The organism is Moraxella sp. K127 (assembly GCF_015223095.1).
GTDB lineage: Bacteria > Pseudomonadota > Gammaproteobacteria > Pseudomonadales > Moraxellaceae > Moraxella.
In genome coordinates this window covers 1-57671 of record NZ_JADFBZ010000010.1, presented here as the reverse complement: position 1 = coordinate 57671, position 57671 = coordinate 1, and the positions used below count along the sequence as shown (strand labels likewise).

The 57671-nt window shown below is 41.6% G+C and carries 50 protein-coding genes and 2 pseudogenes (1 of these 52 running past the window's edge); 21 read left to right on the top strand and 31 right to left on the bottom strand.

Going from position 1 to position 57671, the window contains the following annotated elements:
- The 3 genes and pseudogenes from mqo to argJ all read right to left on the bottom strand — a co-directional run.
- Positions 1-992: pseudogene (mqo, locus tag IM753_RS03670) on the bottom strand (malate dehydrogenase (quinone)) (its annotated part extends 637 nt beyond the left edge of the window); the annotation flags it as partial.
- A gap of 339 nt (positions 993-1331) precedes the next feature.
- Positions 1332-1523 (bottom strand): NF038104 family lipoprotein, encoded by a 192-nt coding sequence (locus IM753_RS03665; RefSeq protein WP_065254879.1) that lies wholly within the window; start codon positions 1521-1523, stop codon positions 1332-1334.
- Between the two features lie 43 nt (positions 1524-1566).
- A complete protein-coding gene (gene argJ, locus IM753_RS03660) occupies positions 1567-2781 on the bottom strand; it encodes a bifunctional glutamate N-acetyltransferase/amino-acid acetyltransferase ArgJ (RefSeq protein WP_065254880.1) in 1215 nt (404 codons plus the stop codon).
- Positions 2782-3059: 278 nt separating this feature from the next.
- Between argJ and IM753_RS03655 the strand changes: the two genes are divergently transcribed.
- Positions 3060-3425: a hypothetical protein gene (locus IM753_RS03655; protein WP_062498992.1), complete on the top strand. Its 366-nt coding sequence runs from the start codon at positions 3060-3062 to the stop codon at positions 3423-3425.
- 139 nt (positions 3426-3564) lie between these two features.
- Here IM753_RS03655 and recD read toward each other — a convergent pair whose 3' ends face one another.
- From recD to IM753_RS03640, 3 genes are all read right to left on the bottom strand, one after another.
- Positions 3565-5685, bottom strand: a complete 2121-nt coding sequence (gene recD / locus IM753_RS03650) for an exodeoxyribonuclease V subunit alpha (protein ID WP_065254881.1) — start codon at positions 5683-5685, stop codon at positions 3565-3567.
- 114 nt (positions 5686-5799) lie between these two features.
- A complete protein-coding gene (locus IM753_RS03645; RefSeq protein WP_065254882.1) occupies positions 5800-9669 on the bottom strand; it encodes a UvrD-helicase domain-containing protein in 3870 nt (1289 codons plus the stop codon).
- A gap of 157 nt (positions 9670-9826) precedes the next feature.
- The gene (locus IM753_RS03640; protein ID WP_194108691.1) at positions 9827-14098 is read right to left on the bottom strand and encodes an exodeoxyribonuclease V subunit gamma; all 4272 of its coding nucleotides are present in this window, start codon (positions 14096-14098) and stop codon (positions 9827-9829) included.
- 265 nt (positions 14099-14363) lie between these two features.
- Between IM753_RS03640 and IM753_RS03635 the strand changes: the two genes are divergently transcribed.
- The 20 genes and pseudogenes from IM753_RS03635 to IM753_RS03545 all read left to right on the top strand — a co-directional run bounded on the left by IM753_RS03635 (position 14364) and on the right by IM753_RS03545 (position 37199).
- Positions 14364-14528 carry a hypothetical protein gene (locus IM753_RS03635; protein ID WP_194108690.1) on the top strand — a complete coding sequence of 55 codons (165 nt, stop codon included), beginning with the start codon at positions 14364-14366 and terminating at the stop codon, positions 14526-14528.
- Between the two features lie 290 nt (positions 14529-14818).
- Positions 14819-18613, top strand: coding sequence for a DNA polymerase III subunit alpha (gene dnaE / locus IM753_RS03630; protein WP_194108689.1), 3795 nt, complete (start codon positions 14819-14821; stop codon positions 18611-18613).
- 22 nt (positions 18614-18635) lie between these two features.
- Positions 18636-19439, top strand: a complete 804-nt coding sequence (locus tag IM753_RS03625) for an RNA methyltransferase (protein WP_194108688.1) — start codon at positions 18636-18638, stop codon at positions 19437-19439.
- 119 nt (positions 19440-19558) lie between these two features.
- Positions 19559-20308 carry a molybdate ABC transporter substrate-binding protein gene (gene modA, locus IM753_RS03620; RefSeq protein WP_227713063.1) on the top strand — a complete coding sequence of 250 codons (750 nt, stop codon included), beginning with the start codon at positions 19559-19561 and terminating at the stop codon, positions 20306-20308.
- A gap of 113 nt (positions 20309-20421) precedes the next feature.
- Positions 20422-21108 (top strand): molybdate ABC transporter permease subunit, encoded by a 687-nt coding sequence (gene modB / locus IM753_RS03615; protein WP_065256191.1) that lies wholly within the window; start codon positions 20422-20424, stop codon positions 21106-21108.
- A gap of 2 nt (positions 21109-21110) precedes the next feature.
- Positions 21111-21752, top strand: coding sequence for an ATP-binding cassette domain-containing protein (locus IM753_RS03610; RefSeq protein WP_065256188.1), 642 nt, complete (start codon positions 21111-21113; stop codon positions 21750-21752).
- Between the two features lie 174 nt (positions 21753-21926).
- Positions 21927-24731 carry a P-loop NTPase fold protein gene (locus tag IM753_RS03605; RefSeq protein WP_194108687.1) on the top strand — a complete coding sequence of 935 codons (2805 nt, stop codon included), beginning with the start codon at positions 21927-21929 and terminating at the stop codon, positions 24729-24731.
- A 9-nt stretch (positions 24732-24740) separates the two neighbouring features.
- Complete coding sequence (locus IM753_RS03600) at positions 24741-27233, top strand: hypothetical protein (protein ID WP_065256186.1); 2493 nt, start codon at positions 24741-24743, stop codon at positions 27231-27233.
- Positions 27234-27253: 20 nt separating this feature from the next.
- Positions 27254-27724, top strand: coding sequence for a hypothetical protein (locus IM753_RS03595; RefSeq protein ID WP_156065139.1), 471 nt, complete (start codon positions 27254-27256; stop codon positions 27722-27724).
- Between the two features lie 102 nt (positions 27725-27826).
- Entirely contained in the window at positions 27827-28111 is a 285-nt protein-coding gene (locus IM753_RS03590; RefSeq protein WP_065256184.1) for a helix-turn-helix domain-containing protein, read from the top strand.
- Positions 28108-29460, top strand: a complete 1353-nt coding sequence (locus IM753_RS03585; protein ID WP_065274038.1) for a type II toxin-antitoxin system HipA family toxin — start codon at positions 28108-28110, stop codon at positions 29458-29460. Before IM753_RS03590 ends, IM753_RS03585 begins: the two co-directional genes overlap by 4 nt.
- 147 nt (positions 29461-29607) lie before the next feature.
- The gene (locus tag IM753_RS13225; protein ID WP_255518630.1) at positions 29608-29736 is read left to right on the top strand and encodes a hypothetical protein; all 129 of its coding nucleotides are present in this window, start codon (positions 29608-29610) and stop codon (positions 29734-29736) included.
- Positions 29733-29924 (top strand): IS630 transposase-related protein, encoded by a 192-nt coding sequence (locus IM753_RS12945; RefSeq protein ID WP_370582818.1) that lies wholly within the window; start codon positions 29733-29735, stop codon positions 29922-29924. Before IM753_RS13225 ends, IM753_RS12945 begins: the two co-directional genes overlap by 4 nt.
- Positions 29917-31011 (top strand): annotated as a pseudogene (locus IM753_RS03575) (IS630 family transposase); the annotation flags it as partial. The gene IM753_RS12945 and the pseudogene IM753_RS03575, both read left to right, overlap by 8 nt.
- 252 nt (positions 31012-31263) lie before the next feature.
- Positions 31264-33915 carry a type VI secretion system ATPase TssH gene (gene tssH, locus IM753_RS03570; RefSeq protein ID WP_065256181.1) on the top strand — a complete coding sequence of 884 codons (2652 nt, stop codon included), beginning with the start codon at positions 31264-31266 and terminating at the stop codon, positions 33913-33915.
- On the top strand, positions 33906-34802 hold the full coding sequence (locus tag IM753_RS03565; protein ID WP_194092887.1) for a PAAR domain-containing protein: 897 nt from the start codon (positions 33906-33908) through the stop codon (positions 34800-34802). The genes tssH and IM753_RS03565 overlap by 10 nt, the downstream gene beginning before the upstream one ends.
- Before the next feature lie 35 nt (positions 34803-34837).
- Complete coding sequence (locus tag IM753_RS03560) at positions 34838-35743, top strand: hypothetical protein (RefSeq protein WP_194092888.1); 906 nt, start codon at positions 34838-34840, stop codon at positions 35741-35743.
- A complete protein-coding gene (locus IM753_RS03555) occupies positions 35740-36351 on the top strand; it encodes a hypothetical protein (protein ID WP_065256179.1) in 612 nt (203 codons plus the stop codon). Before IM753_RS03560 ends, IM753_RS03555 begins: the two co-directional genes overlap by 4 nt.
- 19 nt (positions 36352-36370) lie before the next feature.
- Positions 36371-36592 carry a M43 family zinc metalloprotease gene (locus IM753_RS03550; RefSeq protein WP_156065135.1) on the top strand — a complete coding sequence of 74 codons (222 nt, stop codon included), beginning with the start codon at positions 36371-36373 and terminating at the stop codon, positions 36590-36592.
- Between the two features lie 10 nt (positions 36593-36602).
- Positions 36603-37199 carry a hypothetical protein gene (locus IM753_RS03545; RefSeq protein WP_194108686.1) on the top strand — a complete coding sequence of 199 codons (597 nt, stop codon included), beginning with the start codon at positions 36603-36605 and terminating at the stop codon, positions 37197-37199.
- A 234-nt stretch (positions 37200-37433) separates the two neighbouring features.
- Here IM753_RS03545 and IM753_RS03540 read toward each other — a convergent pair whose 3' ends face one another.
- The 25 genes from IM753_RS03540 to IM753_RS03420 form a co-directional block, all read right to left on the bottom strand.
- A complete protein-coding gene (locus tag IM753_RS03540; protein WP_065256175.1) occupies positions 37434-37790 on the bottom strand; it encodes a hypothetical protein in 357 nt (118 codons plus the stop codon).
- A 101-nt stretch (positions 37791-37891) separates the two neighbouring features.
- A complete protein-coding gene (locus IM753_RS03535) occupies positions 37892-38350 on the bottom strand; it encodes a hypothetical protein (RefSeq protein WP_065256174.1) in 459 nt (152 codons plus the stop codon).
- 242 nt (positions 38351-38592) lie between these two features.
- Positions 38593-38739 (bottom strand): hypothetical protein, encoded by a 147-nt coding sequence (locus tag IM753_RS03530; RefSeq protein WP_156065133.1) that lies wholly within the window; start codon positions 38737-38739, stop codon positions 38593-38595.
- Complete coding sequence (locus IM753_RS03525; protein ID WP_065256173.1) at positions 38732-39100, bottom strand: hypothetical protein; 369 nt, start codon at positions 39098-39100, stop codon at positions 38732-38734. Before IM753_RS03525 ends, IM753_RS03530 begins: the two co-directional genes overlap by 8 nt.
- 40 nt (positions 39101-39140) lie before the next feature.
- The gene (locus IM753_RS03520) at positions 39141-39581 is read right to left on the bottom strand and encodes a hypothetical protein (protein ID WP_143821943.1); all 441 of its coding nucleotides are present in this window, start codon (positions 39579-39581) and stop codon (positions 39141-39143) included.
- 7 nt (positions 39582-39588) lie between these two features.
- The gene (locus IM753_RS03515) at positions 39589-40230 is read right to left on the bottom strand and encodes a hypothetical protein (protein ID WP_062498967.1); all 642 of its coding nucleotides are present in this window, start codon (positions 40228-40230) and stop codon (positions 39589-39591) included.
- Complete coding sequence (locus IM753_RS03510) at positions 40231-40491, bottom strand: hypothetical protein (protein WP_065256172.1); 261 nt, start codon at positions 40489-40491, stop codon at positions 40231-40233. It lies immediately after the preceding gene.
- Between the two features lie 362 nt (positions 40492-40853).
- Complete coding sequence (locus IM753_RS03505) at positions 40854-41198, bottom strand: hypothetical protein (protein ID WP_062498971.1); 345 nt, start codon at positions 41196-41198, stop codon at positions 40854-40856.
- Positions 41191-41937, bottom strand: coding sequence for a hypothetical protein (locus tag IM753_RS03500; protein WP_065256171.1), 747 nt, complete (start codon positions 41935-41937; stop codon positions 41191-41193). Before IM753_RS03500 ends, IM753_RS03505 begins: the two co-directional genes overlap by 8 nt.
- Positions 41934-42485, bottom strand: a complete 552-nt coding sequence (locus IM753_RS13220) for a PAAR domain-containing protein (protein ID WP_065256170.1) — start codon at positions 42483-42485, stop codon at positions 41934-41936. Before IM753_RS13220 ends, IM753_RS03500 begins: the two co-directional genes overlap by 4 nt.
- Before the next feature lie 61 nt (positions 42486-42546).
- On the bottom strand, positions 42547-44034 hold the full coding sequence (gene tssC / locus IM753_RS03490) for a type VI secretion system contractile sheath large subunit (RefSeq protein ID WP_065256169.1): 1488 nt from the start codon (positions 44032-44034) through the stop codon (positions 42547-42549).
- Between the two features lie 9 nt (positions 44035-44043).
- Complete coding sequence (tssB, locus tag IM753_RS03485) at positions 44044-44565, bottom strand: type VI secretion system contractile sheath small subunit (RefSeq protein WP_065256168.1); 522 nt, start codon at positions 44563-44565, stop codon at positions 44044-44046.
- A 28-nt stretch (positions 44566-44593) separates the two neighbouring features.
- A complete protein-coding gene (gene tssA / locus IM753_RS03480; RefSeq protein WP_065256167.1) occupies positions 44594-45625 on the bottom strand; it encodes a type VI secretion system protein TssA in 1032 nt (343 codons plus the stop codon).
- 9 nt (positions 45626-45634) lie between these two features.
- The gene (locus tag IM753_RS03475; RefSeq protein ID WP_065256166.1) at positions 45635-46150 is read right to left on the bottom strand and encodes a TagF domain-containing protein; all 516 of its coding nucleotides are present in this window, start codon (positions 46148-46150) and stop codon (positions 45635-45637) included.
- Positions 46144-49644: a type VI secretion system membrane subunit TssM gene (tssM, locus tag IM753_RS03470; RefSeq protein ID WP_255518631.1), complete on the bottom strand. Its 3501-nt coding sequence runs from the start codon at positions 49642-49644 to the stop codon at positions 46144-46146. The genes IM753_RS03475 and tssM overlap by 7 nt, the downstream gene beginning before the upstream one ends.
- Before the next feature lie 79 nt (positions 49645-49723).
- Positions 49724-50983: a type VI secretion system protein TssL, long form gene (gene tssL, locus IM753_RS03465; RefSeq protein ID WP_065256164.1), complete on the bottom strand. Its 1260-nt coding sequence runs from the start codon at positions 50981-50983 to the stop codon at positions 49724-49726.
- Positions 50984-51043: 60 nt separating this feature from the next.
- Complete coding sequence (tssK, locus tag IM753_RS03460) at positions 51044-52378, bottom strand: type VI secretion system baseplate subunit TssK (RefSeq protein ID WP_065256163.1); 1335 nt, start codon at positions 52376-52378, stop codon at positions 51044-51046.
- Positions 52379-52411: 33 nt separating this feature from the next.
- Complete coding sequence (gene tssJ / locus IM753_RS03455) at positions 52412-53155, bottom strand: type VI secretion system lipoprotein TssJ (RefSeq protein ID WP_194108685.1); 744 nt, start codon at positions 53153-53155, stop codon at positions 52412-52414.
- Positions 53142-53750, bottom strand: coding sequence for a hypothetical protein (locus IM753_RS03450; RefSeq protein WP_062498958.1), 609 nt, complete (start codon positions 53748-53750; stop codon positions 53142-53144). The genes tssJ and IM753_RS03450 overlap by 14 nt, the downstream gene beginning before the upstream one ends.
- A complete protein-coding gene (locus IM753_RS03445) occupies positions 53740-54168 on the bottom strand; it encodes a hypothetical protein (RefSeq protein ID WP_194108684.1) in 429 nt (142 codons plus the stop codon). The genes IM753_RS03450 and IM753_RS03445 overlap by 11 nt, the downstream gene beginning before the upstream one ends.
- 465 nt (positions 54169-54633) lie before the next feature.
- Positions 54634-54933 (bottom strand): hypothetical protein, encoded by a 300-nt coding sequence (locus tag IM753_RS03440; protein WP_156065131.1) that lies wholly within the window; start codon positions 54931-54933, stop codon positions 54634-54636.
- 234 nt (positions 54934-55167) lie between these two features.
- Complete coding sequence (locus IM753_RS03435) at positions 55168-55875, bottom strand: hypothetical protein (protein WP_194108683.1); 708 nt, start codon at positions 55873-55875, stop codon at positions 55168-55170.
- 19 nt (positions 55876-55894) lie between these two features.
- Positions 55895-56725: a hypothetical protein gene (locus IM753_RS03430; RefSeq protein WP_194108682.1), complete on the bottom strand. Its 831-nt coding sequence runs from the start codon at positions 56723-56725 to the stop codon at positions 55895-55897.
- 152 nt (positions 56726-56877) lie between these two features.
- On the bottom strand, positions 56878-57435 hold the full coding sequence (locus IM753_RS03425) for a hypothetical protein (RefSeq protein WP_194108681.1): 558 nt from the start codon (positions 57433-57435) through the stop codon (positions 56878-56880).
- An 11-nt stretch (positions 57436-57446) separates the two neighbouring features.
- Positions 57447-57671: hypothetical protein (locus IM753_RS03420; protein WP_255518629.1), on the bottom strand; the 225-nt coding region annotated here is incomplete at its 5' end.

Here is a 57671-nt window from a genome sequence, read left to right as displayed (position 1 = left end):
ATGGGTGGTGCTCCAAGTTCGGCACGTCCATAGACTTTGGCGGTGTGAGCATTGACCACATCAGGGTTATCGGTCATCAAAAACAGACCACCCACAGGGAATCCTGCATAATATTTGCTCTCAGGCAGTCCTGTCATTTGTAGCATTTTTATCGCCGCACCACCTGCCCCGATAAAGACACGGCGAGTCTTAGTGTGTGAGACACTATTATCGGCAAGATTTTTGACACTCACCGTCCACGTGCCGTCATCATTACGGCTAATACCCGTCACTTCGGTGCTAACTTTTAGGTTAAAATTGCTATTTTTGCCCAAATGATTGATGAGCTGTGTGGTGATTGCTCCATAGTTTACATCTGTACCGATGTCCATGCGAGTGGCGGCGATTGGTTGGCTGTCGTCACGCCCTTTGGTAACGAGCGGTGCCCATTGCCCTATCTCTGCCTTGTCTTCGCTATAAATCATGTCGCTAAACAAAGGGGATTTTATCATGGCTTCGTGGCGACGTTTTAAAAAGTCCACGTTGTCACCCCACACAAAGGCAATATGTGGCACTGGATTAATGAATGTTTTGGGGTCGCCCAATGCTCCGTTTTTGACTTGGTGCGTCCAAAACTGCTTGGAAATCTCAAACTGTACGGCAGTTTTTTCGGCACGCTCAATCGAGATACTGCCGTCTTCGGCTTCGGCGGTGTAGTTCATCTCCATGAAGCCTGAATGCCCCGTGCCTGCGTTATGAAAGCCGTTTGAGCTTTCTTGGGCGACTTTGTCAAGGCGTTCGTACATTTGTATCTTCCACGTCGGTTCAAGCTCCGACAGATACGTGCCAAGCGTTGCCGACATGATGCCGCCGCCCACCAGCACCATGTCCACCACAGGTTCATCACCTGCCAATTTCACTGGTTTGGTCGCCACAGGACGAAACAAAAACAGTAGCACCGCCACCAAAACCACGATTAACAAAACCCCGACAATCATCAAGATTTTTTTCATTTTATTTGTTTTTGTCATAAAACACCTAAATTTACAATGCATTTGCAAACAAAAACGGACTTAATTTAAAATTGCTTAATCATTAAAATTGGTTAACCATTAAAATTGTTTAATATTTTATTTAGTTTTATAAATTATTAAACAATGTATGATTAAAAAATCTCAACCTAAGTACGTTTCAAAGCCGGCTATTATAAAGAAAAAATCTCAAAAGGGTTAGTTTTGTAATATTATCCGCCCTGATAATTACAAAAACACAACATTAGAACAGTTTTTTGTCCCAATGTTGTGTTTATCATTTTGCTAAATTGTAACTATTTTTTAATATTCATTTAATATTTAATCATCATCTTTGCTGTCTTTTTTGTCGCCATCAAGAATGACCGCCCCAACCACTTTTGCCGTGCCTTTAACCACGCCTTTGGTGGTCTTGTAGGCAACTTTGGCAGGGGTGGTGACGACTTTATGAACACAGCCTTGCAAGATTAGGGTAGATAAGGTTAAAGTTAAGATGATGGATAATTTTTTCATGGGTTGCCTTTTATTAAGTAAATTCCGATTTGCCTTGTGTCAATTATGAACGATAGTCCGCATTGATACTCACATATTCATGCGACAAATCGCAAGTATAGACCGTATCGGTGCAATCGCCCTGCTCTAAATCAATACTGACCGTTATCTCAGGGCGACTCATGACCGCTTGCCCCTGCTCTTCGGTATAACCGTCCGCCAGTCCGCCACGCTGACAAATAGCAATCTCGTCGAGCGATACACTCACACGGCTTTGGTCAAATGGCACGCCCGCATAACCCACCGCTGCCAAAATCCGCCCCCAGTTCGGGTCGGACGCAAAAAATGCCGTCTTGACAAGGGGCGAATGAGCCACCGCATAGGCGACTTTGGCACAGTCGTCCGTGGTCTTACCGCCTGTTACCTTGACCGTGATAAATTTGGTCGCCCCTTCGCCGTCTCGCACGATGAGCTGGGCGATTTTTAGCATTACTTCTTTGATGGCTTGATAAATGGCTCGATAATGGGCGTGGTTTTCGCTGTTTATCAAATCCCCCACTTTGCCTGTGGCGATAAGTGTACAGCAGTCATTGGTGGACGTATCGCCGTCAATGGTAATGCGGTTAAAGGATTGATTGGTTAAGTCCACCAAGATTTTTTGGAGCAATTCTGGGCTAATGTGAGCGTCTGTCGCCACAAAGCCCAGCATGGTCGCCATGTTCGGGCGTATCATGCCTGCCCCTTTACTGATACCCGTTACTGTGTAGGTCTTACCATCTATCGTGGTCTGCACGCTATGCCCTTTGGGGGTGGTGTCGGTCGTCATGATACTGTGGGCAGCGTTTAGCCAGTTATCCGCTGTCAAGTCCGCCAACGCCTTATCAAGCCCTGCGATAATCCGCTCGCTTGGCAAAGTTTCGCCTATCACACCCGTGGAGTATGGTAGCACCTCGCACGCATTCACACCTGTTTTGTCCGCCAACGCTTGACAAGTCGCCAACGCCCTATCCAAGCCGTCCTGCCCCGTGCCTGCATTGGCGTTACCTGTATTGATAAGTAGATAGCGTGGTGTGTGCGTTTGGATGTGTTTACGCACCACTTGCACGGGAGCTGCCACAAAGTAGTTTTGCGTGGTAACGACCGCCACGCTCGCCCCATCATCTATCTCAAACACCGTCAAATCACGGCGGTTTGCATAGCGGACACCTGCTTCACAAATACCGATTTTTACGCCATCAACGGGCAACAATGGCACAAGACTAACATCACCGACTGGCATGGTTTTTTCCTTATTTGGTTTAAAATAACAATTTGATTTAAAATAAAACCATTGTACCAAAAATTTGTGTATTTTTGTAAAAATTTATGGAGCAAAATCATGTGGATGGTTTTTTATTTTTATACTTTTGAAAAATGGATTATGTTAAATAAATATAAAGACAAAACATTACCATTGTGATAATAATAAGAAAATAAGTTTTGTTAAAATGGCTAAGCATAGCTATGCATATTAGCATGTCATTAATAACACACTTTATATTTTATCAGGAATACGTTATGAACATCACTACCCTACGCTCTGTCGGTGCCATCGCCTTAGTTGCCATGGGCTTGACCGCTTGCCAAAGCACACCCACCAACCCTGTCATCGCTCGGGCGGATAACACGTTTGAGACCACGGGACTGGGTAAAACCAAAGCCACCGCCCAAAACAACGCCCTAGCGTCCGCCAAAGCCCAGTGCGGTTACAAAACCCCCGTCGTCATCAATGACACCACCACCTACAATGGCGTGATGGACGAACGCATGGGGCGAGTCATGGAACAAGGGGCAAAAGTGGTCGGCACGATACTCGGCACAGGCTCCCCTGAACTAAGCCGTGATGATGATTATGAATATTTTATTAAATTTCAATGTCAATAATTCTCATCTTTTTTATAAAAACATTTTTATAAAAACATTGGGTTAAATATTTATCCCAATGTTTTTATTTTTTCAAATAAATTATTTAAATTTGACAAATTTTAATTTAACCTATTTTATATTTAAAATTTTTAAAAACTTATTTTAAATCCACCCCACTTTTTATGTCATCATGTACTAATAATCCTGTTTGGCGGATTGTTGGGGTGTTGACCGCTTTTAATAACGCCTGCTCGGTGCTGTATATCGCTACTTTGGTTTTGGCACGGGTAATGGCGGTATAAATCAGCTCTTTGGATAACAAACGCTCGTTATCGTCATTAAAAACCACAGCGACTTTTTCAAATTCCGACCCCTGTGATTTATGCACAGTCATCGCATAGGCGGTCGTGGCAATATCGCCGTCTAGCATATTAATCGGCAAGCCTTTTACCGAATCACCAAAATACACCGATAATTCATGACCCCGTTTGCCACTTTGCAAGCAAATGCCAATATCGCCATTAAACAATCCCAAATCATAGCGATTTTTTAATATCATCACAGGGCGACCATGATACCAAGGCGATTTTACCGTGGGCAGTTTTAAATAATCACGGTGTAATGATTCAATAAAGCCATTAATCAACTCATCACCACAACTACCAATATGCGATGCGGTCAAAATGCGATATTGATTAAACCGCTCATTTAATGTTTTTAGCTGTTTTTGTTTTTCATCATCACTATATGTGGCAAACTGCTTTTTTAATGTTTTGGTTAAAGCAAAAAAGCCGTCAGATGTCATATATTCATCAGCGATGTTTTTATAAAACTGCTGTCGCAAAAATGACGGCTGTGCTGTTAAAAAGGCAATGTCCGTCCATGACAGATGGCTTTCTTGATGAATGAGTGCGGTGAGCTTGTCAAAGGCGATATTCTCCGGTTGATTGACAAGCTCTGCCAAACGCCCAATGCCCGAATCCTTAGAAAAACGGTTGGATACGACCAAATGCGTGCGTGTCGTCATCAAGCTCGGTATGCGACACAAGTCCGCCAGCACCGCCCCTGCGTCCACCGCCGAGAGCTGATGAGCGTCGCCAAGTAGGATAATCCTAGCCCCACGCTTGACGGCACAGAGCAGATGACGTGCCAGCTCCGTGCCAAGCATGGACGCTTCATCCACGATAATCAGCTCATACGGCAGTGGGTTTGACGCATGGTAGCGGGGTGTGCCACTCATGCCAATGCCAAGCAGACGATGGATGGTCATCGGCTCGGGCAGGACGATATTGGTCTGACTGCCCGAGAGTGCATTTTGAAGCGACTCCGCCATACGCTGTGACGCCTTGCCCGTGGGGGCGACCAGTGCCAAACTCAGCTCTCCGCCCACATCTGACAGGGCATGGTGCAACGCCAGTACAATCTGTGCGACCGTAAAAGTCTTGCCCGTCCCCGGCCCGCCCGTGATGATACTAAATGGCTCGCTCGCCACCTGTCTGATGGCTTGCTGTTGCTCGGGGTTTAGCGATGGGTTGATGGGCAAATCTAGGGCGTGGATGGGACTGTGGCGAATCTCATGAATGGCGGACAACAGCTCACGCTCCGCCTGATAACTGCGACCAAGCCACAGATACAGCGTGTCATCATCATGATAAAACACCACCGCCCCATCCGCTCGCTCATCATAGCCATGAACAAAAAAGGGGCTGGCGTGCAATCGCTTGATAAACTCATCAAAATCCCGACCCAGCGTAATACTCGTCACATAATAAAAACGCAACGCACAAATCATCAGCTCGCCAAGCTGTGCCACCACCTGCTCATCTGACTGATGACTGTGGCTTTTGGTGATGATACTGTGCCGATAATACCGCTCTTTTAGGTCGTGTTGGGTGTGATGGATATAATGAGCCAAAGCCGTTTTATCATTTGATAATTCATCAATACGCCCAAAAATAGCATTAAAATCCAACTCATCCCCCACTTTATCGCTAATTAGCGACATCACGGGATGTAATACTGACAATTGCCACGGGCTTAATTTATCATAGACGGTATTTTGATTATTGTTAATATCATCATGCTTCTTTAATACTAGCACCGTATGCCCGTCATGTAATAACTGACTGATGACAAAATGAATCAAACAAAATATCGTCTCATCAGCCGTATTAAATACAAAGTCATCAATACGCCCTGTCTCATGATACCAGTTAGCATTATCCTGCATGCGTCTGGTGAGATATTGGGCGATGTTGTTTTGATAGGGGGTATTCATGGATTTCCTTTTATCTTAGCGGTTTATTTTAAAATAAATAACGCTCATTAATCGGTTTTAGCCAAATTGTCTGATTAAATCATTTAATAAAATATAAAAACTTAATCAAATCACTTAACCAAATAATTTATCCAACGCATAAATAAGTGGTAATGGCACTTGCCAAGCAATATGCCCCAAGGTCGGGTCATGTTTATCCACGCCCCGCAAAAAGACAAATTCCACCGCTCCCAAATACTGCTCTTCACGCCCGACATAATCTTTTATGCGTAATTTTAATAAACGGTGCAATGCCACTTGATATACACACGCTTGGAGCCAATAGCCTGCTTTGTTCATGGCGGATTCTAATGAGTCATGGCGATAATGCGACAGACTCTCGCCGATAAAGTTGGATTTATAATCCACAACATAAAACTTGCCTTGATGTTCATAAACCAAATCCATCTCGCCATTGAGATATTTATAATAAGCAGATGGGTTTTGCTCGGTGAGTATTATCTCTTTGTCGCTGTACGTTTTAAATATCTCATTTAGCTCATTGATATTAAAAGACTCGGTCAATCTTAGGGTAAAAGACATTTCTTTGGCAAGGCGATTGGGGGCTAATGCACTCAAACTTATCTTTGATGATAAAAATGGTGTGTGGCTAATGTCATACAGCCATTCTATCAATGCTTGATGATGGTTTAATACAGCCTGATTAGCCAATTCATCATCTGATTCATTCGATATATCGCCATGGGTGCTGTGATAAGCATGGGCAAAGTTTAATTGGCGAATCTCATCATCAATGTGACTGCTGATGTTGTTTTTATCATTGGGGTCGATAAATTGTAATAAATGATGTAAAAATGTTCCTGCATTTACGCCTTTTTCAAATAATGGGCGAATGTCATTCTCAGGATAAGGGATAATATCATCCATGGGCGTCGCCATTTGTGGGATGATGGTTATCTCATCATCGATGGCATTATCATCATCCATCACCGATGGTTTATTAAACGCACTCATCAATGCCGTAGCACTGGTCTTGGACGCCCCATAAAAATACGCCTTGGCAAATACTGTCTGCCACGGCTGATAATGCATCGGGGTCAATACCATATCATCGCCTTGATAGCTATCGGTTATCAGCTGTTCTGATTCTGCCAACTTAACCACATTTACATTATCCGCCAATCGCTCGGGCAATACGATTTCTTTTTCACTACAACCGAACCATAAGAATAAAGGTCGCTCATCTGTTTGCTTGGCACTATATAAATCCTGCCCGACCACAAAAGTCTGCTCTGATGCTCGGGTCAATGCCACATAACCCAGTCGCAAACGCTCATCAAGCAATTCTTGGTCTTGTTTGGTTTTATAATAATTGCTTATTATCTCATTATCAGCCACTTTATCTTTGATGGGGGAGATACGGCGGTTATATCGCTCATCACTATAAGCATAAAACATGTCTTTCTGGTTCTTGCTTGTGGCAGGGTCATCCAAATTCATCACATAGACAATGGGGAATTCCAAACCTTTTGATTTGTGAATGGTCATGAGATTCACGCCCGACTCGCTTGGCAATATTATCCGTTGATAATCTTCATTATCATCTTGTCCTGTCATTTTATCAGCAAGCCAATTCATGAGTTTTATCTCATTATTATCCTGATGGGTATATTCTCGCCCTATCAGTTCGGTCAGTTGCCACAAATCCGCCAAATATCGCTCGCCTGCCTTGGCGGATGTTTGCCACAGATTGTCATCGGATAACGGATGGTGCAATAAAGCATAAGTCAAAGCACTGGCAATGCCATATTTTAAAAACCGCTGATGGCATTCTTTTAAATAAAAAACAACGGACTGGACGACTTGTTCGTCATTTAACAAATCAGTAACTTCTTTTAACTCATGGCCAAATAATCGGGTAATCAAAAGTCGTCCCAAAATCTCTCGCTCTTGGCTTATCATGGCAGTGAGTAGGGCATATAAATCTTTTGCCGACTCTGTGGTAAAAACATTAATGTCGTTGGGCGAAATCGATGGAATGCCCAATTTATCCAACTGTTTTTTTAATTGTGCCAAATCTTTTTTGGTGCGTGCCAATACCGCAATGTCATCAGGTTTTATTTTTTTATCATCAAGGGTATGTCCGCCTTGCAATAAGCTATTAATATGATGGGCGATGTATTGGTATTTATCCAACTTTTTGTTGTCATCATCTTTTTTATAAGGCAAATGCAATAATGTTAATGGTTTATGCCCTAAATAATCAAACAATGTGGAATTATTTAAATATTGCCATGATAATAAACTTTGCTCTTTGTGGGCAGTGATGGACTGATAATAAATACCGTCGCCCAGATAAGCAGGGTTATGGGCGTTATCTTGATGAGCAAACCAATAATTTAAACTGTCGATTAACCCGCTATTAGAACGGCGGTTGGTCGTGAGTTTCAGATCGCTGTTTAATAAAGACGGTGATGTATCAGTCTGCCCATAATGTTTAATGCTGTTATAATTGGCAACATCCCCACCCCGAAAACGATAAATCGCCTGTTTGGGGTCGCCAACCAATAATAAAAATCCCGTTCTAGATTTGCCTTTGTCTCGCCTTTCTTTAAAATAATCCAAATAAACAAGCTCTATTAAGCGTTTTTGCAGTCCATTAATGTCTTGGGATTCATCAATCAATGCCACAGGATAATGATGGCGAATGTGCCTTGCCAGCTCAGGGCTATGCTCTAAGGCTTCGATGAGTCGCACCATTTGAAAGGTAAAGGTGCTTTTATGCTGACGCTCTAAGGTGCTTTTTAATAATGCCCGCACATCTTTGGCGATGGTTTGGTATAGATAGGATTTATAATAATCAGGAATTTCCTTGATGGCAGTCACTGTTTCACTGATGATTAATAATTTATCTAACGGCAAAGCAAGAAAGGCTTGTTTGTTATCTTCAAAATTGTTTTTAAAATTTGTTTCTTTTTTAATGTCTTTTAAGTCATTCAAAAAACTTTTATCTTCATCACTGATATGATTCACAAAATCCAATCGATGGATTTTTATCATTTCCATGATATTTTTTAAACGTCCAAATTCTTTGACGGCTTTTCCACGATTTACAAACCCAAATGCCAACATATAATCAAGCTCATAAAAAGGCTCAAAGACGGATATAATCTCAAAGACAGACATCAGCCGTTTATCCAATATCGCCAAATACTCATCCACACTTGCCATGGTATCAATGGGAGCGTCATAGAAATTCAACGCCACGGCAACTGCTTGATGTGCCGAGCCGACATCGCTAAACACCGCCTTATCAATGAGTGCATACAGTGGCAACTGGGCGACTCGCACATGCTCACGGCGTAAGGCGTCATGAATGAGAGCATGGGTTAGCTCATTGCTGCTCGTGCTAAGCTCGGTGTTCATCTGATAGCCGATTTGGTCGGCAAATTCTTTGAGCCACTTTTGGGCAAGACTGTCTAGCGTTCCCACAAACAGCTTATCCAAGGTCGCAAGCAGGAGCGAACACCGCCGAATCGCCAGCGTCAAGGCATTGGGATCGCTGTCTGTGATGAGCTGTTTTATCAAATGCTCATTAATCGGGTCGTTATGGTCGACAATGCCTGCCACGCCTGCCTGCTCTACTATCTGCCCCCATGTCTCATTGATGTCTCTGGCGGTATCGCTGTCCGTATCTTGGGCGTGATAAAACCAATGGGCATGGGTCGCCTTTTGCCCGTTTAGCCAAGAGAGATAACGATAAAAACTGCTGATACGAGCCTGTATCCGCTCTTGCATTTCGCTGGCGGACGCTCGTGTGAAGGTCGTGGCAATAATACGCTCGGGGGCGTATTTTTTCTCTATCAATAGCCGTAAAATAATGCCGGTCAATGTCCATGTCTTGCCCGTGCCTGCGGACGCTTCTATCAAATAGCCATTACTGAGCGTGCAAGCAATGGCAGGGATGTGGGATTGGGTTGTCATTTATTGTCCTTATCACTTTTTTCATTAATTCTGGTTCAAAAAGTATGCTAATAAGAAAACCGTTCATGGCGAGCCATGCCTGCCCATGACGGTTTTCCTACCCGCAGGCATGGCTCAGGGCGAACGGAAAACCGAGTTTGGCATACCTTTTAAACTATTACCTTTTTTCATTTAACTTATCAACAGCAATCAGCGAGCCAAACATCAGCTGATACAAGGGCAATGCTAAGGGCAGATACGTCGTCAGGGCTTTGTAGGGGTCAGCCCCTTGTAATGCCAACTGCCATGTCTCATGGCGACTGTCGGTTTCATAAATATCACTATATTCATACCCTATCCATTTTTCAAACAGCTTAGGCGTGATTTTCGCATCATCGGTCTGACTACGGGCGATGTATGCCAAAGCGTCTCGGTGCGTCATGACAATCAGCTCACGTTTGGCAAGCTGTGCCAATACGATTAGGTTTAGGATGTGGGCTTTGGCGGTGCGTGTGTCAATGCCACCGATGGCAAATGTCCGCCCTGCCAGATGAGTATCCCCGCCTGCCTTGCGGTATTGCCACAGGCTAAATTTATCATCATCGCCCGTCATCTGCCATAACAGATGATGAACAAAAAAGCGGAACAAATGCTCGGCTCGGACGGTGCTTGGCAAGATGGTTCTCCACGATGTATCAGATGGGTCATCGGTCGGCAGACTGGCGGTGATGTCAATGTGGATGTCATCACAGATGAGCGGGACACTTTGCTCAGAAGTGGTGCTTAGCACACCGCCCCCAGTACCTAATGCCTTGGCATAACGCTCATCCTGTCTGAGCATATCTAGCGTATTACCAAACTCGACAAGGTCGTCTTTGAGCTGAGTAAAATACTCATCAGGCGTGGATAAGCGTAACTGCCCTGCCGGCAGTCGGTCGCCATAATACAGCGACTGCATGGCAAAGATAGCGTCATTATGGCGATGGTCGTCTGCCCTGCTCATGGTGTCTAGCACCTGCCGAAATGACCCATCGCCCGTCTGCGTGTCAAACAGCCCAAACTGTGCCCCACGAATGAATAGCTCATTCATGTGATAATCAGCCAATGAGTCTAAGTTCAATGGCTCGTTTTGCTCATCGGGGGTGCGTTCTTTGTCAATCTTGACTTTGTCGTGTAGGTAGGTTTTGCTTAGGTTTTTAAAGCGACCGATAAGCTCGCCTGCCTGCATGTGTGTCGGCAAGGTCAGCTCATAATGCTCACACATCGCCTTGATATGATGGGCAAGTGCCTTATCATCTGGGCAAGCCAAAGACTGCCCAAGCCAGTCTGCTAACTCCTGCACTGCCTTATCATCCATGATGAGCGATGATGGCTGTGGCGTGGCGACTGGACTGTCTAGGGTGTGGCGGATGTCTTGCCACAGCTGTGGCGGGGGCAGGGCTTGTTTTTGGCGGTGTTTTAGGGCGGTCAGTCTCGCTGTTAGGTGTGCTTTGAGCTGTCCTGCCATGTCATCGGTAGGGGTCATCTGATGGTCATCATGATAATACACCGCCTTGTCAAAGAATGTCGGGCTATGGTAAGTGATGAGATAATCTTCGACTAGGGCAGGCATGAGCTGATTGATGAGTGTGGTAATGTCATCATTCATGCCGTCTGTCTCTGCACCCGTCTGCCAATCATCCATGCCGTCAGCTCGCCACTGAGCTTCGGTTTTTAAAAACTCTATCAGCTCTCCCACGACAGACGCAGGTAACAGCTTGGTTTTGCCGTCACTGCTTAGCCCTTGATAAAAAATCAAACACGCATCTTTGGTGCATAGCAAGGCATCCAAAAATGCCCCATTATCATCATCTTCGTTATAGCGGTCGCCCAGTCGTCGCACCCCTGCACGCATCAAATCAAGTCGCACCGCCCTGTCTTGGCGTGGAAAGGACGCCAAATTCATGTCCAGCATGACCGTCAAGCCAAAAGGAATGCTCCGCACCGCCCCAAAGCGAGCAAAGGTAATGACTTCTGACGGCTCGGCACTAATCGCCTGTGCCTTGACCGTCTCGGATAAGCTCTCCAACACGAACTTCATCGACAGGCGAATCTCATCAGTATTTGTCACACTGCCGACCTGCTCCTGCCCCACGGTCAGATGGCGATGATAATAGCGGTTCGCTCGCAGGCTACTCATCATGGCGTTTTTGGTGTTAAAAATCGCCCGCATGGCAACGCTGTCATGCCAATGCCCAAAGTAGCGGTTGATGACGTCATGCTCGATGTGGTTCAAAAGTCGCTCCACGCTGTCCACGGCAGTGAGCTGTTGGCGGTTGGCGGACAGTCCTGCATGGATGGCGGTCAAGGCATGAATCACAGGCTCATCACCCAGACTTACGCCCATGAGCGGTAAGCTCGCTTCACCAAACGCCCCTGCACGCCACACAAAGGGGTGTAAGGCACGGCTTGGGGTCTTGGTCGGGATCAACAGCCCCAACACCAAACGGTCTAAGGCATGGCTAAACGTATAACGATAATCGCTGTCATCAGCGTGCAACGTCGCCGATAAGTGTCTTTCATCAAAGCCCCGTCTAAATCCTGCCTGCCTTAGTAACTCCACGCCCCGTCTCATCTCATCAAACGACAGCCCAAAGCTCTCATATAACGCAGGGGTCAGTAGCCATTCATAGACTTCGTCAGCATAAAACCGACTGGTCGGTTCACCAAGCAGGGTATAAAAGCCCATGATAGCCCCTATCAGCTCATCAATGCTCTTATCGGGCGTGCCTGTGATTTTGATGGGCAAAGTCAGCCCGTCCGCTCCCCGTCCGTCAGGGAACACCGAGCGAATGATGTCTTCGCTACTGGCGATGTCAGGCAGTAGCACGACCACATCAGCAAGGCTTCGCTCGGGGTTGTCATTGAGATATTTGGCCATCATGAGCCGAGACAGCTCCAACTGGCGTTTTAGGCTGTGGCAGGCGTGAATGGACAGACTGCCCATGTCCGCTCCGATGTCTAGCCCAAGCGGTGTCTTGGGGCGGACTTTTTGCATGAGCATATCATCTGCCACATCGTCAGCATGGGCAAACAGCTCATCATCGAGCAAAGTTGCCACGACTTGCCCGCCTGCCTGCTCATGGACGTCCTTGTCATGGTTTAGCATGAGAATGTCCGCCTTTAAGCCTTGTAGTAGGTTCGGCAGTGTGCCACTCTCAGGCACGGGTTCATCAAAATCATCCTGCCAACGCACCTGCCATGTGGCGTGGCTGTCGCCCCCCGATAGGTCAGCAAGCATGGCAAAGGTGTCTCGGGATTCTTTGCCCAGTCGTGACAGCAGTCCATGCCCGTAGTCTTTGAGATAGACCATGTGCGGACGGATGATTTGCTGGGTTTTTAGCCATTGCCTATCCACAATGTCCGCCCAAAACATCATCGATGGGTTAAAGTGCAGTAGCACCACATCCAAAGACAAAGACAGCTGTTTTAAAAAATCAAGCTCCACTTTGGGGATTTGTTGCACGGTAAATAGATATAAGGCTTTGGGCAGAGCTTGTATGGCACGCATGGACAGTGATTCGTTATTGGCATGATTGGCGTTGTTAGCCGTGCCGTCTCGCTTGCCTGACAGCACCTGCCAAAAACGCTCTTCTAACGCCAAGCGATAACGATACGTCTCGCCAAAAAGCTGTTGCCACAGATAGCCAAGCAGTCGCTCCAAATCCAGATAATGCTCTATGAGCCATTCGGGCGTGTCGCTGTCATTGGTCTTATCAGATTTGTCATTATCATTGTCATCGCTTGGCTGTATTGCTCCAAAGGCTTTATCCAGTCGTTCTTTCTCGCTCATCATCTGCTTGACGGTATCGGTCAGCGACACGCCATTTGCCCAGTCACGAAGCCACTCTGGGCGATGGGTCAAATACCGCACATATAGGCGTGATAACTCATCGCACGCCTGCCACAACCGAGTCTCGGGCAGGGTATTCGTGTCGTCATCATACAAAGGCTTTATCAAAAAATAAAGCGGATGAGCCGTATCATCAAGCAGTTGGGCATTTTTTTCAAACTCACTCATCACAAAGCCAAAAATCCGCCAACGCATGATGGACGCAGACAAAACCGCCACTTCTGGCACGGACAGAGCGTCATGAGGATGTGCCTGTGCGTCCAGTTCTAACACCGTTTTCATCATGTCCCACTGGTATTTGCCCCAAAACTGGGCGGTAAACAGCGTGCTAATACCCACACGGCTCGCCACAGTCTTGGTCAGCCAGTCGCCTAACACCATGGACGGCACGATGACGGTAAACGGGGTAAAAATCAGATGGGCAAGGTCATCTTCTGCGTTATTTTTTTGATAAAAATCAATCAAATGACCCACAAGATGGTCGGTGTTATTGGACTGGATGATATGAAACATGGACAAATCGGCTCGGTATTGATGATAAGATGACGACTGGGGCAAGCCCGAAAAATTTCCTTAATTTTACCGTGATTTTGGCAAATTTTCCATGTTATAATAACCCCATTTAAGCAATTATTGACAAATTTATACCCAACAAACCTGATATTTACCACGGGTTTGTAGGGACTGGCTCCACACATCCTTTAATGTTGTCATTTTTATGGGCGTGCTCAGCACGCCCCTACATCCAAACATCATTGCGTTTGTGGTAATTTTGAAGTTTTTTGGGTATATCAACACAAATCCCAATCCATTGATTAATATAATGAAAAAATCCGACATCAAACACGCCTGCTTCAAATGCTATCCTTATCTTAAAAAAGCCGTGTTAGGTGTCTTGGCGGTATTTGTATTGCTGTTTGTGGTGTCAATGGGCATAGGTTTTTATCAAAACAGCCAAGAGATTAACCCCATACCCGTGGCGTTATGATGATGGATTGGTATTTTAAATTAATGGTGCGTTAAGTTAAATTAAATAGATTTGTCAAGAAAAATGGTGGTTTGCCTGATGATAATGTTTTTAAAATCAATCAGTTATCTTTGTAACTATATTTTTCCTAGCAAATTTACCAAAATACCATGAATAGACACGACTCATTTTTAAACATGAAATTTTTAAAAACCATTTAAATTTTAAAAACCATTTATATAGTCAATAACCTTTTATTTTTTCAATTATTTTCCCAAACCCATTTTAAAAATTAAAAACAGAGCGAATTTATGTCATTTGTGCATTTGGGTGTGCGTACCGAATACGCCATTGTTGATTCTATCGTCAAAATCAAAGAGCTGGTCAAACGTGCCGTGGATGACGGGCAGACCGCCTTGGGCATTGCCGATTTTAAAAACACCTTTGCCCTAGTCAAGTTCTACAAAGCCTGCCTTAGTGCTGGTATCAAGCCCTTGCTTGGCACGGAAGTCATCACGGGCGATGATTTTAGTGCAACCGCCGAGCATGAGAGTTTTAGCGTCATACTCTACGCCATGAACAACGACGGCTACCAAAACATCTTACGCCTAGTCTCAGACAGCTACACCAACCGACCCATGGGCGAAAACGGCAAAGTGACGGTCAGCACGCCCATTGTGTTAAAGCGGGATTTATTTGACCCCACCAAAAATGCAGGGATTATCGCCATACTCACACACCGCTCGGAGATAACGTCCGCCTTGCGTGGGGGGATGAATGCGATAGGCACATGGCAACAAGCCTTTGGCGACCGTCTGTATCTGGCGGTCAAACGCACCCATATCCATGATGACGACCTAAACCGTGACATCATCATGGCAGGGGCGAGATTTGGCGTGCCTATCATCGCTCATAATGACGTGCGTTTTATGAACGCCAGTGTCCGCAGTCAAGGCAAAGAAGACACCGCCAGTACAGACTTTGACGCTCACGAAGCCCGTGTATGTATCGCCAGTGGCTATGTGCTGGCGGACACCACACGCCCCCGCATTTATAGTGAGTTGCAGTATTTTAAAACCCAAAGCGAGATGAGTGCGTTGTTTGCTGACATCCCCCAAGTCATCGAAAACACCGCCCTGCTGGCGTCTCGCTGTAACGTCACGCTCACCCTTGGCAAAAACTTTTTGCCCGCCTTTCCCATACCCGAAGGCATGACCGAAGAAGAGTTTTTCCGCAAGACATCCGAAGATGGGCTAAACAGACGATTAGATAAACTCTATCCGCCCGAGAGCCGAGACGAGAGCTGGGCGGACGTGCGAAAGCCTTATGATGAACGCCTTGAATTTGAAGTGGACATCATCTTAAAAATGGGCTTTCCGGGCTACTTTCTCATCGTGATGGATTTTATCCGCTGGGCAAAAGAAAATGGCGTGCCTGTCGGACCGGGGCGTGGCTCGGGGGCAGGCTCGCTGGTGGCATATAGCCTAAACATCACTGACCTTGACCCCTTGCGATATGATTTGCTCTTTGAGAGATTTCTAAACCCTGAACGTGTCAGTATGCCTGACTTTGATGTGGACTTTTGTATCGAAGGGCGAGACCGAGTCATCGCTTATGTTGCCGATACTTATGGGCGAATGGCAGTCTCACAAATCATCACCTTCGGTACGATGGCGGCAAGGGCAGTGGTGCGAGACGTGGCACGAGTGCAGGGCAAATCATATGGTCTTGCCGATAAAATCTCCAAACTCATCCCCAAAACCCCTGGTATCTCGCTTGATGACGCAGTCAAAGAAGAGCCTTTATTAAAAGATTTGCTCACCAATGCCGACACCCAAGACCACGAACAGGCGGTTGAGATTTGGGAGATGGCACAAAAACTCGAAGGCATGACCCGTAACGTCGGTAAGCACGCAGGGGGCGTACTCATCGCCCCGAATCGTATCAGTGATTTTAGTGCCATTTATGCCGATGATGAAGGGCATTTTGTCAGTCAGTATGATAAAGATGATGTCGAAGCGGTCGGACTGGTGAAGTTTGACTTTTTGGGACTTAGAAACCTGACCGTCATCAAGTCTGCCATTAACAACATCGATGAACGCCTTGCCAGAGAAGGGCTTGACCCCATTGACCTAGATGAATTGCCCCTAGATGACACGGCGGTGTATGAGCATGTCCTACAAAATGGCAACACCACGGCAGTATTCCAGCTTGAAAGCTCAGGCATGAAAAAATACCTAAAACAGTTAAAACCGTCCAACATCGAAGACGTCATCGCCATGTGTGCCTTGTACCGCCCCGGCCCTTTGGAGACGGGAATGGTGTCGGATTTTATCGACCGCAAGCACGGCATACAAGAAGTCGCCTACCCTGACCCCCAATATCAGCACGACTGGCTAAAACCTGCCTTGGAGCCGACTTATGGGGTCATCGTCTATCAAGAACAAGTCATGCAAATCGCCCAGACCTTAGCAGGCTACACCTTAGGCGGAGCGGACATGCTAAGACGTGCCATGGGCAAGAAAAAGCCCGAAGAGATGGCAGCTCAGCGGTCGGTGTTCGAAGAAGGGGCGATAGGGCTTGGCGTGGATGGTGAGCTTGCCATTAAGATTTTTGAGCTTGTGGAGAAATTTGCAGGCTATGGATTTAACAAATCGCACTCGGCAGCCTATGGCGTACTCGCCTACCAAACCGCTTATCTAAAACATTACTACCCTGCCGAGTTCATGGCGGCGGTACTGACATCGGAGATGGATGACACCGATACCGTGGTCTTTTTAATCAGCGACTGTAAGGATAACTTTGATCTAGAAGTGCTACCGCCATCGGTCAATCACAGCCAATTTCACTTCGTCGCTCGTGACCCCAAAACCATCATCTATGGACTAGGAGCAGTCAAAGGCGTGGGCGAAGACGCGGTCGCCAGTATCGTCAAGGCAAGAAGCGAAGGGGCTTTTAAGGATTTATACGATTTTTGTAACCGTGTGGACACCAAAAAAGTCGGCAAACGTGCCTTGGAAGCTCTCATCAATGCTGGCTGTTTTGATGACCTAGCAGGCGTGCTACGTCCCGAACTGCTTGACATTCATGGCAAAAACTTATCCTACCAAATCCGTGGCGGACTCTGGGAACAACTCCCCCAAGCCATGGAAGTGGCTCACCAAAACCGACTAAACAGCGAAGCAGGTACGTTTGACTTATTTGCCGAAGTAGATGAAGGGCTGTCCGTCGCTCCGCCCTTGCCTGACATCATCTGGGGCGACCAAACTCGCCTGCGTGGCGAGAAAGACACGTTAGGACTGTATCTGACAGGTCATCCCATGGATGCTTATCGTGATGAATTGCCTCGCTATACCAACGTCAAAAACCTAAGCGAAGTGTCCGAGACAGGCTATGGTAAATTTGCCTTAGTGGCAGGACTGGTGATAGACGTGGCAAACTTTGGCAACCGTGTCGCCATCACCTTAGATGACGGCAGTTGTCGCTTGGAGCTGAGCTGTTATATGGACAAATACCAACGTATCTCGCCCCTGCTTGAAAGCAACATCAGCCTAAATGCCGTCCTAAGCCAAAAATACGCCCATCTTGCCAAAGAAGACAAAAACTTCAACCCCAAACGCCTAAACATGCAAACATTGGCAAAGATTGACAAAAAAGACTGGGAACAGCTAAACAACCTAAACGGCGTGATTCTCATCGCTCGCATTAGCGTTAGCGAAAATGACGGACGGGTGTTCGCTCGCCTACAAGGGGGCAAGAACATCATCGAGTCTCGCCTAAAATCGTTGGACGGCTTGCACGTCAAACTGCACAGCCACGACACCGAGCGACTGTCGGTACTGACCAGCCTGCTAAAAGAGAACGTCCCGCCCAACCCTGATGAGATTGACAGATTCATCAAATCCGAAACAACGACCGAAGATGGGGGAGCCATCATTGACGCAAATGGCAACACCCCTGACGGCTGTCTGCCGGTGTCGCTGTATCTGTACGATGAATGCAGTATCTGTAAAGTGTTGACGAATGACCGTTTTCGCCTATATCCATCTGACAACAACCTAAACCGCCTAAGATACACCTTTGGGTCGGATTTGGTGGTGAAATAAGCCCTGATTTAGTTGAATTGACATGCCAAACACCCCCCCCCTAAACCGCATTCACACCATCATGGTTAATACAACCCTGCCTGCCAATATCGGCTCGGCAGCTCGTGCCATGCACACCATGGGACTGTCCCATTTAACCGTGGTCGCTCCCCGCCTGCCCATTGATGAGACCAGTCACGCCAATGCCGCTGGTGGCACGTCCGTCCTAGATAATGCCATCATCGCCGACACCATCGAGTCTGCCCTATCGCCACATGCCTTGATTATCATGGCATCGGCACGCACTCGCCATCTGCCCAAGCCTGTCATCACACCAAACAAGTGTGCGGTGCTGTGCCATGATTTTTTGGCTAAAAACCCCCATGCGACCGTCGCCTTGGTTTTTGGGCGTGAAGACAGGGGGCTGACCAATGACGAGCTGGCACTGGCGGATTATCATGTACAAATCCCTGCCAACCCTGCCTACCCTGTACTTAACGTGGCAAGTGCTGTGCAAGTCATCACAAGCACACTCTATGCTTATTTTGATGAGCAAAACAGCGACAAAACCAAAGATGACACCCATTATAATCAGCACAATCTTAGATACCAGCTTGACATCCATCATCGCACCGAATGGGATGAACCTGCCATCACTCACGCCCAAAAGATGGGACTTGATGACGCCATCACAAGCCTACTCATCAAGCTCAATCTCGCCCGAGATGATGAGCTAAAAGACCTGCCCAAACGCTTATCCCGCCTATCTTCTCGCCTGCAACTTGACCAAAAAGAATACGCCCTACTGCGAGCGTTATTGGCAAAGATTGACAAGAAGATTGGCTAAATATTGGCGAACTTACCACTTTCGGGCAATGGGCTGGGGTGTGATTTTGTTATACAATCATGCCATCATGCTTTTTCTTAACTGATGTCAATTTTTTAATGGTTGTTTTGGTGTCCTTTATGGAATCTTTGACCCTACCCCTATTATCTACACTCATGCTAAACCTGCCCGTTGCTCATGCTGACGTGACCGTCTATGCAGCAGCCAGCTTGACCGATGTCATGGGCGAGCTTAATGCGATGTATGAGACAAAATACCGCACCAAAGTAAAGACTTCTTATGCGTCATCAGGCACGCTTGCCAAGCAGATAGAACAAGGCGGTAAGGCAGATGTATTTATCTCGGCGGACGTGGCATGGATGACTTATCTTAATAGAAAAAATCTCATCAGTCCTGCCAACACCACGCATTTGCTAGGCAATCGCTTGGTGATGATTAGCCCTGCCAAAAACCCCGTCAAAGTCACGATGAGCCAAAATTTTAATATCACTGGCAGTTTTACAGGCAAGCTCTGCACAGGCAACACCGTCAGTGTCCCCGTTGGCAAATACGCCAAAGAAGCACTCACGCACATGACGTGGTGGCAGAGTATCAAACCAAGACTGGTCGAGACCGAAGACGTGCGTGTCGCCTTAAATTTTGTTGCCCGTGGCGAATGTCCACTTGGTATCGTCTACGCCACTGACGCCATCAGCACCCAAGCGGTAAAGACCGTGGCGACTTTTCCCACTAACAGTCACACGCCCATCATTTATCCTGCGGGACTTGTCCGTCCCAATAACAGCGATGCCAAGCGATTTTATCAATTTTTACAATCCAACGATGCCAAAGCAGTTTTTGAAAAATATGGATTTACCCCATTAAAATAAATCATACCTGCGAACACCACTTACAAATGGGCGTTAAAGGACATTAGTGGTCAGATTGCCCATTTTGCTTTATAATGTCGCCATCATTACCATCATTGCCATCATCATTTGCCATGTTATTGTCACTCAGCCCCGATGAGCTTGAAGTCATCAGCTTATCGGTCAAAATCGCCCTATCCTGCTTGCTCATCAATCTCATCCCTGCCATCATGATGGGTTATTTTTTGGCACGCTCACAGTTTTGGGGCAAGTCGCTTGTGGAGACCTTGGTGTATCTTCCCCTTGTCCTGCCACCTGTCGTCCCTGGTTATGTACTGCTTGTTCTATTTGGCAATCAAGGCGTGATTGGCAAGCATTTGAGTAGCTTGGGACTTGAATTTGCCTTTAATTGGAAAGGGGCAGTGCTTGCCAGTGCGGTCATGGGCTTTCCTTTGATGGTGCAGTCATCACGCCTTGCCTTTGAGATGATTGATACACGCCTAGAATGGGTCGCCAAAAGTCTGGGAGCCAGTAGGATTGGTACATTTTTTAAAGTGACCCTACCTTTGTCAGCAAGCGGTATCGTCGTTGGGGCGATTTTGGGCTTTTGTCGCAGTTTGGGCGAGTTTGGGGCGACCATCACGTTCGTAGGCAACGTCGCAGGCGAGACACGCACACTGCCCCTTGCCATGTACAGCTTACTGCAACAGGCTGACAGCGATGTCGCCATCATGCGACTGATGGCGTTCTCGGTCGGTGTGGCATTTGTGGCGTTATTTTTCTCGCAGTGGTATCATCGCCAGCAAAAACAAAAGGTGTAGCAATGAATAGCCATGACAAACCCACCTTTGACTGTGATGTCACCCTAAAACTGGGCAAAATCACCCTATCGCCAAAGTTTTGTTTTGATGACAACATCGTGGGACTGTTCGGGGCGAGTGGTACGGGCAAGACCAGTATTCTACATGCCTTTGCAGGGATTATCACACCCACATCAGGACACATCAGAGTCAATGGCACAACATGGTTTGACAAACAAGCCAATATTAACCTACCCATCCAAGACCGACTGGTCGGTTTGGTATTCCAAGATGGGCAACTGTTCCCCCACAAGAGCGTAATGGACAACCTGCTGTTCGGCTATCGGCACCGTGAAAAGTCTGCCCGCCGCTTCCATCCTGATGACATCATCAGCCTATTAAAGCTCGGACATCTGACCAAGCGTCTGCCTGCCAAACTCTCAGGCGGTGAAAAACAGCGAGTGGCACTCGGACGGGCGTTGTTATACTCTCCCAATCTACTACTCATGGACGAGCCATTGTCCGCCCTAGACAGTGAACACAAACAAGAGATTCTGCCATTTTTCCAAGACATCAAAACGATGAACATTCCTATGTTGTACGTCAGTCATGACATACAAGAGATTGAATTTTTGACATCGAGTGTGTATCGGGTGGTGAGATAGTGCTTATTGATGGTTTGATGTGTTGGATTGTATTTAAGTGTGTAAATGCGGTCATTTATAAATCCTATTTATTGTTGAAGGCACAGTACATACAATTTTAAAAAACCCTACCATTAAGCACACAATCATGCTAAAATTCTGACAGATTTTTATGTGTACACTAAGGAGAAAACCATGACAAACGCCACATCTATTACCATTGACCTAACACAGACAAGCAGTGTTCCGCTTGTTGATAGGGACGCCATTGTTCATCAGCAAGCCTTTGAGCGACTAGATGCTTTACTCAAGAATATCTTAGAGCGTTCTAACACTCAAAGAGATCAAGCCGCAATCTCCCATTTAGAAAAACAACTTTCCAAACAGATGGTGAATAACACCATTTTTATCCATGGTAAAAGAGGTGCGGGCAAAACCACTTTTCTCAAATCTGTCTTAAACCACTATCTTGAACCACAAAATCAACAGAGCAATCAAAGTCGCATACTACCCATTGCATTTATCGACCCAACCATTACGCATACTCATCAACATATCTTGATAGATATTATTGTAAAAATCAACATGGCGACAGAAGAGAAATTTAAATACTGTTCTGACGACAAAAAACGCCAAGAATATCGCGAAAGCCTACAAGCAATGTCTGAGGGCTTAAAACTACTAACAAATCACCAGCCCAATCCTGCCCATGATGCACAGTGGTTCTTACATCAGGCACTCAAAGAATCAAAGCATGGGCAGGTGCTAGAAGAAAGGTTTTATGACTACATTAATAAAGTGATAGACATCCTAGGGGCGGAGCTACTCATCATTGCCATTGATGATGTTGATACAGAAACCAAGGAAGCTTATGAGGTTCTTGAAAATATTCGCTCTATTATTACTCATCCACGAGTGTGTGTATTATTAACAGGTGATGAGAACCTATATAATACCATCGTTCACCAAAAGAAATTAGAAAGCCTAGGAAAAGCAGACGAAAAACAAATGCTGCATCTAGAATCAAAATCTGACATGGCAATACACCTAACTCAGCAGTATCTACTAAAAGTCCTACCCGCCCAGCAACGATTAAAACTCAAAGATTTATACAGTCTACTCAATGACAAAGAAGCAATTGACATCAAATTAAAACATCCAAATCTACCTAACAACAATACCGAAAAATCTCTTAGGGATTTTTGGGTGAATATATTTCAACAGGGACTGTTTTTGATAAAAAAGGAGGCGGATAAATGTGTTGATTTTGTATTACAGCAACCCATTCGCTCAGTAATACAGCTGTCAAAAATCTTGGCAGATGCCCAAGACCCCAAAAACCATGTTAGCCCAACAGCCTTACTAGAGGCATTTGCAAACGTGTTTTATAACGAGCTATTTACCGAAAAGTTTGACATGGATTTGCTTTACAAGCCCAATCCTGCCATTAATGGCATTGGTAAAACCATGGTTGAGTTGTACGCCAAATATGGAGAGTTAGAAACTGGTTTTTATGCTCGCCCTGACACCAACCATGACATGTTTAACGCATGCCAGCTCATCTTATCTACCTTGCTTGCCAATTATAACTCTACCAATAAAAATTCTTCCAAGTTGGGTGGTATGTTAGCCATGATGCTCGCAACAAGTGCACCTTGCAATATATTGGTAAACTATGTACCCGACCATGACAAAAGCGAGAATATTAAGGATTATATTAACTATATCGGACTATCAAACAAGGATGATATTTATAGTGTTGCTGCTCACTATTCGCCCATTATTTTAAACGATATTACCAGTGGTCTTGCGGTAAAATCGGGCGTGATAAGAATCCGCAGAAAAAGCAAAACTGAATTAAAAGAATACCTCAAAGGCATGAAAAGCAATCCCCCTATAAATGGAGTGGAGTATATAGATAATTCAGGTACTTTATCACGCTTATCTCAAACAGCAGAAAATTTATTGGTAGTCAAAGATGATGTGGATAAGAATAATAATATCTTAGCTACAGCCCTTTCTATCATTACTTGCCGCGTCTCAGGGCATGCCATTATGACATCCCGAGGGGTGCATGACCATATATCCTGCTATACCCTACTGGCATTTATTGCTGAGTTATTAAATGCCAAAGATGAAAGCTCTTTTGAGAAAACCTTTTATCAACGCTTAGAGATACCCACTTATAGCTCACCTACTTTCATGGGTAAAGCAGATGGGATGGAGGATATTGACACTGATGAAGAAAATAATAATTTAAATCTAAATACATCAAATAAAGATTTATATAAAGAGATTATTGACATGCTTTGGAATTGGAAGGGCGAGATGGATAAACTAAATATCCAAGGCATTTCTTCTGTATTGCAAGGCAAGGTCTGGACTAGGGTGTTTTATTCCTTAAGCCGTGTTTCGGAAGATTTGCGAAAAAAAGGGTTTTTTGATTCCAAAGAAAATCAGAGAAAAAACATTAATGGCGGTTTTGGCATTTTACTACATGAACTGATGACGATACATATCGTGGCAATCATTAATGCGGTTATGATTGAAGAGAGTCGCTTTTTAACATCTCGCAAGGCGGATGAAGGAATTCATAAAGTGTTGCTTACCGCACAAAACGTTAGTACCACTTTGGATAAATTTGAAGAGAGCCTAAAAAGAATAGGGTCTGTCCTCAAAGACACTAGCATTAGTTCAAAGATGCATGCCAAGTTAGGCTTACCTATTGAAGAATTTGAATGGATGAAAGGATTAAAAGAAAAACTACCCTTAACTTACGGCTTAATGACCTGTCCTTTGCTTATACCATTTTTAATTCACCCCCTACATAGTTTTGATGAAACTGCCGAATCCAAATGGAGAGAATCCACCGCTATCAAAGAGACAGTCAAAGCATTGCTGGCTGATAAGGGCTGGAAGGAATGTTTTATATCAGACAATGACTCTCTTCAAATTATTGACATGCATTACATTAGTGCATTACCTATCTTGCAAGCATAGGTAATTATCATGCCACATTTTTCGCCTTATCTACTCTCTCATAACGAAATCTATCAAATCTTGCAGTCGTATTTGCAGGACTTTGATAGACTAACACCTTTGGATGATATCGGACTGGAGGAGCGAATGTATGAAACAGTATACACCTCTTGGTATCAACGTAACCATACACAGCCAGACCATGTATTTTATGGTTATTGGAATCAGTTTAGGCATCAATATGAAAATACTAGCAGTTGGAGCTTAACAACACTCAGCTCTATTGCCACTTATTATTTTGATGTTGGCGATAAGACATCCATCAAGACACATTTATTTGATGAATGGCAGACTTATTTATCCAATCATACCGCTTTGCCAGTTTTGGCAAATAAAATCGCCAACTTCACCTACGAATCTGCCATTGCTGATACTTTTGACCTATTGCACCTACTCAAAGACAGGCTAGGATATCGCCCTTATCTGACACCAGATGAGCCTTTGTTGGATAACTTTATCCAGCGGTTCAAGTTGTATGAAACCCACATGCATTTAAATGGCACCTCCTCATTTGAACACAACTGGTATGATGCTTTATTGCGTCCAAAGGCATTTATCCACAACCTGCAAAAAAGCCATCACAGCAGTAAAAGGGTTAAATTACTCTACGCCACTCACCCCTACCTAAAAAGCCCAATGGATTATCACAAACTCATCGTGCTAGCAAGACACCTTAGAGAATATCTACTGGCTTGGCGAGATGGTCATGATGATGAGACCAAAAACATTCAAAAAAATATCTCAACAATTATTACAGATGGTGAAATAACGCATGCAGGTTATTTTAAATATGAGCAAGTCCAATTTGGTGTAGATTTTAATGATGCTGTTATCAAAGATGGCTTGCTTGACATCTCCGCCTATGATAGTTACATCAAAGAGTTGCATTGGCATATTCAAATACAGCAAAAACTAATGAAGCACCCCAAGCATGAATATGGCGATATTGCTTATTTGTTGTATATAGTATGCATGAATGCCATGCAACGATTATTTGTACAAAGAGATGACCAGTATGGTTTTGATAACTTTCAAAAACTTGCTGATGATGAAGCTCGGGAATTGGTTGAGCAAAAATACACTGACAGATTTTTTCAACTTCACGGACCTTATCATCAGCAAAATGGAGATATGGCAGTTATTGAGGGACGATTTGCACCCAAAGCAACCATCAATAAAAATATTGATATCATCAAAAGAATACTCACTGGATTTTTAGAATATAGCAACGCCATCAATCACAACCAAAATGAGATTGATGCAGATGACTTGGCGACATTGATTGATAAAGTCATCGACCAGCCAACCAAGCTATATCTAATCGCTCACTTCATCAAAAAACCCAAAACAAAAAAGGAGAATTATGAATTTGCCGAACTTCGTAAAGATTTATGGCTAAAAGCTCATCTGCTCATCATGTTAGTGCAAACTTACCCAAAACTCCGTCGTATTTTACAAGCAGTTGATGCCGCCTCTAATGAATTAGAAACACCTCCTGAGGTGTTAGCTCCTGTTTTTCGGTACTGTCGTCATCAGGGCATTAAACACTTTACTTATCATGCTGGAGAGGATTTTGAACATCTCATTGGGGGAATTAGAGCCATTCATGAGGCGATTGAGTTTTTACCCCTACAAAATGGTGATAGAATAGGTCATGCCACTGCCATTGGCATATCGCCAAAATTATGGTTAAACAATACGCCCGAAGGGTTGATTCTAAAAAAAGGAGACTGGCTGGACAATCTTTTGTTTGTTTGGCAAATGATATTATCTCATCATCTCAAAGGCTTTAATCTACTCGAATTAGAAAATCATATATACCAATTATATGCTGAGATTTATGATGGTATTTATATTACCGATGACCAAGGTAATGATATTGGTGCAACCCATTTGAATCTCAATCTAATTTATTTGGCTTACACATATAGATATCTAGACCCTGAAAAGGTCAGTATATTTTTAAACAAAGAAAATCATCAATTATATGAAAAAGAATATCTGCATTTAAGAACGCTCAACACAAAAGCTTTGCGACTCGCCCACATTACTTGGTTTAATGACATCGTAAGAGCTAGAAGAGATTTACTATTTCAAACCAACATGGATTTTAGTGCCAAGCAGTTATTAAAATTACAACAATGCATCCAAAAATCCATTGCTGATAAAAAAATAGTGATAGAGAGCTTACCTACAAGCAATGTTCGAATCAGTCACTATAAATCATTACATGAGCATCATATTTTTAGATGGCTTCACATCAAGGGCAGGGCAGTCGACGGTGATGCAAGAATGCGTATAGTTCTAGGTTCTGATGATCCAGGTATATTTGCTACCGATTTACGAGGGGAGTATTATCATATATTTTGTAGCTTAAAATCTCATTTTGGTTATGGCGAAGAAAAAGCCTTGGATATCATCAAGAAGTTACACGAGAACAGCCAAGTGTATCATTTCAACTAACAGCATTGACCTCTTATGCTTTGACAACATCAAAAAACCATTGCCAAACAGAACAAGGTATTCAAGAGATGGAGCGTTTTGTGGGACTTTTTTATACCAAGGTAAGTAGCAATAAATCACAGATTAGCTTTCGATTTAAACACAAAGATGACTGCTTGTTTTATTTAAAGATTGCCACAGCCATTCTGCCAAGCAAATATTGGCGTATTAACATCTGCCAGTTAACACCCAAACAATCAAGCAATGAAAATACTTGCTCAGAGTGCAACCATGACGCCACACAAAAACCGACCAAAAGACTTTTAAAAGAGCTAAAAAACTTTGAAGGACAAATTACCCACAAAGCCGATTATAATGGCTATGCTGTCAGTACCATCAGACCCAACGCCAAAGGCAAACCCGCTCCAGATGAGCCTGCGTCTGCCATCATGAAATATGTGTGCCATTTGTTGCTTGTGTATGGGTTTGGTGAAAGTATAGATACTAACTAAAATTTACTAAAAGTCAGTTTATACAGCATTTAAAAGAAACCCAAATATTGCTTTTTTGTAAAAAAGCAGTTAATATGTTGCTTTTACAACACCAAAACACCCATGAACACACTTGATAATTTTAGAAAACAGATAAAATCTCGCCGTCTTGCCTTGGGGTTAAAGCAAAAAGACATGTTTGGTAGAACAGGCTTATCAAGACAACAATATCAAAACATTGAAAAAAGTGGTAACCCCACTTTGGAGACCTTGCTACTGATTGCTGACGGGTTGAACTGCGAGCTAACACTCACCCCAAAAAATCCATCACCAACCACACCAACTGCGTCAAACATACCACAAGATGACCCAACCCAAGACCCTTGGCAAGGAATACTTGACTCATGAATGCTTTGGATTTTTTAGAGATTAGATTGCATGAGCAGACAGTGGGCTATCTTGTGAGCCTATCACAAGGGCAAAATCGCCTGTATTTTAGCCCTGATTATATTCATGACGAAAATAGAGCGACGTTTAGTCTGACCACACACAAAAACTTTGCAAATCATCAAAAACTACTTAGCACACCTTGGGTGAGATGGCAAAGACTGCACCCTGTACTGTCCAATCTATTGCCAGAAGGTACGTTAAGGAAACTGCTTGCCCAAAGCCTAAAAGTACATATTGACAATGAGTTTTTATTATTAAAGCATTTAGGACAAGACCTACCAGGAGCCATTACCGCCATTCCAATCAACATACAACAAGTGCCTAACTTCATCATTCATCATCTAGGATTGACCAAAGATGATGTCAATATAGCTCCACAGCAAGACAGTCATGGTGATATACCCATTAAAGACAGCGGTCTATCTCACCCCTTTTCTTTGGCGGGCGTGCAGACCAAATTCTCCATGCGTCAGGTGATGACTCACACAGGCGAGCGGTTTACACTGCCCTTGGTTGGTCAAGAATCCACGCTTGGCAACTGGATTGTTAAGACACCATCGCAATCACACCCTTTTGTCCCCGAAAATGAATACAGCATGATGCGACTGGCAGAACTTGCAAAAATAGAAATCCCACCAATCAAGCTTACACCCATCTCATCACTGACTGGTATTGCAGATACTACCATATTCAATGATGATATGGTAGATATATATAATCCACCACTGGCTTATGCCATACGGCGATTTGATAGGCAAACCCTAGCCGATGGTAGTGTCAGACGGGTACATAGCGAAGATTTTGCCCAAATTCTTGTCAAATACCCCCATGAAAAATATAACGGTGGTAATTATGCCAGTCTTGCTAAAATCCTGTATCAATTTAGCGAACACGGCTTGTCCGATGTTAATCAGCTTGCCAGACGAATCTTGGTAAATATCTTAATTGCCAATGGTGATGCTCATCTAAAAAATTGGAGCGTGATTTATAAAGATGGCATAAATCCTGTGTTATCATCAGCCTATGATTTGGTTAGTACCAAAGTGTATCTACCCAATGAAACCAGCTTTTCACTCAATCTTGATAGTACTAAGCACTGGTATCAAGTCAATATGGCTCATTTTGAACATTGGGCAAAAAAAGCGGACGTGCCTTGGCGAAGTGTCAAACCACAACTGATAGAAGTAATGCAAATCGCCAGAGATACTTGGAAGGGTGCATTAGACGACTTGCCAATGGCACAAATACACAAAGAGATATTAACCAAGCATTGGGCGATGCTTGATAATGATTTTAGGGTGGTTTGATAAAAATCATGGTGCTGATGGGACCGTTGGCTTGATGTACCTGATAATTCTTTATAAGCTTACATTCTTAGTATTTTGTGATACACCCCCCAAACCCAAAATATGCTACAATACCCTAACATCCATTAAACAGAGACTCTAAATACCATGACCCACTCCCTAGACTTTCGCAAAAAAGCTTTGGCACTCATCAATGACAAAGGCATGTCTTATCGCAAGGTAGCATCTTTACTTAATGTCTCTACTCGTCCTTACAAAACTGGCAACAAAACATAGAGATTAAACCAACAAAAGACGTAAAGCCTAAAAAGATAGATGATGAAGCATTACTCAAAGATGTAGAAGACTACCCTTATGATTACCTGTATGAGCGAGCAAGACGTTTTGGTTGTACTGACATGGGCATTTACAAAGCTTTAAAAGATTGGGCATTACTCGTAAAAAAACAAAAGAGTACACCCTAAGTCAGACATCAACAAGCAGTTAGAGTATTTAGATAAACTTACTGTCTATCAAGAGCAAGGCTATCCCATCATCTACATGGATGAGTCAGGGTTTCAAATACACACTTATCGTCCTTATGGGTATGCTCCTATTGGTCAGCCTAGTATTTTGCATCATAACTACCAAAACAGCAGGTTAAGGGTTAATGTCATCGGTGCTTTGTATCACAATCAGTTGTTTGCTTTGTCTTATTACAAACACCACACCAACACCCAAACCGTTTATGATTGGTTAAAACACACCTTAATTCCAAAATTAAAGCAAAAGTGTGTGATTGTCATGGACAATGCTCCTTTTCACAAAAACAAAAGAATCCAAAAGCTATTAAACAGACATGGACATTGTTTATTGTTCTTACCCCCTTACTCTCCTGACTTAAACCCCATTGAGTATAAATGGAGTCAAGCTAAGTTTTTAAGACAAGGCTGGATGACTGATGATTTAGATGAGTTGTTTTGGAACATGGGGGGTGTGGTGATTTTGTGGTTTGTTGAGTGTATGATGAAATACTTTATCGCCACTTTATTTGCCTTTATCCATACAACTGCTTTTTCAGCACCGCCTTATGAGTCAGCAGATTATTACGGTAAGACATATTGCAAACCAGAATGGCAGGTAAAATACAATTATCTTCCCCCGCCCTCGCATATTGGCATACCTCATGACAGAAAAGTTAAACTGATGTCTTTTGATGAATTCTTGACCCGTTTTGAAGTATCTTTGGATAAACATACAGACGATCTAAGTCGTTGGGTTGTAAAAGAAAATAAAGTTCACATCATGCAGTTTAACGAATTAAACAGCTATCTTTATATCGGTAGAAGTCATGGCATGGTTCACTATTTACAATATTACATGCGTCATGAAACAGAAAAAGATAAGAAAAGAACGCATACTTTATCCGACGATGATAAAATGGCAATGATAGAAACCATCAACTTGGTTGTTCAAGACCATCAAAAATCCCAAGAAATATTGGACGAACTGTATAAAAGATATTTAGGTCAGTTAGAGCTTGTTATCGATGGGTATATCTCTGTTTTTTAGAGCATAATGGGAAGTATTTTTCTTTAATAGGTGTTAATACTCATTATCATCCCATAGAAAGATGTAATTTTAAAGTAGTGTATGCCTTATCTATTCTTTAAATGATGATGGAACATCCTCCGTACTGGCAGAAGTCTAATCACAACAAACCTTCATCATTTTCTCATCTACCACAATCATGATTTAGTCGTGGACTTTTGGTTAGATATTTTGTTATGATATTGCTTTTAAACCACCAAACAAGGAACCGATATGTCTCAAATCAACCGCTCTGCTTTATTTGCCAAACTAAATACATCACTATATAAGAGCCTTGAAAGTGCTTTTATGTTTGCCAAGTTGCGTGAAAATCGCCATGTCGAGCTCTCTCACTGGATATATCAGCTTCTACAAATGAATGATACAGACTTGAGATTTATAGAGAGTCATTTTGAACTAAATCATGACTATCTAATAAGCGACATTGCAAACCACTTAAAAACCCTAAAAACAGGCTATGAACAGGTCAGTGACTTCTCTGATGACATCATGGCACTCATTGAAGAATCATGGCTGTACACCTCTTTAAAGTTTAATCAAACACACATCACCACAGGTCATCTTATTTACACACTGTTAGAATCCAACCAGTTTAAACACCAACTTCTTAGAATCAGTTCCGAATTTGGCAAAATCAATACTCAAAAGCTGTATGGCGACTACGACCAAATATGCCAACATTCCATTGAAAAACCCACAGCTCAGGAAGTCTCCTTGTCACCCAATGACCCAACGGGGCAATCCGCCTTGGCACGTTTTGGTACCAATCTTACCGAGCAGGCACGACAAGAGAAGTTAGACCCTGTTACAGGCAGGGATAACGAAATCCGCCAAATGGTGGATATACTCTCTCGCAAAAAGCAAAACAACCCATTATTGACTGGTGAGGCTGGTGTAGGAAAGACCGCTGTCGTTGAAGGTCTTGCCCTAAAAATTGCTCAAGGCGATGTGCCAAACCACCTAAGAGAAGTTGAAATCATCTTACTTGATATCGGTGCACTCAAGGCAGGGGCAAGTGTCTCTGGTGAGTTTGAAAATCGCCTAAAAGCAGTTATCAAAGAAGTTAACCAAAGTCCCAAGCCCATCATCTTGTTCATTGATGAGATTCATACATTGGTGGGTGCTGGTGGTGCCGCAGGTACAGGTGATGCCGCCAATCTTTTAAAACCCGCTTTGGCAAGAGGCGAGCTTCGCACCATTGGTGCAACCACATGGTCAGAATACAAAAAATATTTTGAAAAAGACCCCGCACTTACCCGAAGATTTCAAGTCATTCAAGTGCCAGAACCCAACCAAGAAGTGGCAACCGATATGCTAAGAGGCTTAGTGGACAGACTAGAATCCCATCATCAGGTACTCATCTTAGACGATGCCGTGCAAACTGCTGTCAAATTCTCAGCTCGCTATATTCCTGCACGACAATTGCCAGACAAAGCTATTAGCATTCTTGATACCGCTTGTGCTAGGGTTGCCGTCAGCTTAAACAGCACCCCTCTGTCTATCACCACCAAAGAAGAAAGCATAAAATCCATCGAACAGCAGATTCACCAGCTTCAAAAACAACAAGAATCAGGCTACCTAACCGATGGCGATGTCATTGCACAAAAACAGCAACAAATCCAAGCCATACAGTCAGAGTTAGATGTTATCAATGCACAATATCAAGACCAAAAACAACTTGTCGAGGCACTTCATGCAATCAGAGCATCCATAGCCTCATCGGATGATGATAAACCAGAGGAAATAAATGCCCTCAAAGCAGAGCAACAAGCACTTATCACAAAACTTCAGACCATACAAAAACAAGAGACGTTGGTTCATCCTGTGGTAGATTCTCATCTCATCGCTCAAATCATTGCTGAATGGACAGGCATTCCAGTTGGCAAAATGATGGATGACGAAGTGCAAAAAATCCTTCATTTATCAGAAACGCTCAACCAACGAATCATCGGTCAGCCTCATGCAACTGATATGATAGCCAAACGCATACAGACCGCCAGAACCAATCTAGACAACCCCAACAAACCGATTGGTGTCTTTATGCTAACAGGACCCTCTGGCGTAGGCAAAACCGAAACCGCCCTTGCACTGGCAGACATTATGTATGGCGGTGAACAAAACCTCATCACCATCAACATGAGTGAATACCAAGAACCTCATACCGTCTCCACGCTTAAAGGTGCCCCTCCAGGGTATGTCGGCTATGGTGAAGGTGGTGTGCTGACTGAAGCCGTTCGCAGACGTCCTTATAGTGTTGTCCTGCTAGATGAGATAGAAAAGGCTCATCCCGATGTTCACGAGATTTTCTTTCAGGTCTTTGATAAAGGATTTATGGAAGATGGCGAGGGTCGCTATATTGACTTCAAAAATACCATCATCATCCTAACCACCAATGTCGGCTCAGAGCTTACCCTGACTTTATGTCAAGACGAGCTTCTAAAACCCGATATAGAAGGACTGGCTACGGCATTAAGAGAGCCTCTATTGCAGACTTTTCCGGCAGCACTTTTGGGTAGAATCCAAAACATTCCCTACTACCCACTCAATCACAAGATGATGTCACACATCATCACCCTACAACTAAACAAAGTCATCAAACGCATGCAGGACAATCATAACATCACACTAAGCCATGATGATGCCGTCATCACCCTCATCACCAACCGCTGTCAAGAAATAGAGTCAGGCGGTCGTATGATTGATGCCATCATCACCAATCAAATCCTGCCCATGATAAGTCATGAGATACTTTTATCTATCGGCAATCCCAACCCCATAAGAAACATGACATTGACCGTTGTTGATAATGAATTTAAACTTACCATTGATAGACACACTCAACATGAGGATATCCCATGCCCCTAACTCGTTACTACATCCTAGAGAGCGATACCACCACTGCTGGTGGTATTGTCCAAACAACCACCAATCCTACTATCTTTAATGTCAGCGGTAAAAAACAAAGCTGTATCGGCGATGATGTTTGGTGTCCTGCTTGTCAATCAATGGGCAAAATTGTACCAACAGGTCCAAGATTATCTTTTTCACTCGGTGGGGCAATGCCTGCTTTAAATGATGATTTGTGTCTATGCAAATGTAATCCACCACCAAAACTTATCCATTCTCAGACAAGTTTTAAAGAGATTATTGATGATAATAGGCTTGCCCAATATCGCCAAGCACAAGCACAGTATCGCCAAGCAAAATTACAAAACAATCTAACCAGCACCAAGACTAACGATGAATTGCCAAACTTTACTGCGCATTTTAGAAGACCTGATGATTATCAAGGAGGATATGGGTTTGATTGGCTCCGTGATGAGTATCTTTATGGTACCGATAAAAGCAAAAAGGTATATTTCGGTGCAATAGAAGATTTGACGGAAGAATACCGTAGCTACCAAAGAAAAGAGTTAGTCAATTTATCAGAGATTATTCAATATGGCAGACCCAATGAATATACACCTGCTTGGTTAAACTTATTTTCACCAAGCAATCAATCAAAAACAGGTCTTAGTAGTGTAGATCTACACTTGTATTTTGAGCAGTCAGACCAAGACACACCCTTGACAGATGATGAGACGTTGCTGATATTTAGATGCAGTGATGGACTGATGGTAGATACACCCACTTTGACAATGAGCGATGTGTTGTCCAATATGACCAAAGAAAGCGTCAATCTTATTATGGAGCAGTCAGCCTATCAACAAAAAAAACCGTGTATACATCAGGGGATGTGCCGACATCTGTAACCAAGACCATTATTTATTACAAGAGCAATTACCCCATGATTACTGTTACTTGTACCAGTGCTTTAAGCCAACTTGGCACCATAGAAGTGTTTGCCAAAAAGAATGGAATAGAAAAACGAGTCGGACTGCTGTGTGTATACCCAAATGCAAAAAGAAGAAAAGTCACGATACAACCCATTGAATTGGTAGCTCATCCATTTTCTGCTACAAATGCTTATCCACAAGATTATCCAAATGCCATTCAAAGCAAACTTTTTAGCCAAGTAGGTATTATAGCAGAAGTCAAAGAAAGTATTGGCATTAATTTAATAAATAAGCAAATTTTTCACAAAGATAAAGACGGTAAAGACACAATCACCACCATCAGTAGCCACCAGTTACAGCAACGACAGGAAATTGATGATTTTACCAAAAAATATCAACAGGCAGTGAATGATGTGAAAAATGTCAATTTGACTCCTTTGAATGGAGATAGTAGTAGAAAAGCCTTTGATGATGCTATTAAACTATTAAAATCTCTAAATATCATTCAGTATGAAACGGGTAATTATGAAAATGTCACCTATCTTATTTTAACCAATTATGTTGTAGCAGAAAATGATAAATTAACATTGGGTATGGCTGACAGAAAAGAGCCTGATGAATATGCAAAACGTCAATGTAAAATCACAAGAAACTGCAATTATTGGGGTAATCATGTCATTATCTACAGAAATATTTATAATGCCCATGATGAAACTCGGACGATTTTACATGAGCTGGGACATAGTTTGGGGTTGGAACATAGTTTTAACCATAAGGAACCAAATCATTTTGTATTGCAAGAATCCCACACAGACAATCTTATGGATTATAACTCAGGCATTACACTTAATAAATACCAATGGGATATTATCTATAATGATAATAATATCATTACTTTACAGGAGAAAAATAAATGAACTTGTTAAAATTCTTTATTGGAACTTTATTAGTTTTTAATACAACCATTTGTCTTGCTAGTGGCGGTTATTATCAGGTCATGCTAACCAATGAACAAATGGCACAGCGTCTTGATAAATATGATACGCTAAAATTTGTAAAATATTCTAAGACTTATGATAAAACAACTGGTCAATTTCATTATAACTTTCCTGATGAATTTATTTTATTCAATAATAAGGTAGAGCTTCTTAGATTAGAGTTGGGACTGAGTTATACAGACGAAGCAGATTGGCGATTATGGATGGACAGACACGATCCAAATAAAGTCAATATTATGACCAACTCAGATAAAGAAAAGATGATTATTCTTATCAGTACCATCACAGATGATAGACAAAAAGCTGAAAAATTGTTTGAGGAACTATACTCGACTTATCTAGAAAGATATGAGAAACTAAAGGATTTGCCTGAATGCAAACAATATTGCCCCATATCCGTAACGATACAATACGAAGATAAAGACATTGATTTGCGTGGCAAAATCAACGAAAGCAATATTTTACAAAACTACCCAAAAAATCGGCATAGTATCGATATTTTTTTTATTGCTGACTATAGATATTAATAAAGACACAATGGTTTTTATGGGTAAAAATCGGACGATTTTACACGAACTGGGACACAGCTTTGGATTGTCGCATACTTTTAGAGATGAGACAGGATTGAGATTTTCATGGGGTTATACCGACAATATCATGGACTATGAACATACCGAAAATGGCGATATTAATCCACACAAAGGCACTCAATGGTCTCTTTTTAAACACCATTGGGATATTATGAACAATGACAACAATCTTGAATAGGAGCAATCTGATGAAATATGTCCATCTATTATGTGTTTTTGTGCTCTGTGTTTATTCACAAATAAGTTACGCTGGTCGTTATCTCCCTATATTTTTAACTGATTTGGAGCTTGTAGAACGCATTGAAAAATACGATGATAAAAAGTTTATTGACTATCGCTTGATAAGCGGTTCAAATTATTATTTTGATGAGCATTATGTGTCACCTGATATCCCTTTTAGTGTTGGGCTACGATACTTTTTTCTTGGATATTTTGAACACTCAAAGGTGGTAAATAGTGGCGGTCGTATTCCGCAGGAGTTTTCATTGTTTTATGATAAAGACCCTGAGGAGCATCTAATATTTGATTTTGAAAAAGACAGAGTTATTACCTTAATTAAGATTGCTACCGATAACGAGAAAGAGGCTGAGGCTATTTTTTATAAACTAAATCGTGATTTTTTAAGTCAAACCAAGCAAGAATGTCATGATTATTGGTGTTATATCGGCTCCCAATATATTTATGACGATATTATTATTAATTTTCACGGTAGATTACAGGGGCATGATAAAGATGTCAATACTGGAATTTATTGGATGGATATTAAGAGAATGTCAGAGCGATGATTATGCTCACTTTTTAAATGGCAATGGGACATCATCCAAAACGACAAAAGCATCCAAAAAGGTCAATCATATGTTTAAATCTTTGTTAGTATTTTTGACAATCATAGCATTAACACAAAACGCTTATGCTCTAACCGAAGAGTCGCTTTGCAAGCTATCTTCTTATATCAAAATTCTTAAATACAAATAATGAAAATTTTTAATTTTACATGAGTTGAGGTATATTTTATCCGCCTATTCCAACACTTCAATAGTATATGTTTTTTCAAATTCTTTGCCAACAAACATACTGCCATAAGTACTCCCTGTTAATTTGATGGTAATTGGTTTTAGTTCAGACGGAGTGCCTGTAATAGTTAAGTTTGAGTAATCTGTTCTATAAACAGGTTTATTATATATGTCTTTATGGCTTTCATACACTTTCGGCTCTACCATAATATCTTCATTTGAAACTTGTATGTCAACCGTTTCCTCTATAATGGCGGCTTCTATCTCAATTTTTGCATAATAAGGTTGATTGAGATGTGCTTTGGGTAATTCTTGGGTTACAAAATGTGGACGATTAGCAAAATGCGATGAGACTTTAAACATAATAATTAAAAAAAACAATCAAAAATACTATGGTTGCCAAAAACCACAATGCCACTTTCTCCCATAATGCCATATTTTGCCATAACGCTGTCTTTTTCATGTCATACCCTTTTTACAATAAAAGCGGTTTTATGGTAGAGCATAAATTTATTAAGTGGCAAATTTGACTGAATAGACCAATTGTTCTTGCCCCAAGAAAATACCGTCAAGTGCACTATGTCTGTCAATTTAGTATTTAAATCAATGGCATTTTTTCCACTTCGCAATAAACTTGTCCATACTACCCAATGCTCTGGAATGACACCAAAGGCAGAATTGCCTTTTTGTAGTAATTCTGTATTGATTAAAGAGATAACATAATAATCTTGCTTGGTGAAATAAGCATTTAATTGAATATAATTTGCCAAAGTGTCTAATTCATATGTTTCAATGTGCTTAAAGCCAATTTTTTCCAACCAACCTATTAATTCATGAGGAAGGGTTATTCCTGCAGTCTCATCATCGGGCGATTTGTAGCGTATTCTTTTATTAAAGGTATCTCTTAAACTAGCTAAAGTCATCCAATCCAGTCCTAATATTTTGGGTTCATTATTGGCTTTAAAATAGCTGGTAGGATGTTTGGTTGCGTTCGATGGTTTAAGTTGTATTGATTTGATGTTTGCTACACCATGGTACCACAGACTCCAAACAAGACTTTTGTAGGTATTTTTATCCACTAATAGTAAAAAATAAAAAAATACAGCAGGACCACACAAAGAGGATAAGCCCTGGTCAGGAACCTCTCTACCCTCCAGCCTCTCCCTTAACGCCCTTCAATTACATTCCAAGCAAAAGGATCTAACTGGTCGCCAATGCCGTGCTCGTGTGCGATAAACGGTCTATTGCAAATGGTTTGAGTGATAACTGGTGTGCCAGTACCAGCAGAGGTGCAGGTAGTTTTATCACTCATTATTCATCTCCTTATTTTGCCAGTCCAAGTCCAGTTTAATTTCATAATCATCAGGTGAATCTGTAAAAAAGTGTGGGGTTTGACCATTTTCATCCGTTCTGCCTGAATGTATCTTACCTGTCTTTTTGTTTTTGGCGGTATATGAGACATTAGCATAAGGATAGCCATCATCATCTACAAAGCGTACTGAGGTGCTATAGGTGCTGGGTGTTTGAGTTGGACTTTCTTTTAGTTGAATAGCACTTATTGCCATGCCCTGCGAACTGACTTTTTCTTTAAAACTCATCTGCGAATGCACAAGCTTTGGCGGTGGATTACATTTACATAGACATAGGTCGTCATTTAGGGCAGACCAAGCCATTTACTTTAACAGCCGTAGATTATTGCTAGATTTATTAAAATCAATCAAGACCATCATCTTTTAAACAGTTTTTTATGTTTTTCCCATAAAAAACTTTTTTGTTATTAATGCAAAAATCAAATCCAGAAAATCCATGACCCCCAAGCTCATATTGATATAACATAAAATGATAAATTTTTTTATCATGAATCATGGAGGGGTAATTTTCAATGGTTAATTTTGATACTTTTTTCCCCAAGCCTTGCGAATAAACGGTTTGGCTATCATAACCAATATCAAGACCACTTGCATAACCTTCCTGAATCTCAAAGACTAAATCGTTTTGCTCAATAATTGCATTTTTTAATGAATTATTTTTGACAAGGTCTTTGTCTTGAGACATGATATGACTTATCCATAACATCAAACCAATCACCATAACAAAAAAACATAACATAAAAACAGCAATTGCCTTTATGAATTTTTCTACCCTTTCCATCATACCAGTCCTAAGCGCCAATTGCTTGCTTTACTTTTTCTTCATAAAGTCGAATCACTGCATCCAAATTTCTAGCCCTGACATTAGTTTCAAAATTTTTTGTTATCATTAAGTCGGGGTTTCTTTTAAATTTCAATGCCCAGTAATCAGCTATGATTTCTGCCTGAGATTCCATGTTGTAATCTGACAACTTGGACTTAATTGTCACAATATTAGAGACCGATTTATTCTGAGAAGTTTGCATTTTAATCACCTTGCTTCCAAATGTTTGGTGAATGTTGTATAAATAAGGGTTAGTGTCATTAAGACGAGCACAAGTATGTATTTTAGCACCTATCAAACGCACCCACATGCCCTTACGGCTTTGCCAGACATGAGCCATCTCATGGATGAATAAGTGCTTCATGCTATCGCTATCAAGAGCATAATTTTCTCTATATACCTTTTTTGCTGGATATAAATTGCCATTGGGTGTTACGATGGTTTCTTCTTGTTGATTAGGTAGGTAATCAACCTTAAATACTTTAACTGCTTGATACTTAATGGTTTCACCAAATATTAATCTTGCCAAGGCTATTTCTTCTGCCGTTAAATCTCTGCTTGGTATGTTAATGATTAGCTTGTCACCACTTTTATTGATTGGTATGCCCATTTAGTTGTCTCCATCTTGCGAGAAAAACAGCTCTAAATCCGTAATTTCTGTTTCTATATCGCTATAGAAAATATCTGTATTACCTTCATCATCAAGCTCTCCTTCGTATGTTATACCATCTATCTTTAATCTATATCTCAAAAATGGGGTAATATCATTATTTATTTCTCCAAAGTCGAACTTAATGCGTTTATCAAAAATTTTTGAACCACTCTTTTCCTTGTGATTCTTGGGCTGAGTGTTATAGCCATCATCAACCACTTCCCTAAAACTCGTCTGCGAATTCACCAGCTTTGGCGATGGAGTGCATTTACATAGACATAGGTCGTCATGCAGGGCTAGCGTTTGCCGTTTACTTTAGTGGAAAGTCTGTCTTGTTTCTAAGTTAAAATTCGCTTTATATTTTATCTGTAATAAAGATAATTTATTTATGCAATCTGATACACAAGACTAAAATAATCCTTCATAAAACTATTAAACAATTTTAACAATTTATTTTTTTACACCTTAATACCAAATACTTTCAAATGGATTTAAATAAATAGTCTTCTTCCAAACATTTCATTATAAGAATTTCAATAATGAATTCTTAATACAATCTAAGAATTTATCATAAAATATAGTCACTTATATATATTATCCACCACTCCTTTGTATACAATAATTTCTCTTTTATCAAAACCAACAACAATATTACTTTCAATGCCGTAATACCAAATGGCAATACTATGTATATTATTTTTATCAAAATCATCACAGCTAACCATAGATAAAACCAGACAATCATTTTTATCATATATTAGATCTGGATGTCCCAATCTATCTATAGCTGTATGCATATTATCACCTAAATTATTTACAATGAGATAAGGTTCAAATATTATATATAGCATCAAAATAAATACAATTAAAAATATCAAAATAATTAATTTATCCGCAATTTTCTCTACTTTGGTTTTTCTAATCACACAATCTCTCCTTGTAATTTTCTAAACCGTACACAGCGGCATCATGACCAGCATTATTTCCAGAAAAATCATTTAAAATATCTTTAAAGTATCCGTCCACTCCAGATTTGCTATGATATGCGGAAAAAACACTACCAATATAAATGTAACCAGTAAGAAAACTCCAAGCTAAAAATCCAGTAAAAGGATCCACTGTTCTTCTATATCTATACTGCACCAAGAAATACTGTAAATCAACCCCGTCTGTCGTATTAGGGTGAATACCCAAACTCCTAATATAGGATTGTTCATCACCTATTTCATTGCTGTAAAAATCCGGAGGGTTATCAAAAGTCCAAATACTTCTATTTTTTATAAATAAATCCAATGCTTCACAAAATGAAACTTTTTTTAATGATGTAGTTGGTGCTATAGGCTTATTATACCCAACAGAAATGATGGTTTTGTTCATAGAAATTTCTCCATACTTTACTTTTACTTCATAAGCATTATCATTATATTTCCCATTCATTGTTGGCATAACAAATATTTTATCTATCAAATCATTACCTATATATATTTCAAACCAAACAATATCAAAATAATCTGCATTATACACCTTACTACAGCCATTATCATCAAATACACCGTTATAAGACTTAGATTTTTTAAAAAACACCAATCTATATTTCAGCATTTTTCTAATTTTTTCGGATTTTGATGTAACTTTAATTCTAACAGTAAAATTTTTTTCACTCACAATATCACCTCTTCAAAAAAATGTATCTCAAAAGTTTCTTCTTTGTCCTTAGTTAACACTTCTGTTAAACCACATTTATCAGTCAATCCTTTTAAGATAGTACCGGTATTAGATACAGCAATATAATAAATACCAAAAATTGGGGAACCACTTACACTATCAATGCACTGAAATTGCAACTGATAATTATCATCTATAATAAAATTATCTTTTTGGATCAATGCCTCATTATTTATTGTGCGATTGCTATTATTCTCAATCACCTCCTTAAAACTCGTCTGCGAATTCACCAGCTTTGGCGGTGGAGTGCATTTGCATAGACATAGGTCGTCATTTAGGGCGGGCATTCGTCCATTTACTTTGGTGGAGAGTCTGCCTTGGTCTGGTGCAATCTTACCCATGGATTGACAAGCAGGACACCAAACATCATCGCCGATATAGCTTTGTTCTTTACCATAGACTTTAAAAGATAGGGTATTGGTGGTTTTTTGGACGACACCGCCTACGGTGGTGGTGTCACCCTCTAGGATGTAGTAACGCACAGTCATGATTTATTTCACTCACACAAAAACAAAATAGCAACCCCAAAGCAGGGTTGCTAGATACTCATCAATCCTTTCTTAGCGAAGGTAGTTTTGACACCAATCGCAAGGACACTGTCAATCCCTCAAGCTGATAGTGCGGACGCAAGAAAAACTTGGAGGTATAAAACCCTGGGTTGTCCGCCACTTCTTCTACGATCACTTCGGCTGCCGCCAGAGGTTTCTTGGCTTTGGTCTCCTGGGATGAGTTGACCGGATCGCCATCCACATAGTTCATAATCCAATCATTGAGCCAACGCTCCATGTCTTCACGTTCACGGAAAGAACCAACTTTATCACGCACGATACATTTTAGGTAGTGAGCAAAACGACAGCAAGCAAACAGATAAGGCAATCTGGCAGAGAGCTTGGCATTGGCTGTGGCGTCTGCATCATGATATTGGGTTGGTTCTTGTAGAGACTGTGCCCCGATAAAGGCGGCCAAATTAGAGTTTTTACGATAAACAAGTGGCATCAATCCGTTGGCAGACAACTCCGCCTCTCTGCGGTCGCTAATGGCAGTCTCGGTTGGGCATTTTAAGTCCACACCACCATCATCAGTCTCAAAGGTGTGAGTTGGTAGGTTTTCCACCGTACCGCCAGATTCAACACCACGGATAGAAGTACACCAACCATACTCGCTAAATGAGCGGTTGATATTGACTGCCATGGCATAAGCGGCATTTGCCCATGCATACCCTTCATGGTCTGATACCTGCTCTTCAAAGTGAAACTCATCAACAGGGTTACTGGCACTACTATAAGGTGCTCTCACCATAAATCTAGGTAATGCCAACCCCAAATACCTAGCATCATCACTGGCTCTCAAGTTTCTCCATGCTGCATATTCTGTGTTTTGGAATATTTTGGTGATGTCTCTTGGGTTTGATAACTCCTCCCAAGAATCCATCTGCATAAGGCTTGGATTAGCACCCGTAATAAACGGGCAGTGAGAAGCAGAGGATATCTTAGCAACCTCCGTCAAGATTTCAATGTCTTGTGGACTGTGGTCAAAATAATAATCCCCCACTAAGCAACCAAAGGGCTCGCCACCAAACTGCCCGTATTCCTCTTCATAGATTTTTTTGAATATTGGGCTTTGATCCCACATCACCCCTTTAAACTTCTTGAGGTTGCGAGCGAGTTCTTTTTTGGTTAAAGGCATAACCTTGATTTTAAGCAGGTGATTGGTCTCGGTGTTATTGACCAAATGATGTAGCCCACGCCAAGCACTCTCCATTTGCTTAAATTCTTCGTGATGGATAATCTCATTGATTTGGTCGGATAGCTTTTTATCAATCTGAGCGATGATTGCTTGGATGGTTTGATAAGTGTCCGATGAGTGCTTGACAGTGTTACCCAGTGCTTGGCGAGCCAATGTTTTTAGCGCACCTTGAACCGCATCTTCTGCTTGCTTGGATTTGGGTTTGAATTCTTTATTGACCAAAGCCTCAAAGTCGTTATCAAAAACGGTCTGAGTCTGGGTATGCGTTTGATGTTCGTGTTGCGTAGTCATGACGCCTCCTTAGGAATTATTATCTTCTGATGTGGCGTTTTTTGGCAAAGTTGCCAAAGATTGAAGTAGCTCATTGTCAGATAGAATCTTATCAATCAAATCTTCTGCCCCCGCCTTACCATCCATATAGGAAAGTAGATTTGACAACTCTGTTCTTGCATCCAAGAGTTGCTTTAATGGGTCAATTTTTTGTGCGATTTGCTCTGGTGAGAAATCCTCCATTTTTTCAAATTCCATTTCAATACCGAGCTGAGTCCCATCCTCTTCTAATCTATTATCTACATTAAAAGCAACTCTAGGCTTGATTGATTTCATTCGGTCGTCAAAATTGTCCGCATCAATCTCCATGAATGCTCTATCGGCAATGCTTGGCAACTCCTGCTTGCTTTTGCCTGCCAAGTCAGCAAACACACCCATCACAAAGGGCAATTCTATCTTTTTTTCGGTGCCATACACCTCCACATCATACTCAATCTGAACACGAGGCGAGCGGTTTTTGGCAATAAATTTCTGAGCGGATTTACTACTCATGTCATCTCCTATGGGTTTGACTTAGGTTTTAATTAAATTCATCATCATTAGACAAGGGTTGCCCCACCAAATTTTCCAATCTATCTAATGATTCTGGACTGATGTCTTTCATTATTTCATAAAAATTAAGATTCATCAATTTTTGAATGCGTCTGATAAATAATGGCGCAGGATGTGAAGGTTCGTGCTTTTCAAAATACACATGAATCTTTTCAAGCAATAATTGCACATCCTCTCTTGAATTCACAGAATAGCTCGCCCAATTCATCACAGGCATGACAGATTCTGCTGTTTTTATGTCAGTCATCTTGGTTGGTGTGACATCTTGTCGCTCCAAACCAGACTCTCCTGATTGGCTTAGTAAATCCAAAATCTTTTGAATCAACTGCTCGGTAGGCTCAAATTTTAGACCACTTATCTCATATTTTTCAAATAATGCCTTGATTGCCGATATGAGCACGCCTGCCTCTTTTAGCTGGCTTATGGGCGAGTGCCCATCATCAGAGGCAACAGACAAATCAATGACTAGCCTTTGAATGCCTCCAGCATATAGTGACTCATCATAGCTCTCCAAGAAAGCCTCTATCTCTTTTACCGTATGAAACTTTCCTGACAACCCATTTTTGACCAAAGGGGCATTTCTTAGGTCTTTTAAGATACCATCAGGAGCGAAGAACAAAGACAGTGCATTTACCCGAAAATCAGGGTCGTAATCACCATCTTCATCAACAAGCTTTGGAAAGACATCCTCCCAATATTTCTCAAGATTGCCCTTAATGATAAACAACCCTTCTTTTAATCCCATAAGCCCATTTAGTACAATACCACTTTGAGTAAAATAACTCATGACAAGCAAATCTTTACTCTTATGCAGTAAAATCTGATGACAAGACTCATAAATAGCACGCCAGTCCTTGATTCCAGCTTCAACCACCAAATCGCCATATTGTTGCTCTGGCTTGTCTTGTAGTAGGCTCATCAAGTTTAAAAAATCGTCATCATACTCGATATTATGCCCTGCTACCTGCTCATCGTGCAATGGTGCCAAAAAGTCATCCATCCAATCCTCCTAAGAACTCATGATTAATTTACGATAAAGTGTACTATTTAACTGTGTGGAACTCAAACGCTCTGGGGTACAGCAGGCACTCTGCCAGACACCTTCGTTTAATGGCACTTCAGTTCTTTGCAAAAAATCTTCATAGCCATCCAACAGCTCACCATTATTCATATCTGCAAGCAACGAAATGTCGAAACTCGCCTGCCTAATGGCATCTTGACAACCATCCCTAATCAACATTAACGACTGCTTTTCATATTCATGAAACAACACAAAGGCGAACTCCCTGTGTCTGCTGTCATGACTCGCCAAAAAAATACCTGAAATCTGAACTGGTAAGTCATGACCGTCTATCATAAAAAAATACACGCTTGGTCTTTTGTGATTTTGCTTTAAAATCATCTCACCAAGCTGACCGTGCCCTTGAATCATCCAGCTGGTGATGGTCTTAGACCATAATGGTGGGTTATTTGATGTTAGGAACTCAGCATGGTGAGGCAATTTACCATAAAATGACACTAACATACAAACCCCTTTAACTCACCAAGCAAAAAAGGATTTGTGCCAGAGATAGACTTAAACTCAATATGCACTTCATGTTTATCCAATTCAAAGGTTGCAATCACCCCTTTGTTATCTTTGGTATTAATAATCCGACTTGCCTTATCCATCAATCTAAACACAGACCAATCACCTTTTACTTCCAAGCCATGGCTTTGATTGTTAAAATCCATGGCTTTTAGAGTCATGCTTTTTTGCGTTGATGGCCAGGAGAGTTTGATGCTTTTTTGAGGTCCATGATAATAGGTGGTCTGCGTACCATCATAACTTACGGACAGCTCTTTAATGTCTTTATCCATCGCCATGATTTTCATCGTAAAATCCAATGCAGGGTTTTTGGAGCCCGCCAAAAATTTTGTATTAATTTTTTGGGCGTTTTGGTAATGTTTATGCCTATCGGAACCTTCAAGTAGCGACAAAAAAGGGGTGCTTAGTCGCTCATTCACCAAAATATTACTCTGCAATGTCTGCATGAACAAACCCTCTGAGCCAAATACTTTAGCAAATTCTTGAAGCGATACCTCTTGAGAGGCTGATTTGTCAAAAGGATACTTTCCAGCGATTAAGCTTTCACAGCCTTGCCTGACATGAGCATCTTGTTGTTCAGCGATGGACAGCACCGTTTTTTTTTGCTCTTCGATGACGGCTTGTGCTTGCTCGTCTTTATAGGTTTGCTGATAGTCTTTGCTCGTTTGGGATATCTGCCCCACAAATTGGTCTAACATGGGTCTAAACGGGTCAGGCAGACGACTGACCTGAGCCTGATAGTTAATGACCGGTTTGTTATCAGGCATCAGTGCATCATTGTTTTGCATACTCATCTGCAATGCCACCAAATACACATACAGGTCATTGATTGATTTGGCAATTTCATCCAACTGAGATGGCATGCCTTCACTGCTTTGGACTAATACATGAAATTGAGAAAAATGAGTTGCCACATCCTGCAGATAGCCTCTCATCTGAGCAGAAGTTTCGTTGGTCTTGGCGGTCTTTTTGGCCTGCATCACAGCTTCCTTGCCCTGCTTGACTTCCTGACCTGTGTTCGCCGTAGCATCATTGGCAACATCAGGTGTCGGCTTGGTAACCTCCTCCACAAGGTTGGTATTATCATAAATACCACGGATGATACCTGCCAAAGAGGAGTTTTTTTCTGATAATTGCTTTGACATGACGATGGTTTGTTGTAAATTTTTTGGTTCTAACATCCTAATGTCTGCAATGTACTGTTGCCAATAGGTGATATAATCATTGGTGTATTTTTGATAAATATCTGACAACACCTGCTCTTTTGAGGCAAAAAAAGCATTGTTTGGCATGACCCAATTTTCTGTATTATAAAAATTATCTAGGCGAGTATTGACATAAGGCAAAAACAGATTCTGATAGCCATATTTTGTGTACAGTACTGGCATGGGAGAATTCAATGTCTTGCCACTTACCCTGCGAAATAAGCTTTGCGTAGCAGAACCGCCCATGGACACAAAAGATACGGACGGCATGCCTTTGGTGTCAAGAGTTTGGGTATATCCTATCAAATCGGCATAGACCACATTACCAATATCCTGCCCTGCCAACATCTCTCGGGCTTTATTTATCATCGCCAAATCTTGGGGGTCGTTTGGCGTGATTTTTTTGTCAATCAAGATTTGCTTTAACTGCTCAAAGTTATCAGCGTTTGACTCAAATGCTTCATTAGGTAAGTTGGATTGCACCCATCCGGCGATAAATTTGCCATCATAATGCTTATTATCATAAAGCATGAGATAGGCTTTTAGATTTTGATATAGTCCCGCCAAAGAGCCTTGGGCGGTGTTATTTTTGAGCTTATCTTTGATGGTGGTGGAGATGAGTTCGTTCAAACTCTCCTCAACAAGCGAACGATATTTTTGTTGTGAGGTGGCATAAATCCTGTCATAATCATTTAGACCAACATCGCCCAAAAAACTTTTTTGGGTTAGCTCTGCTGATATGTCACGATTGGGGATAACCCTAACTTTGTTGGCAAAATCAAGTACTGCCAAGGCATTACCACCATCCACCGAGCTTGACATGGCATGAGCCTCTTGGGTGTTTTTCTCCACCTTATCAAGATACGCTGAGTTCTTGAAGAAAGCCTTGATAAAAATCACCGCACACGCAATGGTTAATGCCGACAATAACAAGCACAACCCCCAATAAACCATTCTTTGCTTCTTGAGCCAAGAAGCATCCGTCCCTGCCAAATTGGACGCCTCCATCAAAACAAAATGGTAAAAATGATTAATAAAATAAGGCTTCGAACCAAACATTAAGCCGTTATTGTCTTGGATGTATTTGGATTGCAGTTGGTATTTGGGATTGGCATGAGCCATTTCCCCCATTTCCTGCTGAGCAGAACTGGTAAAATAAACCCCGCCCAAATGAAGCATGGCATCATATTTTGACAGATTTAGGAGTTTTTTGAGATAGCTTTTTAGGTGTGTGGTAAAGTCAGCAAATTCTGAGGCAAAAGACAATGCTAAATCCGATGGTTCATTCTGCTGATTGTTATATGCCACACTGTTAAATATATTTAACTCAATGGATTCTGCGATGTCGTCTAATTTTTTGGTGATGATATTTATCTTTTCTGCCGAATTATCGGACAAAACATCCAAAGTAATACCAAATACCTTATTTCTATCCTCTTCGGTAAGATAATTAAAATACTGCCCAAAACCAGTGATGAGGTCAATTTTATTAATGACCACATAAAATGGGAAGCTGATGTTAAATGTGTTTTGCACCTCTTGCAATCTAATTCTAAATTCGGACAGCTGGCTTTCTAGATACTGTTCATCATTTTTCATGATGTCGTCCGCCCCAATCATCAACACCAGTCCATTGATGGGCTGTTTGGTACGGCACCGCTTTAATAGATGGAGCAACTCCTGCCAGTCACCACTGTTTTTTGACTGATTGTCCTGCTCAACGAATCTACCTGCTGTATCAATCAGTACCGCATCATCCGTCAAAAACCAGTCACAATCTTGTGTGCCTGCCAACCTAGAAGTATTCTCCACAGTGCCAATGGGGAATTTCAACCCCGAATTTAGAATGGAGGTGGTCTTTCCAACGCCTGAAGCACCCACCAACAAAAACCAAGGTTTTTGATAGATATAACCTTTTTTATCCGTAAATAGTCTTTGTACAAGGTTTTTATTTTGTGTATCATTATGTTTTTGCAAAATCAAATCCACCGAATTGAACTGTTCGGTGATTTTGTTTTTATTGACTGCTTTATCATCAGAGGATAGGTCGCTAGCTTTTAGCTCTTCCATGACGTGTTTGTTAAGCTGTCTTTGTTTATACCATTTATAGGCATTTACCCCGATTACCACCAGCACAATAAGGCAACTTAACAAGACTTTTACCCAAGTTGGCTCCAAAGGCTTCCATGTACCTATCTGAAGATAAGCACCCCCAAACCAAATCATAGAGATTAGAGATACCGCCCCAAATCCACCCCATAGCATCCCAACATTTATCATCGATAAAAAGTTCATTATCACCCCATTATTGTATTGTGTTAATTTGCGTGCCTTCGGTATCTTTTAGCAATGGCGAACCTTCATCCAAATACACAATGATTTCTACTCTGCGATTTTTCGCTCTGTTTAATTCAGAATCATTAGGCAGTACAGGATTTTGGTCGCCTTTACCCTCAGAACGCACTCGAGAAGCATCTTCAATATATCTGAGCAAAATCTGCTTAACTGCATCCGCCCTTCCTTGTGATAGGTGCCAGTTAGAGGGGTAAGCCGAACTACTGATTGGTCTATCGTCAGTATAGCCTGAAACAATAATCTGACCATGGACGATATTTAGGGCTTGGCTCACACTTGCCAATACAGGGAAAAATCTATCTTCTATCTTGTCTGAGCCTGAGGCAAACAGCTCATCACCCAAGATGGTAATCTTGCTTGCTGTTGGTGTCTCACTGACCTCAATAAGCCCGCTTTCAATCTCATTTTTGAGTAGTGGTGTCAGCCTTCTTGGTTGTGTGCTTGCAACGGGCGTTTCTTGCTTGACGGGAATGGTCAGTGCTTGTATGGATTGATTGATGCTGTCTGTTCTGTTTGTAAGCTGATAATCAAAGATTTTATAAAGCCCCAATAACAGCAAACCAAAAGCCAGTGCCATCACCCAAATAGGCACCACCTTATTTCTAATACCGCTTAGCTCGCCTGCTGATGGCCTATCCATGAGCAATGGCGATGAGGGCAATGGCTTGTATTTGGCGATGAGTTTTTCTAGCTCTTTTTTGAGGTTATGAATGCTGACCTGTCCATTATTGAGTACTTGATATTTACCCATATACCCAATAACCAAACAATAGTACATAAACTCAATTAAGTTAAGATTCTTTTGGGGCTCTGCCTTGATTTTATCCAACATGGCAAAAAACTGCTCGCCACCCCACGTCTCACTATGAAACGTGACCAATAGACTGTTTGCCATCCACTCTTGATCCGCCCAACCATGCTTGGCGGCAAATTCATCAAGCAGCGTGCATAAACAATATCTGGCAGCACGAACCGTCTCATAACGCACACCCATGCCCTCAGACTGCTCTTCAAAAGCCTCAATCTGTGCTTTTAGATGTTTTAATACTTCTGCACTCCCTAGATTGCTATAGTAGTACTTCATCTGAGAGGCTATCGCAAACAAGGGGATGGCTGATTTTACCAAAGGATTGCTGTCATCAGCACTGATAGAGGCACTCTGCTGACTGGATAATCCTGTCTCAATTTCTTCAAATCTGACCGCTTGCATGATTTGTCCTGTTTAAATACATTATTATCACAACTTAACTAACTTATCATGTCTGTTTAATCAATAAACAGGTTTGATTGCCCAAAATTCAATTTGCAACTCTGGAAATTCACCCGCCAGATGTAGTGCCATGCCTGATGATTGGTGCAAATCCGCCCACAACTCAGAAGTCTTATCAAGCTCAAAGTAGCTAAACCCTGCATAATATGGGAGCTCTCTGGGTGCTGTTGCCAATGCATTAACCTTGACCCCAGGCAGATGATAAGCCACCAAATCTTTTATTTTTTCAACAGAGCCGATCTTGATGGTCGCTGGCAGCGTCTGTCTTAATGCCTCCGGCTGGATATTGGCATTCACCGCCAATACAAAACGGCAATTATTAAGCAGTGACTTATCGGGTGTAATAGCAACTCGGGTCGTCTCATCAGTCATCTCAAACGGAATGAGAATGGCTTTTTGTTCTAGCACAATCGACAGAGCCTGTTTTAGCAACGCCATGAGTTCAGCATAACATTCTTTGAGATTGTCATGGTGGTAACTCGGCAATGCCAAGTTCATTTTGGTTGGCTCGAACGTGCTTAGGTCACCATAGAGTTTTAACCAACTTTCATATAATTCACAAGGATGTATCACAGGCAATGTGGCGGTATGGTGCATATAAGCCTGATAGCGATTGAGGGTCTGTAAAAACAGGAAGTCTCTAACATCATTACTTGTCATTAGAGATGGGTTGATCAAAACCCCGGTCAAGGATTGAATACGCTGTTTTAATATGCCATGCAACTCTTGATGATGGTTGGCTAGAATCTCATTTTTGTTCACGTTCAAAAATGGCGGAATGAATGTCTTGTCTAGAAAATACTCGCCGTTAGCGTTGCTTGATAAAATCTTGGCAACAGGCAGGTGAATCATGCCATCGCCAAGCTGGCTTGATAACACCAAACGCAAGTTTTTATTGGCAACGACGACCTGTCTTTTGGCAGAATTTAATTCGGTGACATCTGACAGCTCAATACCGTGCAGGATATACTGAGCATTTATACCATCAGCATCATCAATCATGGCATAGTTTTGCTGGTATACAGACTCATTTGACCATGCCAAATACACGGTTTCGGATTCTATGTTTGGCGGAATTTCTATCTTTAATCTTGGACAGCTTTGAGAAGTCTCTTCAAAATACAAGCCATTTTTAAAAAAACCGCTGACCTGTGCCACTTCCAAAATACCCATTTCCTTGGCGGATTCATTAAAATCCAAGTTTTTAAAACCCCAATGATGGTTTTTATTGAGTGCAAAATTATTAATCAGTGTCTCAAAATAACGCTCTTGCTGTTGAAAATGCTGAGGTGAGATTAACGTACCCTCTCCCCAAACAACCTTAAAATCAATCATACGCTCACCTCTTGTAGAAATATCAAAATCACATCAATCCGCCATCAATGCTTTATCCGTAGCAGTTTTACCATCCTCTAAGACATCAACCGCATCCATCTTTGGCTTGGGTGATGAAAAATAACCCTTTGACATGTCAGCAGGTGCGGATTCTTCAAGTGCTTTTTCAAGTTTTTTTAATGCTTTGTCTTGCTCACGCTTGGTGAGTTTTTTAAAATCCTCCATGCTCTTGCCCTGCTCTTTGAGTTTAAAGGCAAGCATTTTGCTTAAAGCTTCTTGTTTGGATAACTGAACCACGCCCTGTGGCTGAACATGCAAGTATAAAAAATGATTGTCCCTGACTTGATACCAGCGTTTATCCTGCTTTTGCAGGGATTGCTTCCAATCATTTGACTCATCACGATAAGCTGTCGCCACTCCTAGGTATTTGGTTTTGTCATTTAGGGGAAGCTTGAATTCTAAAAGCTCATCAGGTCTTAGGGTGACATCAGTCTGTTCAAGCATGCTTCCACCCAAAAGCTCGCCATAGGATTTGTCATCACTCATCATATGTGGCAGTTGTCTAAACTGTATCTCAGAACTTAGCTGTAATAATGTCAGACGAACAGGTGAAGCAACACCCAATATATCCTCGTTGATGTCGGCGTCAGACATCAAAATCACGTCAATCTCGGAGGGTGCTTTGTCATCACTTGACGGCAAAGAAGCACAGCCATACAGAGCCATCATGGGTAGCAAGATAGCCCACAGACCTTTTGTGCGTTTAATAATATTCATCATCATCCTTATCTGGATTATCAGGCTTGGCATGTTGGTCTAAGATGTTTTTGGTGGTTTCTTTGAGTTTTGTTAAAAATAACTGCTCTTGAAGTTCTTTTTTATGCTCATAAGAGAGGCTTGACTGAATGTACTGTGACAAATAAACCGTCATGTCATCAGAGGGCTTATCTACGTCGCCTCGGGTGCGGCTGTCTTTGTACATCTGTCTAAGCTGTGCCACATCATACAAATCCATGTAAATGGTGGCGATTTTTTCATTCAACCAAGAGTCAAACTCAGATGAAGATACCGACTCTGCCATGCTCTGTTTTAGCATGGATGAAGTCGCTTTGTCCTCATGGTACTGTTTGATAAGTTCTTTTTGCTTATGGGTTTTGATAAGCTCAGCAAGCGCTTCATTGACCAGAGTCTCGGTATCGCCTTTTAGAAGACCTGGGATTTGATGGGACTGAGCCACTTGATGGGCAATAAAGTATTCATCATCTAGGTCAGCCACTGCGATGGTCGATGTCGTCAGCAGTCCTAGCAACATCATCTTTGGCAGTAAAACCCAACTGCGTGTAAAGCTTTGGGACATTAACTTATTTTTCATCTGTCTTGTCATTCTCATGGTTGGTCTGGTTCGTCTGACCTTCTGATGTCTCATCATCCACTGCTGTCTTATCGGGTGAATCATCAGGATAAACCAAAGCAGAACGATGCTCCATGCCAAAATTTCTATCCAAAAAAAACTCATGCATTGACTGTTTGAGTTCTAATAATTTTTTTGCCAGCAGTTCATTGTTGTGACTGTCTGTGGTTGGTGGGGTCTGAGCCATTTGTAACTGTGTCAGTGAATGCTCATGCTCCTTTTGCAAAATCAAATACGCCTTGATAATCTCATCCTCAACCTGTCTCTCCTCTGCGGTGAGCTCTCTATCTGCCTCTGCTAAGCTCTCAAAAATGGCTTGGCGAGCATACTGCCTTGCCTTATCTTCTGATGCCCCAGTGTTGGCGTGTGCGGTCGTCATACATAGCACACAACCCAATATTCCTAATATATTTTTGCGTTTAACCATACTTCACCAATCATCAACGTTGCTATGCTCATAATAAATCAAACAAAAGAAGCCACCCGACCACATCAAATAGATGTCTAAATCACCCTATAAAATCATACATCATTTAGAACAAAATAACAACAATTACTATTAAAATTTATACAGCCACACTTGGGTTAAAACGTTCGCCCCAATCCTCCTTTTTTGACTGTACGAGCGTGAGTGTAGGGGGTTTGTATAACCCCTACATGATGGCAACATCATACCACAATTATACACAAGGACGTTTACGACCACGGCTGTCTTTGCAGGTGGGCATGATAGATTCATGGCGTTTCCAGTATTCTAAATCTTTAACAGGAATGGTAGGAACACCATTTTTACAAATAAAGTCATTTAAAGCTAAGGGTAATTGGTGTTTGGTTGTAAAGGCATTTAATTTGCCTCACTACGGATTTCACGACCTTGGCAGTCTTTGGGAAGTTTGGGGGCGTCGCCATCGCAGATAAAGTTACCACCGATTTCACGGGGGAGACCGTGTTTTTCTGGATAGCTATTTCCTTCATGAGCATGTATAAATCCTTTTTGACAATCAAACCTCGCCTCACCTCGAGCATTTTTAAATCTCTTTGATTTACCATTTGCCCCTGCTTCTTGACCATAGCCTCTTAGACCTTTAAATGGGTCGCAGGCGGTTAGGGTAAATGATGATAAAAGGATTAGACTTCTTTCCAAACCCCGATTTTTGTGGATTTTTAAAAACCTCAACCCCAATACTTATAAGGGTTTATTTTTAGTTTGGAAAGAGATTTAATATTTATTCATCATAAATTTTCCACTAATGTCCAAGCAATCTCCATTGCCTCGACTGTACGCCAGTTGGCATCTGTGTAAATAAAGACATCAAGGGTTTTTGTCCATCTCTAAAAAAATAGACGGTTAGGTGTGCAGATGGTAGCAACTCAATCATCAAGTAACCGAAAAACTGGTTAGCCTATTTTCCTGACATTTAGGATTTTTTGGATTAATAGAATAAATACCCATTAATTCAAATAATCTGCCTTGATGCTCCACATTAGCTACAACAATATCTTGTGCCAAAAATTCTTTTTTATCAAGTTTCTCTTGATATATACTTTCTAACTCTGATAGAATCTGCTCAGATTTGAACGGATCATCAATAACAATGCTTAACAAAGTGATAAGCTCTTTCTTTTCTTGTTCGAATAATATAGTTTTATTGTCCGATATTGTATGATTGGCAAAATCATAATCAATATAATTCATTGAAAAATTATTATTTCTACCGCTACCCAATCCAATACTTCCACTTATTGACATCCTTATGAAATTTGTATTTTCTTTGGACTGATAGTATAAATAGCCGAATCCATCGAATGTTACCCTATTGTTATTTATTTCATCATCCTCAAACAGAGTATTAAAATGGTACTTTTCCATTCTTTCTCTCAATAAGTTTCCTGAAATAATACCATCTTTTGCTTTTTCTCTCATCTTATCCGTAAGTGTAATGGGTATAGGCACTTTTACACTAGTAGATATTTCTTTATCCGTACAGATATTTTGATTTGTCACATTTGGAAAATTGTTTATTTCTTTGCAAGAAATAATTATCAAGCTTAGTATTAGTAAAAAAATTTTTGTGCATTTAACCATTTTTCTCTCCTTACGCTAATCACTTATAAGAAATACTACTATCTTTTCTTAAAATTTCCCATTGCCATTTAAATAATGACCACATATACTTCGCAAACTTATTGCTTTCTCCACGTTCGCCTTTTGGCACAGGCACATACGAATAATCCATCAAATTATCTGTATAACCCTGATAAAAAGTGTGGTTACTGTTGGGTGGTGTTTCAAAGGTGTGTGGCAAGCTAAGGCTGTGCCCAATCTCATGAGCAAAGGTAGATAAATCAGTATTGCCTTGATTAAAGAGTACAACTGCATTCCCCCAAATAATTGGGCAATCTGCCACCAAACAAGCCAAAGATTCAAACATTCCACGTTCTCTAGTTGCCGCACTACCTAGTGTGGTATAAGTAATTGAGGTAGCTGGATCTGTATTTTGAACCAAATAATCTGTGAAAATAACAAAAGTGATTTTGCTATTTGGATTTTCAATGCCACCTTTGGGTACATACTTTTGACTAAACTCTTCATAAAGGGCGATAATGTCTTTTTTAAGCTCGCCACCTTTGGATCGGGGAACTGTCTGTCCAATGGGGTATTTGGTAATGAATACTTTTATTTTTCCCAACTTTCTTCTTTCTTCAGAAGTAATGGTGCCTTTGACAACTTTTGCGTTATACTCATTTAGATAATCTACAAGATTAAAGAATGAAATGCCTTTTATTTCTGCTCTAACCAAAGCTTGATTAAAAGAGCGTTTTTTTAAATAATCCTGATAGGCTGGCGGTGTTGGCACTTCTCTAACGCCTGCTCGTGTAGAAAAATGAACAATGCGTATGTCTGCTTTTGGTATGATAGCATTGGGGTAGACCATTAAAAGACCAACCGTCTTTTTAAGGTTGTTTTTGCGAGCAATAACTTTAATGTAAGCAGGTTCTGAATAAACATCGGTTGCTGTTATTGTTATGGCAGTCTTAGTTAAGTGGCGGTAAAAGCTCTTTGATGAGACACCCTGATGACTAGAGCTTAGGTTTTTTTGGTGGGCGACTTCTCAATCAATTTAGCTAAGTTAATTTTTTCTGGACTAATTTTTAAGCCTGCACTGCACTCAAATGTCAACTCTGTACCGTCATCTGTTAAAATCTTGGCTGAATCTTTATCGTCTTGGTCTATCTGTAAATATAATTTTACCCCATCTGTGTTTATTTTAGAAGAAGCGTTATTGTGTTTAGTGTGCTTGGTACTGGGAAAAATAGCTAGCCATGCAGGGATATAAGGCTCTGCATTCAAGGTTTTGATCTCGTTAATGTGGCTAATTTTTTGACCTTTGAAATGTGTATACTCTTTGATTAAATTTTGAATATTACCCTTGTATAAGGCTTTTTTGGCTTTGGCAACCCTAACCCTAATCTCGTCATACACATACTCATCTCTTAACCAATCAAAACCAAAGCTGCCACTATAACCAGCTTTTTCAGGACGTCTAAAATGAACATAAAAATGTCTAAGGGAGGTTATTTTTTGTCTCACTGTGCGGTCGCCAGAATTGGTAGTAGTGCCAGTTGTTGTACTGCGATTTGTCATTTTGCCTCCCATTAGATATGTAAATAAACTTCAATTTGATTAGGTTTATCGGAATAAAAATACTCTGTAAATCCCTCATTATCTGTGACACCAATCAAGGTTTCTCCAGTATCCTTATTGATCGCCTCATATTCGGTATTGGGATAGGGTATGCCATCATCATCAGTAAAGTGAAATCTTAAACTGTAAGGTTGCGGCAACCTCACCATCTCATACCCCACCCCCTCACCTTCCAT

What these genes read in the sequence shown, in the direction of transcription:
- IM753_RS03665 (WP_065254879.1), bottom strand. Translation starts at nt 1,523, where the DNA reads ATGAAAAAATTATCCATCATCTTAACTTTAACCTTATCTACCCTAATC.
- argJ (WP_065254880.1), bottom strand. Translation starts at nt 2,781, where the DNA reads ATGCCAGTCGGTGATGTTAGTCTTGTGCCATTGTTGCCCGTTGATGGC.
- IM753_RS03655 (WP_062498992.1), top strand. Translation starts at nt 3,060, where the DNA reads ATGAACATCACTACCCTACGCTCTGTCGGTGCCATCGCCTTAGTTGCC.
- recD (WP_065254881.1), bottom strand. Translation starts at nt 5,685, where the DNA reads ATGAATACCCCCTATCAAAACAACATCGCCCAATATCTCACCAGACGC.
- IM753_RS03645 (WP_065254882.1), bottom strand. Translation starts at nt 9,669, where the DNA reads ATGACAACCCAATCCCACATCCCTGCCATTGCTTGCACGCTCAGTAAT.
- IM753_RS03635 (WP_194108690.1), top strand. Translation starts at nt 14,364, where the DNA reads ATGAAAAAATCCGACATCAAACACGCCTGCTTCAAATGCTATCCTTAT.
- dnaE (WP_194108689.1), top strand. Translation starts at nt 14,819, where the DNA reads ATGTCATTTGTGCATTTGGGTGTGCGTACCGAATACGCCATTGTTGAT.
- IM753_RS03625 (WP_194108688.1), top strand. Translation starts at nt 18,636, where the DNA reads ATGCCAAACACCCCCCCCCTAAACCGCATTCACACCATCATGGTTAAT.
- modA (WP_227713063.1), top strand. Translation starts at nt 19,559, where the DNA reads ATGGAATCTTTGACCCTACCCCTATTATCTACACTCATGCTAAACCTG.
- modB (WP_065256191.1), top strand. Translation starts at nt 20,422, where the DNA reads ATGTTATTGTCACTCAGCCCCGATGAGCTTGAAGTCATCAGCTTATCG.
- IM753_RS03610 (WP_065256188.1), top strand. Translation starts at nt 21,111, where the DNA reads ATGAATAGCCATGACAAACCCACCTTTGACTGTGATGTCACCCTAAAA.
- IM753_RS03605 (WP_194108687.1), top strand. Translation starts at nt 21,927, where the DNA reads ATGACAAACGCCACATCTATTACCATTGACCTAACACAGACAAGCAGT.
- IM753_RS03600 (WP_065256186.1), top strand. Translation starts at nt 24,741, where the DNA reads ATGCCACATTTTTCGCCTTATCTACTCTCTCATAACGAAATCTATCAA.
- IM753_RS03590 (WP_065256184.1), top strand. Translation starts at nt 27,827, where the DNA reads ATGAACACACTTGATAATTTTAGAAAACAGATAAAATCTCGCCGTCTT.
- IM753_RS03585 (WP_065274038.1), top strand. Translation starts at nt 28,108, where the DNA reads ATGAATGCTTTGGATTTTTTAGAGATTAGATTGCATGAGCAGACAGTG.
- IM753_RS13225 (WP_255518630.1), top strand. Translation starts at nt 29,608, where the DNA reads ATGACCCACTCCCTAGACTTTCGCAAAAAAGCTTTGGCACTCATCAAT.
- tssH (WP_065256181.1), top strand. Translation starts at nt 31,264, where the DNA reads ATGTCTCAAATCAACCGCTCTGCTTTATTTGCCAAACTAAATACATCA.
- IM753_RS03565 (WP_194092887.1), top strand. Translation starts at nt 33,906, where the DNA reads ATGCCCCTAACTCGTTACTACATCCTAGAGAGCGATACCACCACTGCT.
- IM753_RS03560 (WP_194092888.1), top strand. Translation starts at nt 34,838, where the DNA reads ATGATTACTGTTACTTGTACCAGTGCTTTAAGCCAACTTGGCACCATA.
- IM753_RS03555 (WP_065256179.1), top strand. Translation starts at nt 35,740, where the DNA reads ATGAACTTGTTAAAATTCTTTATTGGAACTTTATTAGTTTTTAATACA.
- IM753_RS03550 (WP_156065135.1), top strand. Translation starts at nt 36,371, where the DNA reads ATGGGTAAAAATCGGACGATTTTACACGAACTGGGACACAGCTTTGGA.
- IM753_RS03545 (WP_194108686.1), top strand. Translation starts at nt 36,603, where the DNA reads ATGAAATATGTCCATCTATTATGTGTTTTTGTGCTCTGTGTTTATTCA.
- IM753_RS03540 (WP_065256175.1), bottom strand. Translation starts at nt 37,790, where the DNA reads ATGTTTAAAGTCTCATCGCATTTTGCTAATCGTCCACATTTTGTAACC.
- IM753_RS03535 (WP_065256174.1), bottom strand. Translation starts at nt 38,350, where the DNA reads ATGACTTTAGCTAGTTTAAGAGATACCTTTAATAAAAGAATACGCTAC.
- IM753_RS03530 (WP_156065133.1), bottom strand. Translation starts at nt 38,739, where the DNA reads ATGAGTGATAAAACTACCTGCACCTCTGCTGGTACTGGCACACCAGTT.
- IM753_RS03525 (WP_065256173.1), bottom strand. Translation starts at nt 39,100, where the DNA reads ATGGCTTGGTCTGCCCTAAATGACGACCTATGTCTATGTAAATGTAAT.
- IM753_RS03520 (WP_143821943.1), bottom strand. Translation starts at nt 39,581, where the DNA reads ATGATGGAAAGGGTAGAAAAATTCATAAAGGCAATTGCTGTTTTTATG.
- IM753_RS03515 (WP_062498967.1), bottom strand. Translation starts at nt 40,230, where the DNA reads ATGGGCATACCAATCAATAAAAGTGGTGACAAGCTAATCATTAACATA.
- IM753_RS13220 (WP_065256170.1), bottom strand. Translation starts at nt 42,485, where the DNA reads ATGACTGTGCGTTACTACATCCTAGAGGGTGACACCACCACCGTAGGC.
- tssC (WP_065256169.1), bottom strand. Translation starts at nt 44,034, where the DNA reads ATGACTACGCAACACGAACATCAAACGCATACCCAGACTCAGACCGTT.
- tssB (WP_065256168.1), bottom strand. Translation starts at nt 44,565, where the DNA reads ATGAGTAGTAAATCCGCTCAGAAATTTATTGCCAAAAACCGCTCGCCT.
- tssA (WP_065256167.1), bottom strand. Translation starts at nt 45,625, where the DNA reads ATGGATGACTTTTTGGCACCATTGCACGATGAGCAGGTAGCAGGGCAT.
- IM753_RS03475 (WP_065256166.1), bottom strand. Translation starts at nt 46,150, where the DNA reads ATGTTAGTGTCATTTTATGGTAAATTGCCTCACCATGCTGAGTTCCTA.
- tssM (WP_255518631.1), bottom strand. Translation starts at nt 49,644, where the DNA reads ATGATTTGGTTTGGGGGTGCTTATCTTCAGATAGGTACATGGAAGCCT.
- tssL (WP_065256164.1), bottom strand. Translation starts at nt 50,983, where the DNA reads ATGCAAGCGGTCAGATTTGAAGAAATTGAGACAGGATTATCCAGTCAG.
- tssK (WP_065256163.1), bottom strand. Translation starts at nt 52,378, where the DNA reads ATGATTGATTTTAAGGTTGTTTGGGGAGAGGGTACGTTAATCTCACCT.
- tssJ (WP_194108685.1), bottom strand. Translation starts at nt 53,155, where the DNA reads ATGAATATTATTAAACGCACAAAAGGTCTGTGGGCTATCTTGCTACCC.
- IM753_RS03450 (WP_062498958.1), bottom strand. Translation starts at nt 53,750, where the DNA reads ATGAAAAATAAGTTAATGTCCCAAAGCTTTACACGCAGTTGGGTTTTA.
- IM753_RS03445 (WP_194108684.1), bottom strand. Translation starts at nt 54,168, where the DNA reads ATGACGACCGCACACGCCAACACTGGGGCATCAGAAGATAAGGCAAGG.
- IM753_RS03435 (WP_194108683.1), bottom strand. Translation starts at nt 55,875, where the DNA reads ATGGTTAAATGCACAAAAATTTTTTTACTAATACTAAGCTTGATAATT.
- IM753_RS03430 (WP_194108682.1), bottom strand. Translation starts at nt 56,725, where the DNA reads ATGGTCTACCCCAATGCTATCATACCAAAAGCAGACATACGCATTGTT.
- IM753_RS03425 (WP_194108681.1), bottom strand. Translation starts at nt 57,435, where the DNA reads ATGACAAATCGCAGTACAACAACTGGCACTACTACCAATTCTGGCGAC.